Raw genomic sequence first — 57,671 nt, 5'->3', positions numbered from 1 at the left:
AGAAACAGGAGCAGCTGTGACACTCACGGCGACCACGCGCAGCCGCCTGAGCGCGGCTGGGGAAGCAGGCGGCTTCATCGTCGTCGCGGTGCTCTGGATGCTGGCGGCGCTGGCGGCGCTCGTCCTGATCTACCTGACCTACGTGACCAACACCGCCGTCACGGTGGCTGGCAACACCGATCATGTCCAGGCCGACGCGCTGGTGAGCGCGGGCGTCGAGCTCGCCGCCTATCAGTTGACGGCAAAAGCCGAGGCGCACCCGACCAGCGGAACGTTCAATGCCCGCATCGGTGCGGGACGGGTGTCCGTCACGTTCCGTTCCGAAGCCGCGCGCATCGACCTCAATGCCGCGCCGAAAGGGCTGCTCGCTGGATTAATGATCGGGCTTGGGATCAGTGAGACGGACGCAGCGAGCTACGCCGACCGGATCCTCGCATGGCGGGCATCGACCGAAGCGGGCAACGGCGATCGGGAGAATTCCTACTACCGCACGCTTGGCTCGGCCTATCTGCCGCGGCATGCGCCGTTTCCGCATGTCGAAGAGCTCTGGCTGGTGCGCGGTATCCCGTCCGCGGTGGTCGAGCGCATGCTGCCCTTCGTCACCGTCTTCAGCAACATGCGGACCGTGAATCTTCTCGATGCCGCACCCCAGGTGCTGGCGGCGCTGCCGGGCATGACGCCAGAGGCGTTGCAGCAGCTCTTAAGGGACCGGGCTGATCCCAATGTCGATCCGCGCGCCCTGCTTGGTGTTGCCGGCTCCGATAGCGCCACGCTGGATGGCTCAAAAGCCTACCGGCTGACCGTCGCAGTCGAGTCGGCGGCGCGCCGGCGCAGCTCGGCCGAAATCGTCATTCTGCTTCTCGAGGGTACCGACGAACCCTATCGTGTATTGTCGTGGCACAACGACCTGGACGGCTCCGCCGGAAAGCCTCTGTGAGATGAATCTGTTGCAATCGATACGCGCGATCCTCGACGCCTGGACCGGCACGGTCGCTGCGACCATCGTCGCCGGCTTCGAGCGCATGGTGTCGCCGCGCCTCGTCCGGCTGGTCGAGAGTGAGACCGGAGAGTTTGCGCTCGAGGCTGCCAACAAGCCGGACAACGTTCCGGCCGGGATCGCCTTTCGCGATGGCGAGTTCGCCGCGGCCAATCTGGCGCCGGTGCTTCGCGGAAGCCGCATCGAAATCGTGTTGCGGCCGACACGTTTCCTCTTCCGCCCGCTCGAATTGCCGGCCCGCGCTGCCGATTTCCTCGACGGCATCGTGCGGGCGCAAATCGACCGACTGACGCCGTGGAATGCTGGCGATGCCATATTCGGCTGTGGCGCGCCGTCGGCGAGCGGCAGCGAGGCGATCACCACCGTGATCGCCGCAGCGCCGCGCAAGCTTGCGATGGGCTATGTCGACGCGGTGTCCGACTTCCATCCCTCTGCTATCGCGATCTGGACCGATGCAGCCGAGCCGGCGCAGGGCCGGATCAAGGTGTTCGAGCAGAAATCCCGCGGCGCCATCGACCGGGCTCGCCTGAGCCGGATGCTCCAAGTCACGCTCGGCGTCGCCGCCGTCGCGGCGGTCGTCGCCTCTGTTCTTGCAAGCTATCTGGCCGACAGCCTCAGCGCGCAGGAGAGCGAGCTCGAGCGCCAGATCACCCAGCGCCGCGCCGCGCTGCGGATGGGCACCGACGGCGGCGAACGTTCGCCGCTGGCGCTTCTCGAGCGGCGCAAATATGAGAGTGCGGCGAGCGTGATCGTGCTGGAGTCGCTCAGCCGCGTGCTGCCGGACCACACCTATGTCACCGAGCTGCATCTCGCAGGCAACAAGCTGCAGATCGCCGGCATCACGCATGACGCGCCGTCGCTGATTCCGCTGATCGAGCAATCCCAGCATTTCACCCGCGCGACGTTCTACGCCCCGACCACGCGCGCGCCCTCGGATCCTGGAGAGCGCTTCCATATCGAGGCACAGATCGAGCCGAGGAACGTGCCATGAGCGCCCAAAGCACCATGACACGCGCCCTGACCACCTCGCCGTTGATCGCGGTGACGCTCTACGCCGCCATGACCGGCGGTCTCTTGCTCATCACGGTGCTCTCGGTCGCCGACGTCTTCGCCCATCGCCAGGCGCTGGTGCAGACCTCCGATCTGCTCGACCAGTTGCGCGGCCGCAAGACCGGCGCCGGTGGCAAGGCCGCGTCGTCGGCCGACCATCCGGGCACGCCTTTCCTGGAAGGGCCGACCGTGACGGTCGCGGGCGCCAATCTGCTGCAGCGCGTTGCGTCGGCGGTGGCCAATGTCGGCGGCACGGTCCAGTCGTCGCAGGTCGACGTCTCCGGCGCGCAAGCCAAGGATGGTCTCGTCGGCCTCGTCGTCAGTTGCGAACTGGAGCAGACCAGCTTGCAGAAGCTGCTCTACGATCTCGAAGCCGGCATGCCGTTCCTGTTCGTCGACCAGCTCGATGTTCAGGTGCCGCAGACAACGACCCTGAACGAAGCTGGCGCCGGCCGCGTCAGGGTGATCCTCGGCGTTTCCGGCCAGTGGCGGGCAGGAAACTAGGCTGGAGAGGTGGTTCCCTTCATCTCCAGCGCTGTTTTGATGGGTGCGGGTTGATGGCAGAGCACATCGGAACTAGTTTGCCGGCTCGGCCACGCCGCCCGGCAGTCGGTCGCAGGGGAGTGTCGATGTTCGGACGGCTGGGACGGATCGGATTGGTCGCGCTGTGGATCATCCCTGCCTTGGGCACGGGGGCGACGATGGCGGTGACCTCGTCCCGAATCGATATCCTGTCCGACGATACGGTCAGCAATTCGACCGATACTGTTGACGTTGGCGCAGTGCGCCCGATCGCAAGGCCCGCGCAATCCGCAAGCAGGCCGCTTCCTCGAGGTAATCCGCTCTGGTCTGTGCCGCTGTCGGCGCTGACCGCAACGGAGGAACGCCCGATCTTCTCGGCGACGCGCCGGCCGCCGCCGCGCGCGGTGGCGGCATCGTCGGCCGAAGAGGCCCCAGCGCCGCCGCCTCCGAAGGCGGCCGAGGCGCCGCTGCCGCTCGTCCTGGTCGGAGCCGTGGTTGGCGAGGGCGAGGCCATTGCGATCCTCATGGACCGCACCGATCAGAAGGTGATCCGCATGCGCCAGGGCGAATCGCGGGCAGGCTGGTCGCTCAGCGCCGTTCAGCCGCGCGAAGTCACGTTCAAGCACGGCGACCGCAGCGAGGTGCTGGCGTTGCAGCGGCCGGAAGCGCCAGCACCGTCCGGGCCTCCAGTTGGCGCGGTACCAATTCCTCCGACGACAGCTCTCGACGCGCCAACTCCGGCTGCGGAAGGCTCGTTCTCTGCACCCATCGTTTCGAGACCGGCGTCAAAAGGCGCCGCATCCAGCGGTCTTTGAGCTCAACCCGCGGCCTCGCTGTGCTGAGGTGTCGTCGGCGAAACGTGGGGCTGACGCGCGCTGGCCCCGGCTCAGCGCGACAGGCGCTTCAGCTCGGCGCGAGCCTTCTCCGCGAGCGGGTCGTCCCCGTGGCGGGCAATGAAGAGCTCCAGCGCCTCGGCCGTTCCCTTTCGGCGAGCAAGCTCGTACTCCTCGGCGACGGCAATGGAGGGATCGCGCGCCGGCGGCATGATCCCGGCGCGCCCGGGTTTACCTGCTTCCTGCGCCTCGGCTTTGCGAACCATGACGGGCTGTTCCTCCAGGAGCGGGTGATCCGAGCCGGCGAGCGCGGCGAGGGCCACGAAAAGGCCGGCCGCAGGGCGGAACGGTCCCATGGGTTGCCTCAAGATTGCTGCGGTGGTCTCGTCCAACCCCGTGTAAACACAGGGAGACTGATTAACAAGTCGTTATCAGGGCGGCTTCGCACAACCTATCCAAATTAAAACAAACATATAAAACGAGGCCTTAGAATTGGCGCGGCGCCCCGAATCAGGGTGCGCTCGGCGCTACCGGGAGAGTGATCATTGGCTACCGCGGTTACCATCGGCGCAACCGGCAATGCCGACATCGATGGAATGCTGTCCGGTTACAAATGGACCGGCACGATCACCTACAGCTTTCCGGATGCCTCCGGCGACTACTCGAACCCCTATACCGGCGGGAACGGCGAGCCGACCACATCGGGCTTCTCTCAAGCCCCGAGCCAGATGCAGGCTGCGATCAACTACGCGATCGGGCTGATCCAAAGCTACACCAACGCCACCATCCAGTACGCCGGGACCAACGGCGCGGATATCATGGTGGCGCAGTCGCCGGCCGCCAATCCGACCTCGTACGCCTACTATCCAAATAGCTATGCATCCGGCGGCGACGTCTGGTTCGGAACCGCATACAATTATTCGCAGGCCTCGCTCGGCAACTATTATTTCGCGACCGCGCTGCACGAGCTCGGTCACGCCTTCGGCCTGAAGCACAGCCAGGAGACCGGCGGCCCCGCCAACGTCGCGGTGCCGAGCGCGCATGACGATTCCGAATACACCGTCATGAGCTATCGCAGCTATGTCGGAGCTTCGACGACGACCGGCTACACCAATGAGGCGTACGGATATCCGCAGACCTACATGGCCAACGATATCCTCGCGCTGCAAACGATGTACGGCGCGAACTACACGACCCAGAGCGGCAACACGGTCTACACCTGGAGCCCGACCACGGGGCAGGAGTTCATCAATGGCGTCGCGCAGCTTGCGCCGGGTGGCGGAGCCGGTGGTTCGGCCAACCGCATCTATGAGACGATCTGGGATGGCGGTGGTGTCGATACCTACGACCTGTCGAACTATGCGACGAACCTGACCATCAATCTCAATCCCGGCGCATCGTCGGTATTCTCGAGCACGCAGTTGGCCTATCTCGGCAACGGCCACTATGCGGTAGGCAACGTCTACAACGCCTATCTCTACAACAACGACGCACGTTCCTACATCGACAACGCGATTGGCGGCACCGGCAACGACACGATGATCGGCAACGCCATCGCCAACGTGCTGAATGGCGGCTCGGGCAACGACACCATCACCGGCGGCGGCGGCAACGACACCATCATCGGCGGCGCCGGGACCGATACGGCGGTGTATTCGGGTAACAAGGCCAGTTACTCCATCACATATGATGCGAACTCGCAGACCTTCACCATAAGCGATCTGCGCTCCGGCTCACCCGACGGCACCGACAGCCTGACAGGGGTGGAGAATTTTCAGTTCGCGGACGGTACGGTCGCCAGCGCTAGCCTGATCAACGTTACGATCGAGGCGCAAGGCTCCACCAAGCTGGTGCAGACAGGCACGAGCTATTACCTCGACAGCATCAGCACCGGCAGCGGACCCGTTCTGAAGATTTCCGGCTCAGCGCTGGTGTCGACCAGCTATGCGCCGTGGGCGCCAGTCGGCGCCGAGCAGGTCGGCAGCGGATATGATGTCGTCTGGAAAAATCACTCGACCGGGCTGTACACCGTCTGGAGCACCGACAGCAACGGCAACTATATCTCCAATCTCACTGGCGATCTGTCCGGCACTAGCGCGTCCCTCGAGTCTTTCGAGACCACCCTTCAACAGGACCTCAACGGCGACGGCACGATCGGTGTTGTCACGACCACCATCGAGGCACAGGGCTCCACCAAGCTGGTGCAGGTAGCCGATAACTTCTACCTCGACGATATCAGCACCGGCAGCGGGCCTGTCCTGAAGATTTCCGGCTCGTCGGTCAGCGCCCAGGCCTACGGCACCTGGGCACCCATCGCAGCCGAGAAGACGGCGAGCGGATACGATGTGGCGTGGAAGGACTCTGCGACGGGTCACTTCACGGCCTGGAGCACTGACAGCAACGGCAACTATACCGGCAATATCGTTCCCGAGGTGACCGGGACGAATGCGTCATTTGAGTCGCTTGAGACCACCTTTCAACAGGACCTCAACGGCGACGGCACGATCGGCATTCCCACCACCACCATTGAAGCACAGGGCTCTACCAAGCTGGTGCAGGTGGGTGACAACTTCTACCTCGACGCTATCAGCACCGGCAGCGGACCTGCTCTGAAGATTTCCGGCTCAGCATTGGTGTCGACCAGCTATGCGCCGTGGGCGCCAGTCGGCGCCGAGCAGGTCGGCAGCGGATATGATGTCGTCTGGAAAAATTCTTCAACCGGTCTCTACACTGTCTGGAGCACCGACAGCAACGGCAACTACGTCTCGAGTCTCACTGGCGACCTGTCCGGCACCAGCGCGTCCCTTGAGTCTTTCGAGACCACCTTTCAACAGGACCTCAACGGCGACGGCACGATCGGTGTTGTCACGACCACCATCGAGGCACAGGGCTCCACCAAGCTGATGCAGGTAGCCGACAACTTCTACCTCGACGCTATCAGCACCGGCAGCGGGCCTGTCCTGAAGATTTCCGGCTCGTCGGTCAGCGCCCAGGCCTACGGCACCTGGGCGCCAATCGCGGCCGAGAAGACGGCGAGCGGATACGATGTGGCGTGGAAGGACTCTGCGACGGGTCACTTCACGGCCTGGAGCACCGACAGCAACGGCAACTATACCGGCAATATCGTTCCCGAGGTGACCGGGACGAATGCGTCGTTTGAGTCGCTTGAGACCACCTTTCAGCAGGACCTCAACGGCGACGGCACGATCGGTGTTGTCACGACCACCATCGAGGCACAGGGCTCCACCAAGCTAGTGCAGGTAGCCGACAATTTCTACCTCGACGCTATCAGCACCGGCAGTGGGCCTCTCCTGAAGATTTCCGGCTCGTCGGTCAGCGCCCAGGCCTACGGCACCTGGGCACCCATCGCAGCCGAGAAGACGGCGAGCGGATACGACGTGGCGTGGAAGGACTCTGCGACGGGTCACTTCACGGCCTGGAGCACTGACAGCAACGGCAACTATACCGGCAATATCGTTCCCGAGGTGACCGGGACGAATGCGTCATTTGAGTCGCTTGAGACCACCTTTCAACAGGACCTCAACGGCGACGGCACGATCGGCATTCCCACCACCACCATTGAAGCACAGGGCTCTACCAAGCTGGTGCAGGTGGGTGACAACTTCTACCTCGATGCTATCAGCACCGGCAGCGGGCCTCTCCTGAAGATTTCCGGCTCGTCGGTCAGCGCCCAGGCGTATGGCACCTGGGCGCCAATCGCAGCCGAGAAGACGGCGAGCGGATACGATGTTGCGTGGAAGGACTCTGCGACGGGTCACTTCACGGCCTGGAGCACTGACAGCAACGGCAACTATACCGGCAATATCGTTCCCGAGGTGACCGGGACGAATGTGTCATTTGAGTCGCTTGAGACCACCTTTCAACAGGACCTCAACGGCGACGGCACGATCGGTATTCCTTCGGCGGGTGCCACGGCCGACGCGTCATCTGCGACGAATTTTCTCCTGCGACATGACGAAGCGTTTGTTTTCCGATCTGAGATCCAGCCCATTGGGCAGATCGAGGCTACTGGTCCTGCCAACATCGGATCGCCGGATCTTTCGAGCGGGCTTCGAAGCATCGGATTTCACTTCGAGACGCAAGCGTCCTCCTTTGATCATGGAATCTGGGCAAACCATCAGAGTGATCCGGCCGTGTCCCATTTTGATGGTTCAGGCCTATCTCATATGACCGACGTTCTGATGCGAAGCTTCCTCATCCACTAGGCTGACGCGTGCACACGTCGAGCCCCTTTGCGCCGCTGGACCGGACCCCTTGGTGAAGGTTCGTAATCTGGGGAGTGACGGTGGTGCGGGCTCACGCATCGTGCCGCCGCTCATGTTCACCAGCCGCGTCCATGCCGGGCGGAACCGGCCGTTTGCGCCGCCTCGTCCACGTGGTCGGCCAAGATCTTGCCCGGCCTGACCCAGCGACTGCTGCTCATTCGGCGTTCCTGCGCTTCTGGACCGGCGACGTGCTCGCGGCCTGGCAGATCTGGTCCCCGGCTCCACGGCATTGCCTAAGCTGCTCAACCGCCTTAAGACGCGCCTGCGAGGCCTATCAAGTCGCCCGAAAACGTGTGTTCCGTTGCCGCAATCGACTAGCGATCGAGGACGGCCAGGCATGGCCTAATGGTTGGAAATCGTGTGAGTAAAAGTCCGCCCGATCTGCTCGGAAATTCGGCTTGGAACGCAATTGCGTTCGTGGTGGCGGTGGCGCTCAATCTGGCCATCCTGCCGTTCGTCGTGCTCCGCCTTGGCCCAGCTTCTTTCGGCGTCGCGGGGCTGGTCACGGCCTCCATCGCGCCGGCGCTCGTGTTCAGCAATTCGCTGGCGATGTCGACGGCGCGCGAACTCGCGCAGCGATTGGCGCCGTCCGATCGCGACGAGGCGCGAAGGTTGTTTGCAACCGCCATGGCACTGGCAATCGGTGCGGGCACCCTGATTGCGGCGTTCTATGGCTTCGCCGGCGCGCCGCTCGCGCGCCTCGGATTCCATCTCAGCGGACCGGTCGCCGACGATCTCGAGCGCGCCTTCGCGTTGGCGAGCTTCGGCTGGCTGTGCCAATGTTTGTCGGCGATCCTTCTCACACTGTTCACCGCCCGCCAGGATTATCGGCGGATTGCGTCGATCAGTATCGTCAGTACGGTTACCGCGACCGCATCCATGCTGCTCCTCGTCCCATCCGCGCCGCATGCGTCGACATTTCTAGGCTGTCAGGCACTGGGCTTTGCGGCCAGCCTGCTCGCGACGCTCGGCTGGTCCCGGCAGGCGATCGGGAATTGGTTGGCGCGACCTGCGATTCATCGCGGTGCGCTGCGAAAGCTGGTCCGTCTCGGGGGCTGGCAATTGGTGGCCCAGGGCGGTGCATTATTTGCCGCGCAGGCAGACCGCTATCTCCTCGGCGCACTTCTGCAGCCGCAATTCGTGGGGTTCTATGGCGTCGCTCAGCGCCTCGAGGAGGCTGTCTACATCGGGGTCCTGAAAATCGGCGAAACCCTGTTTCCGTTCTTCAGCTCGCTGCACAAGGAGGCGGAAGACCGCAAGGTCGATCTGCTGCTCCGCTCGTCCTGGATCCTCAACGTACTGGCCGCGAGCGCGCTCGGCGGGCTCATTCCCGTCGCCGGACCGCTGCTGCACCTGTGGACGGGGGCCGAGGTCGCGGCCGAAGGCGAGAGGGTGCTCGTGGTGCTGTCGGTCGCCGGAATTTTGGGATCGAGCGCAAACGTCCTTGCATTTTATTTGCTGGCGCAGGGACGATCCCGCGCCAATGCGTTGATCGCGCTCTGCACCGGCGTCGTTACGCTGACGACCAGCCTGATCGCGCTGCCGCGTTTCGGCTGGCAAGCCGCGGGCTGGAGTGCCTGCGTCGGTATGATCGCGCAGATGATCACGACGGTGCTTGTGGTGCGCTCCAGTATCAAGATTGCCGGTATGTGGTCACGCGTGCTCCACTTCATGCTGATGCCGCTCGGTGTCGGAATTCTGGTGGCGCTGGTGCTTCGCCATGGGGTCGATCGCATCGCCTTCGAGTCCGCGCCGGCATGGTGGTATGTCGGCGGCGTGGCGTCACTATCGGCTGCGACCATCTTTGTCGCCGCGGTCGGCGCATCGCAGCTTGGTCCCTATCGCGCCGTCTGCTGGCGCGACCTTCGCGCCGTCGTCGGCCGTTTCATTCCGATCAAGGCGGTCTAGGGAATGTGCGGAATTGCCGGCATATTGGACTTTCGCGGCAATGCCGTCGCGCCGGCCGACATCAAGCGGTTGACGGAGCTGCTCGCGCATCGAGGGCCCTTCGGGGAGGGTATCTGGTCGAGCGCAGACGGAAGCCTCGCGTTCGGCCACCGTCGCTTGGCGATCATCGATCCCGGCCAGGGCGGTTATCAGCCGATGATGTCCGCCGATGGTCGCCACGTCATCGTCTACAACGGCGAGATCTACAATTTCCTCGAGTTGCGCCGCGAGCTCGAGGAACGGGGCGCCGCCTTCCGCAGCCGGTCCGACACCGAGGTCATCCTCGCGGCGTGGCAGGCCTGGCGCGAGGATATGCTGCTGCGTTTCAACGGCATGTGGGCGCTGGCGATCTTCGACACCATCAGCGGCGAGTTGTTTCTGGCGCGTGATCGCTTCGGCATCAAGCCGCTGTTGTATGCCCTGTCGCCCGAACGCTTCGTCTTCGCGTCCGAGCAGCGTGCGCTGGCGCGGAGCGGATTGATCGATGCGTCGATCGACACCGATGTGGCACCGCGCATGCTGCTCGATGCGTTCGGCGTCGAGGGTAGCGAGCGGACGCTGTTCCGCAACGTCCGCCGGCTCCAGGCCGGTCACTGCATGTGGCTGCGCCACGGCAAGGTGGACGTCCGGCGCTGGTGGCGGACCGTTGACCATCTGCCGGACATACCGCGCACCGAAGCCGGGCGCGTGGAGCGCTTTCGCGAGTTGTTCCAGGACGCGGTGGCCTTGCGGATGCGCAGCGATGTCCCGATCGGAACCTGCTTGTCCGGAGGCTTCGATTCCTCGGCGGTGATTTGTGCGATGGCGGCGCATGAGAGGGCCGGCATGGGGCCGCGCGACAGCACCGCATGGCGGCACGCCTTCGTGGCGACGTTCCCGGGCGCCGCGAACGACGAACGGCCGATGGCCGAGGTCGCGGCCGCCTGGGCCAGCGTCACGCCCACGTTCCTTGAAATCGGGCGCGGAGATGCGTTGACCGATATCGACCAGATCCTGGACGACAATGACGACGTCTATATCGGGCTGCCCAGCGCCGCGTGGCTGATCTACCGCGAGCTGAGACGCCACAACGTGACGGTGTCGCTGGATGGTCACGGCGCGGACGAGCTGATGGGCGCCTATTTGCAGGACGGACAAGTGGGCGCCTTCCGAATTCGCAATGCTGCGGCCGACCTTGCTTCCCGCTCGGCGCTGGCGCGGCGCGGCGTCGATCTCGTGCGGGCGTTGACGATCAGGGCCCGCGGACACTACTTCCTGCGCGGCGGTCTGTTGAACGTTCCTGCGGAGCTGCCGCTGGTCGCCGAAGACCACGAGCTGCCGCGCGAATGGGGCGCCTTGAATCGCCGGCTCTACCGCATGTTCCACAGCACGGTGCTGCCTACCATTCTGCGCAACTTCGATCGCCTTTCGATGGCGCACGGCATCGAGGTTCGCATGCCGTTCATGGACTGGCGCCTGGTGACCTATACGATGGCTCTGCCGGAATCGAGCAAGCTGTCGGACGGCTACACCAAGGCCGTCGCGCGACGGGCGATGGCCAACCTGATGCCGGAGCAGATCCGGACCGCGCGCCGCAAGGTCGGCTTCAATTCGCCGATGCCGGAGTGGCTCAACGGCCCGCTTGCCGGCTGGATCGCAGCCTTGCTCGAGCGCAAGGTGCCGGCATTCGCCGAGCTGGTCGATGAAGCCAGCCTGTCCGCGACGGTCGGCCGCTTGACCGCGGCCAAGGCGTGGGACTGGGAGGCGGCCGGCCGGATCTGGCCGTATCTCAATATGAAGTGGACGCTGGCAAGGTACGCTTAGACATGCGAGTTTTTCAGAATTGCGGTCTTACGACGTCCTACCTCGCGCGCCTGGATCGCCTGGCACCAGAAGGTCTGAGTTTTCAGGAACGGCGCAACGCGTTTCTCAACGATCGGTTTGGCGCGCTTCACTTTCTGCAACCTGTGCTCGACGGTGATACGAGTGCCTTTCTGACCTGCGCCAACGATAGTCGTCTACAAGGCCGGTGGGCACGCGAACATGGTATTCGTCAAGGAGCCGCACTGGAAGACATTCTGCTCGCGCAGATCGAGCACCACAGAACCGAAGTGCTTTACAACCTCGATCCAGTCGCGTTTCCGAGCACCTTCGTTCGCAGGCTGCCCGGTTGCGTGAGGAAGACGCTCTGTTGGCGCGCGGCGCCGTCGGGAAACGCAGACCTGACGGCCTATGGTGCTGTGCTCGGAAATTTCCCGTCGATTCTGCAGTCATGGCGCGACAAGGGGTGCCGGGCGGAATGGTTTTCTCCCGCGATCGATTCCGCTATGAGCGAGTACGTGCGGGATGAACGCCCCATCGATGTTCTGTTTGTGGGTGGCTACACACGGCATCATTCGGCGCGTGCAAGAACGCTGGAGAAGGTTGCTGCCCTCGCCGGAAGCCGACATATCGTCTATTGTCTTGACGCGTCGCGATTGACGAGGCTCGCGGAGAGCTCGATCGGCCATTTGCTGCCGCTCCAGAGGCATCGGCGCCCCAAGATGGTTGCAGGAATTGCCAGGCCGCCGGTCTTTGGAAGAGAGCTCTATGAATTGATCGGACGATCCAAGGTCGTCCTCAACGGGGCGATCGACATGGCAGGCGAAGATCGCGGCAACATGCGCTGTTTCGAAGCCATGGGGTGTGGTGCGCTGCTGGTGTCGGACGCTGGCAACTATCCCGAGGGAATGGTCGCCGACGAAACGATGCTGGTCTATCACGATGAGACGAGTTGTCTTGAACAGATCGAGCGAGCTATCACCGACTGGACAGATGTACGGCAAATAGCCACGAACGGACGAATTCGAGTCAATGATATCCACACCAAGGCGCGTCAGTGGGGCCTCTTTCAGGCGATCGTAGCGGGTCTCTAGCCATTTGACGCGCCGCGCCGAATGTCGTCCATTGGAGATCGAGCCAGATTTTTGGGATGTGTCCCGTGCACTTTCGGACCGAGGCGTCGGCGCCATACAAGAGGAAACGTTGATGCCCAGCCTTGCCGAGCTTGCGCGCCATTGTGCAAGGTTCATAGACGGGATTAATCTCCATTTGCTCGCCCAACGGCTCATCGGGCGTGCCACCTGCCGCTTGCAAGAGGGCGCTTTTCTGGCCCACTGCGCAAGGATCAGGAACGCGCTTGGCGACAGCGATCAGATCGTCATTGGTCGCTATTCGCATATCAGGGGCGAATTGATGGTGCTCGGTCACGGCGGCCGGATCTCGATTGGAGAATGGTGTTATGTGGGCGTGGGGACGCGGATTTGGTCGGGGGCGTCGATCGAAATTGGAAATCGCGTCCTGATCTCACATGCCGTGAACATATTCGACAATCTCTCGCATCCCATCAGGGCCGCCGAGCGGCACGAGCAGGCCAGGCAGATTTTTTCGACAGGCCACCCCAGGGCGGTATTTCTGGATGATCGTCCGATTAAGATCAGTGATGACGCCTGGATCGGCGCCGGCGCGATGGTCATGCGCGGCGTTACGATTGGGGAGGGCGGGATCGTAGCCGCAGGAGCGGTTGTGACCAAGGACGTTCCGGCCTACGCGATTGTTGCTGGAAACCCGGCAACCGTCGTCAGGGAGTTGTCTCCGGATGAGCGATGAGACAATCAGCAAGGCGTCAGATCGGCCGCCGATTCGGCCCGCGGAATGCAGCTAGTTGAGCACAAGATAGTTCGATGTCCATCTGGGTCACAGGCGCTAACGGGTTCATCGGCCGCCATCTCGTTCGTGAGCTGGCGCTGACCGGCAATGCCATTCATGGGGTCGGGCACGGTGCGCTCGACCCATCCGACGCGCGCCGGCTCGGCCTGCAGACCTGGATCAATGGCGAGGTCGATGCGGCCAATCTCAACATGCTTGCGGCTGCGCATGGGCTGCCCTCGCAGGTCTTTCACCTCGCGGGCGGTTCTTCCGTTGGGCTGTCGATCGAGCGGCCCTTCGAGGACTTTTCCCGAACCGTGACCAGCACGGCCCGCCTGCTGGAATGGCTGCGCGGTTTTGCGCCCCGGTGCCGGCTGATCGTGGCCTCGAGCGCGGCGGTCTATGGTGCGAACCATGCAGGTCCGATCTCCGAGGACGCGACCTTGACGCCGATGTCGCCCTATGGCGAGCACAAGCTGATGATGGAGCAGCTGTGCAGAAGCTACGCGCGCAGCTATGGGATCGGCTGTGCCGTCGTGCGCTTGTTCTCGGTCTACGGACCGAACCTGCGCAAGCAATTGCTTTGGGACATCTGCTCACGGTTGAGGGCTGGCGAGCCTGTGCTGACGCTCGGCGGCACGGGAGCCGAAATCCGGGACTGGACCGACGTGCGCGACGTCGTTCGATTGCTGGCGTGGATCGGACAAGGCCCGCAACCGGACGGCCTCTTCGTGGTCAATGGCGGCTCCGGGATGGGAGCGAGCGTGGCCGAAATTGCAGGTCACCTCGTCAAGAATTGGGGAAGCGGCACCGTCGTCCGCTATTCCGGCATCGCGCGACCGGGCGATCCTGCAAGCCTGCTCGCCGATCACCGACGTCTCGGCGAGATGAAATTCGATTGGCACACTCCGCTCGAGCGCGGTCTCGCCGACTACGTGGAATGGTTCAAGGGTCAGGATCGTGACTGAACAAGCGACGCTGCGGGTCGCTTTCACCAATATTCCCAGGCGTCTGTGGGCGGGGGGATATAATTATCAGCGTAATCTGTTCGAGGTCTTGAACCGGCATCGTCCCGGTGCGATCGCGCCGGTCCTGTTCGCAGGCGCAACGGATGATGACGACGAGATCGCTGCCTTCACGCGGATTCCGGGCGTTGAGGTGGTCCGCTCGCCGGTGTTCGATCGCGCCGGCGGCCATCTCTTCCGTGCACTCGCCTTCGGACTCGATACGCCCGCTTCCGCTTTGTTCCGCAATCGCAAGATCGACATGGTGTTCGAGTCCGCGCGGTTCTTCGGTTGGCGCTTGCCGTTTCCGGCGATCGCCTGGTTCCCCGATTTTCAGCACCGGCTGCTGCCGCATCTCTTCTCGCGCGCCGCATATTGGCGGCGCGATCTCGGTTTCCGGGTCCAGATCGCGTCGGGCCGGCACATCATGCTGAGCAGCACGAGCGCGCTTGGCGATCTCAGAAAATTCTATCCCGGCCTGCGAAACGGGGTCTCGGTGGTTCGCTTCGCCACCGAGCCGCCGCCAAGTCTGCTGGCAACGAACCCGCTCGATGTTCTCGCGCAACATGAGCTGCCCCGGCGATTCTTCTACTTGCCGAACCAGTTCTGGCGGCACAAGAACCATCAGCTCGTCGTAGATGCGCTCGATCTGCTCAAGCGACGCGGCTTCGATGCCGTCGTCGCTGCTTCCGGCAGCACCTACGATCCGCGCGAGCCCGAGTATTTCGATAGCGTCATGGCGCAGGTCAAATCGCGCGGTCTGGGCGCGAACTTTCGTCATCTCGGCATGATCCCGCTGGATCATGTCTATGCACTGCTGCGTTCGTCGACGGCACTCATCAATCCGTCGCGCTGCGAGGGGTGGAGCACGACGGTCGAGGAAGCCAAATCGTTCGGCGTCCCGATGCTTCTATCTGGCCTCGATGTTCACCGCGAACAGACCGGTGGCGCGGCGCGATATTTCAGCGTTGACGATCCCGAGGCGCTGGCCGGTCACATCCAGGATGTTGCCGGGACCGCGCCAGACATGGTCGTTCGGCAGCTGCAGCCGGATCTGGACGACCGGGTTCGCGCGTTCGTGGCGGATTTCGTCCAGCTTGTGACCGATGTGATGCGCGGCGCAGGAACAAGGTAACGGTCGGCTCGCGCAGGGAGGCCTGCCTTGTGCCTTGATTTGTCGCGTTGTTTGGATAGAAACAGGTGCGGGTTCACCGGAAAACGCGCGTTTTGGGGCTTTCAAGCCCTCCAGGGGCCTTCGCTCCGACGACGGCGGGGAAGTCTTGATGATCAGATTTGGCCTGCTCGGATGCGGGCGTATTGCCAGGCGGCATTCCGACCTGTTGGGCGGCAACCATATCGTGGGGGCGAAGCTCGTTGCCGTCTGCGATTCCGATCGAGCGCGCGCCGATGCGATCGCCGCCAAATTCGCCGTCGCCGCGTACGGTGACATCGATGAGTTCCTGTCGCGCGACGACATCGACGCCGTTGCCGTGCTCACGCCGAGCGGGCTGCACCCTCGGCACGCGATCGCATGCGCGCGTGCCGGCAAGCACGTCGTGGTCGAAAAACCCATGGCGCTGCGTCTCCAGGACGCCGATGACATGATCCGCGCCTGCGACGAGGCAGGTGTCAAGCTCTTCGTGGTCAAGCAAAACCGCTTTAACGTTCCGATCGTCAAGGCACGCGAGGCGCTCGATGCCGGCCGGTTCGGCAAGCTCGTGCTCGGCACCGTGCGCGTGCGCTGGTGCCGCGATCAGAGCTATTACGATCAGGACTCCTGGCGCGGTACCTGGGCGTATGATGGCGGCGTGCTCACCAACCAGGCCAGCCACCACATCGACATGCTGGAATGGTTTTTTGGCGACGTCGTCAGCGTCCATGCCCGCAGCACCACTGCGCTTGTGAAGATCGAGACTGAGGACACGGCGGTGGCGACGCTGAAGTTCCGCAATGGCGCTCTTGGTATCATTGAAGCAACCACCGCGGCGCGTCCAGCCGACCTTGAAGGCTCTCTGTCCATTCTTGGCGAAAGGGGGACCGTGGAGGTCGGAGGTTTCGCCATGAATCAGATCCGGCACTGGCGTTTCGAGAGCGAACTGCCGTCGGATAAGGAAGTGATCGAGAAATTCTCGGTCAACCCGCCGAACGTCTACGGCTTCGGCCACCAGGCTTATTATCAGCATGTCGTCGATTGCATCGTCGACCGTGGCGCCGCGCTGGTCGATGGGCTCCAGGGCCGCAAGAGCCTGGAGCTGATCTCGGCGCTCTACGAGTCGATCGAGACAGGGCAGGAGGTGTCGCTCCGCTTCATGCCGCGTCGCAGCCGCCTGGGTGTCGCCTCGTGAACCAGCCCGAGCTGCATTCAGTCGGTATCCGCGACGTCGCGTTCGGCGCCGGCGTGAAGGTCGTTGAGCCCTGCAACCTCTATGGCTGCGCGATCGGCGACGACTGCTTCATCGGGCCGTTCAACGAGATTCAGAAGGGAGTCGTCATTGGTGCTCGCACGCGTGTGCAATCGCACAGTTTCATTTGCGAGCTGGTCACGATCGGTGAGGATTGTTTCATCGGCCACGGCGTGATGTTCATCAACGATACTTTTGCGAGCGGCGGTCCGGCACGTGGCCGCAAGGAATTGTGGCGCGAAACCAGGATCGGCAATCGGGTGTCCATCGGCTCGAACGCGACGATCATGCCGGTGCAAATCGTCGACGACGTCGTGATCGGTGCGGGTGCGGTGGTCACCAAGGACATCACCGTCGCCGGCACGTACGCCGGCAATCCAGCGCGCCGGCTTCGGACGTAGAGGCTTGCATGGCGGTTCCTTTCGCTGATCTTCAGCTCCAGTATCAGACCATCAAAGGCGAAATCGACGCAGCGATCGCGGCCGTGATCCGCGACAACGCGTTCATCCGCGGGCCCTATGTCGAGAGGTTCGAGCGGGAGTTCGCCAAGGTTGCGGCCGCCGAGCATTGCGTCTCGTGTGCCAACGGGACGGATGCGCTGTACCTCGCGATGAGCGCGCTGAAGGTGAAGCCAGGCGACGAGGTGATCACGACGGCGCATTCCTGGATTTCGACCTCCGCGATGATCACGCATGCCGGGGCAACCGTGAAGTTCTGCGACACCGATGGGGCGACCTTCACGATCGACCCGGCAGCAATCGAGGCGGCGATCACGTCCCGCACCGTCGGCATCATTCCGGTGCACCTTTACGGGCAGGCCGCCGACATGGACGCGATCATGGCGATCGCGAAGAAGCATGGATTGTGGGTGATCGAGGATTGCGCGCAGGCGCATCTGGCAAGCTACAAAGGCCGGATGGTCGGAACTTTCGGCGACGCAGCGACCTATTCGTTCTATCCCGGCAAGAATCTCGGTGCGATGGGCGATGCCGGTGCGGTCGTCACCAACAATGCGGCGCTCGCCGAGCATATCGCGATGCTCGCCCGCCACGGCGGAATCGTGAAGCACCAGCACCAGATCGAGGGGATCAACAGCCGGCTGGATGGCATGCAGGCGGCGATCCTGTCGGCCAAGCTGCCGCATCTGGCTGATTGGACGCGGGCGCGCCAGGAGGCCGCGAAGTTCTATGATGCCGCGCTGAACCAGATCGAGGGCATGCACGTCCCTCAAATGGCGCCAGGGCGAAGCCACGTCTATCACCTCTATACCATCAGGCACGCCAAGCGCGATCAGCTGGCCGCCCATCTGAACGCCAGGGGAATCCAGACCGCCATCAACTATCCGACGGCGCTGCCGCTGCTTCCGGCCTACCGGCGTTTCGAGCACAGTCCGGCGCAGTTTCCGAATGCCTATGCCGACCAGCAGAGCATCCTGTCGTTACCGATGTTCGCGGAAATCACCCCTTCGCAGCTGGAAGAGGTGGTGCGTGCGGTGCGCGAGTTCTCGGCCTGACAATTTTCGGCCAGGCGCCATTTACGACCTGTCTTCGAAAAACCTCCGCGGCGCCACGTACCAGAGGAGGAACAGGAACATCATGCCGTGCGAGAGCAGGGCGACCGTGAGCGGGACGTTGAGCAGAACCTGCGGCAGCGCGCTGGCGGAGACGACGATGAAGCGGGATGGCAGGCCGGCGGAGACGCGGTTGCCGAACGCAAACACCAGGCCCGATATCAGCGCCGTCAGTGGTGCGAAATAGGGGCCGACCGAAGCGATTCCCTCGGTTGCAAACAGGGACGCATTGAGATTTCCGAAGCCGTAGGTGTTCTGCATCACGACCGACAGCGGGTCCTGATACGGGCAATGCGTCACCGTCTTCAGAAGCGAGATGTGACAGAACCAGGTGAGGGGGTGATAGGAAAAGAAATCGTTGTAGATGTCCAGCGCGCTCGATGCCGTTGCCATCATGCGGATGTTCACGACGTCGAAGTACTTGCCGACGGGATGGTCAATTGCCGCATTGGTGATCGCGATTGCGACAAGCCCGACCGCCATGGGAATGAGCAGCGACAGAATGACGGATGTCCGCGCCGCAAACAGTCGCGTGAGGATCGTGAGCGCGATCAGCCAGGCCGGCGCGAAAAAGGCAAATTTGGTCAGCGTTATCGGGTAAAGCAAAAGCAGCAGGACAAGTACAGCGGCGACGCGCCAGTAGCAGCCACGCATCCAGTAGCAGGTGAAGGCGAACGGCAGGAGCGTGCTGGACGTCATGCCGATCAGGTAGCGGACCGGGCCCGGAAACTGGATCTCGTCGCGATAGTCGTAGATGTGGGCGATCGACACCAGCCTGAAATTGTAGGTCGACGCTACCGCAATGACCGCCACACACAGCGCCAGGATCAAGTTCAAGAGGCGCTCGAAATTCGCGTCTGACAGGACGACGATCTGCCTGATCGGCGACCTGATGAACAGGACCGGGATCAGGAACAGCACCAGCGAGAGCGCGGCCGATATTCCGGCGGTCCTGTGGTCGTAATTGTATTTCGAGAACGTGTCGATCCACAGGAAGCCGAGGATCATGGTGTAGAGATAGAAGCCGACGAAATAGCCGAAGCTGAATCGGGCGACCACGAAGAGCAGCGACACCGTCGAAAAGGCGAGCGCGATTGACGCTGCGATCCACAGCCGCTCTTCGCTGAACAAAATGTAAGACTGATAGTTGGCGACCTTGATCAGCGACAGGCAGGTGACGGCGCCGTGAAGGAGCACGAGCAAGGCGAACCCGTGCCGCGACTCAAGTCGGGATCGCAGACCGACGACGGTGTCGTAAAGGGAAGCCATCGTGGACAATGGGGAATGTCGCGTGTCCGATCAGGCCAGTTCGAGCGTGTGCTTGAAATAGGCGATGGTCTCCTTCAAACCATCCTCGAGCGCGACCTTCGGCTGCCAATCCAAAAGTGCCTTTGCCTTGGTCAGGTCGGGCTGGCGCTGTCGCGGGTCGTCCTGCGGCAGCGGCTTGAAGATCAGCTGTGAGCGCGAGCCCGTGAGCTTGATGACCTTCTCGGCGAGCTCACGGATGGTGAACTCCGAATTGTTGCCGAGGTTGATCGGCCCGGTCACGGCCTCTTCAGTCACCATCAAACGGGTGATGGCTTCGACGAGATCGTCGACATAGCAGAACGAGCGGGTCTGCCCGCCATCGCCGAACACGGTGATCGGCTCGCCCCCGAGCGCCTGGACGATGAACGACGACACCACGCGTCCGTCGTTCGGCTGCATGCGCGGGCCGTAGGTGTTGAAGATGCGCGCGACCTTGATCGGCAGGCCGTGCTGGCGCCAATAGTCGAAGAACAGCGTCTCGGCGCAGCGCTTGCCTTCGTCGTAGCAGGAGCGGATTCCGATCGGGTTGACGTTACCCCAGTAGTCCTCGGTCTGTGGATGGATCAGGGGGTCGCCATAGACCTCGCTGGTGGAGGCCTGGAAGATCCGCGCCTTGAGCCGCTTGGCGAGCCCCAGCATGTTGATGGCGCCGTGCACGGAGGTCTTGGTGGTCTGCACGGGGTCGCGCTGGTAGTGGATCGGGGAGGCCGGGCAGGCCAGGTTGAAGATGGCGTCGACCTCGATATAGAGCGGGAAGGTGACGTCGTGCCTGACCGCCTCGAACAGCGGGTTGGCGATCAAATGGGCGATGTTGCGCCGGCTGCCGGTGAAATAATTGTCCACCGAGACCACCTCGGCGCCCGTCTTGAGTAGCCGCTCGCAGAGATGCGATCCGATGAATCCGGCGCCCCCGGTCACGAGGATGCGGCTGTTTTTGTTGCTTTGAAACGGCATGATCGGTTCCAGATTTGTTCGCGCGGAGTGGCCGGCTGAGTGGTATCGGCAACGGCCGGGCTCGCCAATAGCGAAGTGCTTTTGAGAACTTAAGGTATTATAATACCCCTACTTTGCATGGGGTTGTTTTCAACATTTTTGGGGGCGGGCGACTAGAACTCCCGGCGCTTCAGCCACGCACGCGCACCCCAATGGGCGAAGCACCAGGCCGATTTGAGCAAGGGCAGATGCTCGACATTCCGATAGATCTGCCAGACCCATTTGGCGGAGCGGACGGGACGGCTGGAGACCGAGGCGCCCCTGACGCGATAGCGTGCCAGATCCTCATTGAGGCCGAAGGCGGAGTGGCCGGGCCTCAGGATCGAGAGCCACAGGCAGAAATCGTCGTAACCCTCGTTCTTCATGGCGACGGGGCCTGCGATCTCGCGGTCCACCAATGCCGTCAATGTCGCAATCGAGGTGTTCTTGAGCAGTTGCTCATAGGTGAGCGAGGCCGGCACCTCGATCAGGCGGCCGGTGGTCGTATTGCTCTCGTCGATGCGGCGGAAGGCGGTGTAGCTGAGCGCGGCACGCTTTTCGCGAGCAAAGGCCAGCTGCCGCTCGAGCTTGTTCGGCAGCCACAGATCGTCACTGTCGAGGAAGGCGAGATAGCGGCCCTGCGCGTGGTCGATCGAAGCTTGGCGCGCCAGCGCCGGGCCGCCGTTCTTCGCCTGGCGGATCAGCTTGACACGCGGATCGCGTGCGGAGATCGCCTCGATCAGTTCGGGTGTCTTGTCGGTCGAGCAGTCGTCGGCGATCAGGAGTTCCCAATCGGCAAAGGTCTGGGCCTGGACCGATGCGATCGTTTCCTCGATGAAGCGCTCGACGTTCCAGGAGGGCGTGATAATCGAAACGAGCGGCATGGGCCCTGATTCCGTTCAAGTCGCACTGACGGGCTCGGTGATCGCGGCGCGCAGGGACGCCGCGAACGTGTCGAGCAGTCTTGGATCGCTGATATAGAGTTCGCCCGGAAACGACCGCCGCCAGGCCGCTTCGAGATAGGGCGCGACCTTGGCCGGATCGAACGGGCCGGCGCGCAAGGCCTCACGCAGCCGCGCGGGCACGTCAGCGAGGCGATCAACCGCGTAGACCAGCGGGCAGGAACGGTAGAAGGCATCGCCCATCACCACAACCGGCTTACCGAGCAGGAGCGCCTCGGCGCCCGACTTGCTGTTGACGGAGATGACGGCATCGGAGCGGTTCAGCACCGTGTAATTATTGGTTTGCGGCGGCAGCAGGACGAAGTTGTCGAACCGGCGCGCCAACTCGAACAGGCGTTCGGCCGAGATCGCGCCGATCTGGGCCGGATGCTCCTTCACCACCAGCAGATGCGAGTCCGGGATGGTTCGCAAAAGGAAATCGACGGTCGCGACCTGGTCCAGATAGTCGGGCGAGCGCAGCGTCAGTGCCATGTCGGCGGGAACGTGGAAGGGATAGTAGACGAAAGACGTTTCCGGTATCGGCTTGTAGAGCTTGCGCAATCGCGTCGCATTGAGTGCCATCGCCGCGTGCACGCGGGCGTGGCGCAGATTGTGTCCGAACTCCTGATGCTTGCCGAGTGCGAACTGGTCCCAGAGCTTCTCAGTGAGGCGCTGCGCATTGCGCAGGTTCGCGACCTTCTTGAAGGCCGCCGAATAGTGATGCTGGTCTTTCTTTGGGATGACGATCGCACGCTGTTTCAGCGTATCGTCGAGATAGACCTGGACCTCGGATGACACGGTGTCAGAGGGCTTCGCCATCACGTCGGGCGCGGCGAGGCTGTCGGGCGTGAAATACATGCGGCCGCGAAAGAACGACGGCTCGATGAACCAGTTGCGGATGCCGCGGCGCTTCGCAGCGTAGAAGCTCGCGATGACGGAAAGAAAACCGCCGAGCTCCTGCACCAGCTCGGTGCGACGGCCTTGCGCGTTCAGCCGGTCGAGCACGGCCTCCATCGCGTTGGCGTAGATCATGAACCGGCGGCGCAGCGCCGCAGTGTCGCGAATGCCGAAGGTGAAGCGCTCGTGGCTGAACAGGAAGTTAGTGCCGTCAAGTCCGTAAAGAGCAACGCGTGCGTCAAAGGCCGCCCCGTCTTCGGGCGCAGGCCCGACCTTGAGGCCCTCGCGAAACATGTTGGTGACCGGCACGCCTTCCGCTTCCGACATCTCGGCGCTGCGATCGTCGAAGGCGAGCAGCGCGACGTCATGTCCTGCAGCGCGCAGCCGCTGCGCCACCGGAATCCAGAACCGGGTCTGGTATTCAGCGAGCGTCGTGATCAGGATGGTTTTGGAAGAGCTCATGCTTCGGTAGAGTTGCCTGGTTGCGGCTTCCGCATATAGAACCCAATGCAATAGCTCAAGCGCCGATTCGGGCTGTTCCAGCTCCGAATTGTGCTGGCCAACAGTCCTCCTGGGCTAACATGGCTCCCATGAACGATATGCAGCGGGTCATCATTCGCGTCGACGCCTCGGTCCAGATGGGGATGGGCCACTTGACGCGGTGTCTAACGCTGGCAAACGTGCTCGCCGAAGGCGGCACAAAGTCCTGCTTTCTCATGCGTGGCCACGCCGCCTCGCTCGTCGCGTTGGTCGAAAGCAATGGGCATGCGGTGCGGCTTCTGCCCGACCCGCCGGCGAGCAATCGGATGATCTCCAATTCCGTACGCTCGTATGCGCACTGGTTGCCGACGACGTGGCAGCATGACGCGGAACAGACGTTTGAGGCCATGGACGAGATCGGCCCGGTCGACTGGCTCATCGTCGATCACTACGCCCTTGATGCCGATTGGGAGAGCGCATGCCGGCGAAAGGGTGTGCGAATTCTCGCGATCGACGATCTCGCCGACCGCCTGCATGACTGCGACATCCTGCTCGATCAGAACCTCGTTGCACAGATGGATACGCGCTATCGGGATCGCGTATCCACAGCCTGCGTCCAATTGCTCGGTCCGCGCTACGCCTTGCTTCGTCCGGAGTTTGCCGCACAGCGTCGGTTGCTGGTTGCGCGCAACGGCGAGGTCGGCCGCATCCTGGTCTGCTTTGGCGGTTCCGATCCGACCAACGAGACGTCGAAGGCGCTGGAGGCGATCGCGGGCCTTGTCGAATCGCGACTTGCTATGGATGTCGTCATCGGCTCGAGCAACCCGCACGCCGATTCGGTTGCGCAGCTTTGCGGGAAGCTGCCAGGTGCAGACCTGTACCGGGGTGCGGACAACGTCGCCGAGCTCATGCGGCGGGCGGATCTTTCGATTGGGGCAGGCGGTGTCATGAGCTGGGAGCGCTGCTGCCTGGGCTTGCCGGTGGTCGCGGTCGATATCGCCGCAAACCAGATCGGTGGGCTCGTCGCGTTGGAAAAGGCGGGGGCGGCGATTTATCTCGGGCCGGCCGCTTCGGTCACAGGACACCGCCTTGGCGGCGCCATTCGCGCGCTGCTGGACGATCCGGCCCGGACAAGGGCCTTGGGCGAGGCTGCCCTGGCGCTGGTGGATGGACAAGGCAGCCACAGGGTGGCGGCCAGCATGCGGTCGGAGGCCCCCGGGTAGGCCGCCTTACTTCTGTGCCCGGAATTGGCTACTCGGCTGGTGCGGGGCACCCGCATGCGCGAAAAGAGGCGGAGTTCCCTTGCTGGCTTGAGGTCTTTTTGTGCTAAAGGCTCCGCGTTCCTCAGGATACGCCGGGGGAAGGGCAAACTGTGCAGTTTCCGGATGTCGGATCGCTTCCGAATACGATCAGCAACGATGAGTGATGCTCAGCTCCTCTACGAGTGGAGGAACAACGATTCGACGCGCCGGATGTCCAAGTCGAGAGAGCTGGTAGGTTGGGACGATCATGTTGCGTGGCTCGATAGACGGCTGAGGCTGGACCAGCCCAACCTCTTCGTTTTTGAGATGGGCGGAGAGCCGGTCGCTACGTTCAGGATAGACGACCAGGACGTGTCCTACACAGTCGCCCCTGACCGTCGAGGCCAGGGAATTGCGGGGATCATGTTGAGCGAGGTCCGATCGCGATTCGGTCGCCTGCGCGCCCAAATCTATGCCCGCAACGCCGCGTCCATCAGGGTTGCACAAAAGGCCGATCTAGAGGTCATGATACTGGATGACGAACGGGATTTGACAGGACAAGGATCGATCGATGACTGAGGGCATAACAATTGCGGGCCGCTCGATCGGGCAGGCACATCGACCGTTCGTCATCGCGGAGATGTCCGGCAATCACAATCAGTCTCTGGAGCGGGCGCTGGCGATCGTCGATGCAGCGGCCCAGTCCGGGGCTCACGCGCTCAAGCTGCAGACCTATACGGCGGATACGATGACGCTCGACCTCGCGCGAGACGAGTTCTTCATCGATGATCCCGGCAGCCTCTGGAAGGGCCGGTCGCTGCACAACCTCTATCAGGAGGCCTATACGCCCTGGGAGTGGCATGCCCCCATATTCGAGCGGGCCCGGTCGTTGGGCATGATTCCGTTCTCGACGCCATTCGATGCCACCGCCGTTGATTTTCTCGAGAGCCTCGACGTTCCCTGCTACAAGATTGCGTCCTTCGAAAACACCGATCTGCCGCTTATTCGCAAGGTTGCGGCGACCGGCAAGCCCATGATCGTCTCCACGGGCATGGCGACCGTGGCCGACATCGACGAGACGGTGCGGGCGGCGAGGGAGGCCGGCTGCAGGCAACTCGTCTTGCTGAAATGCACAAGCACCTACCCTGCGACGCCATCTGACACGAATCTCCTGACGATCCCCCACATGCGCGCGCTGTTCGGTTGCGAGGTCGGACTGTCGGATCATACGTTCGGGATCGGAGCCTCCGTGGCAAGCGTCGCGTTGGGCGCGACCGTGATCGAGAAGCACTTCACGCTGGCGCGCGCCGATGGCGGCGTGGATTCGACCTTCTCCATGGAGCCGCCCGAAATGGCGGCGCTGGTGATAGAGACGGAGCGGGCGTGGATGGCGCTGGGACAAGTGCACTACGGCTTGACCGAGAAGGAGCGCAGATCGTCGGTCTTCCGGCGCTCGCTTTACGTGGCTGAGGATCTGGCGGCCGGCGACGTCCTTACCGAAAGCAATTTGCGCATCGTCCGGCCTGGTCTCGGCCTGTCGCCGAAATATTTCGAGACCCTCATTGGCAAGCGTGTCGGACGGGACGTCCGCCGCGGAACCCCCATGAGCTGGGACCTGTTGTCCTCCGCAGACGATGCTGCCTCCGCACCGCAGGATACAGCGAGGAGCGCCCGTGGCTGACCGGCCGCATATCTGCCTGATCGTCGACAACCCGCTTCGTGACCTCGAAGGGTTGGTGCTCCTGGGCCGGCAACTGGCAACGCGCGGCGCGCGCGTCACGCTGGTGCCCATGTACGAGCAGGGATTCGACGTTCCGGCCCTGCGGCCGGATCTCGTGCTGGTGAACTACACCCGTCCCAACAATGCCGACCTGATCAAGTCTTACAAGCGTGCCGGAATCCTGGTTGGCGTCCTGGATACGGAGGGAATTGGCGGCAAGGATGCGGACCAGTTCGCGAGCATGGTGAAGAGCGCGGGCTGCCCCGATCTTGTGGATCTCTATTGCGTTTGGGGCGAGGCGCAGCGCGCCGCATTTCTCCGGCAGGCCGCCGTTCCCGATACGTTGCTGTTTGCTACGGGGTGTCCCCGGTATGACTTCTGCGCACCGCCTTGGCGTTCTGCGCTTTCGAAGCCATCGGTTGCGCCTGGCTACGTGCTGATCAACACCAATTTCCCTGTCGTCAATCCGCGCTTCTCCAACAACTCCTCGGACGAGGAGCAATCGATGGTGCAGGCCGGTTTCTCACGTGAGTTTGCCCGTCAGTTCATCATCGATGCCCGCGAGGCCTATCGGCAGGCGCTTGAAACTTCGATCGAGCTGGCGCGCATATTTGCGGATCAGCGATTTGTCCTTCGGCCGCATCCGTTCGAGAACATCCATGCCTACGACGCGTTCGCCGAGTTACCGAACGCAGACGTCATTCAGAGTGGGACATCGCTAGAATGGATCAGTGGGGCGCGCCTGCTCATTCATCAGAATTGTTCGACTGCGATCGAAGCGACCATGCTGCGCGTCGAGCCACTCAGCATGGAATGGTTCAATACGCCGGCACTGCGGCTTGACGCCGCAACCATGGTGAGCCGGCCGGCCGCGTCCAGCGCCGAGCTTGCCGATCTGGTTCGCGGGGCGCTGAACGGCGGGCTACAGCCACCCGCTGCTCATACGGTTGAATTTCGGAGCAAGATCATCAGGGATCTCTTCACTTCCGTGGATGGCGTGAGCTCAGGGCGCGTCTCCGACGCAGTCTTGCAAACGATCGCCAATGCTCGGGGAAAGGGCAACGGATCGAGAGGACTGACTCCGCGCCCGTCGGCGAGGGGGATGGCGGCCGGCGCGATCCGGGGCGCGCTGGGCTATCGGCTCAGCGCAGCCGTTCGGCGCAGTTATGGCAGCAAGGACGAGCAGCGCCGGCGCCTCGGCAAGACGTTTTCGTCTGAGCTCGTAAATACCATTTTGCTGCGCCTCGATTCAGCTTCAGGCGATGCTCGGCGGTTTGTCGCACAGGTCGCCACGGTAAAATCGACAAGGGCGAGGATGATGAGCGGTGCAAGCCTCGAACTTGCTCCAGTGAGCTGATCTGTGCTGCGACGGTTCCTGCACAATACGGCCATTTCGGCCGTCGCTTACGCCCTTGCCGGTGTGCTGGGCCTGTTCGCGGTCGGGTTGATCGTGAAGTCGTACGGGGTGACGATCCTGGGACTGACGGTCTTGCTCCGCGGCTTTCTGCCAATCGGCTTCCTGGCGATGATCGATTTTGGGGTATCCGAAACAACCACCCAAATGGTGGCTAGAGGGCGAATTGGCGACTGGAAAGTTGCGAGTGAAAAATTCACGATTGTCACCCTGATTGCGGGCACAACCGGGATTGCTTCGGCGGTTGTCCTCTGGTTCGTCGCGGACGGGCTTGCCGTTCTCTTCAGGGTTGCGCCTGAGCATCTTGGGGGATTCGTCATGGCCCTCAAGCTGACCTCGATCGTGGTGCCCGTGGCCTTCGTTGGCCTCGTCGCGGAGGGAGCGCTGAAGGGATTTGAGCAATATGCCTGGCTGCGGCTGACCGAGGTCGGGGGGAGCATTCTCTATGTTGCCTCGATCTATGTCTGCGTCTGGCAACATGCTCCCTACGAATGGCTCGTCTATTCGTTCCTGGCAACGGTTCTGGCCAAATACATCATACTCGCGGTCGCGACATATCTGCTCACGCGCGACGTCGGCCTCCGATTTTCCTGGTGGAGCCGCTCGAGCCGTGATGACGTTCTGTACCGGAGCTGGCTTATGTTCAACAGCCGGATCGCCGCTGCGGCGCAGCAGACGCTGATGCCTCTCGCGGTCGGGGCGCTCTATGGTCCTGTCGGAGTAGGTACGTTCGACGTGCTCACCCGGCTACCCCGATTTCTCAAGACAACGATGAGCCCGCTGTATTCAGCCATCCTTCCCATTGCCGCTCACATCGAGGAGCGGACCGATGTTCGTCGGGGCCAAATGCTGGCGCGCAATGGCCTTGTGCTTCCGGCCGCGATCATCATCCCCGTCTTGGTCGTGGTTGCCCTGTTCTCGCGGGACATATTGCGGCTATGGATCGGTGCCCAGTACTCGGATGAGTGGCTCTGGCTTGCGATCTCTTTGGCCGTGCCCGCCACCACCGTGATGCTGGGGCCCGGGCAAACGGCGTTGATGGTAAGGTCCGACTTTCTCCGCATCAGCACCCGATTGTTGTACTTCCAGGTCGTAACGCAGTACGTCATCACCGGCGTCTTGCTTCTGTTGTTGCGCGAGCGGGCTTTCGTGCTCGGATGGGCAGTATCCTACGTGGTATTTGCCCCCATTCTTGCGCATCTCCAACTGACCTTCATGGAGTTGTCTCCGGCATTGTTCTGGGAACAGGTCGCTCGGCAGATAGTGGTAGCACTCATGCTGTGTATCCTGGTGCTCAGCTCCAAGATGTACTGGCATCCTGATACGTTGACTGCTCTTGTGGTTGTCGGATCGCTGGGTTGTATTGCCGCGTGGACGTTGAGTGCCGCGTTGATCCTCTCGCCGACCGACCGCGCGATGTTCGGCCGGTTCGCACGGACAGTAACGCAGCGGTAGATCGAGAACTGTGCGTGCTAGGTTCCCGCAGCTTCGGGTTGCTACAGCCGGACGCCTTTGCTAAGAGCGGGCAGCGCACCAGGATGGGCGGCTGCGGACTGGCATTCAATTGGGTAGCAAAATGGGATTTGTTTCCAGAGCGCTTTGGCATGTGAATCGATCGCCTCTCCGCTGGGCTGTAAAGACAGGCGTCAATACCTGGCACCTCAGCGACAAGCGCGACCGGCGACGGCGGGCTGAGCTTCTGCAACCAACCGCGGTAGAAAAATCCAAGGCCGACGCGCTGAACCGCGACGGCTATGCCGTCGTCACCGAGGTCATAGACCCCGCAATTCAGCAGAAGTTCGAGGAGACTGGTCGGGCGAAGCTGGCCAATGTCGATGTTGCAGAGGGCAAGCAGACTTCGACTTGGAAGAAGTTCTGGGTGCGGCTACTTGATGCGGAGATGGAGAACGGCAAACTTAGTGCCGACAACATCTTTGTTCAGTACGCGCTGCAAAAGTCCGTCATCAATATTGTTGCAGCGGCGTTGGGTGAGATCCCCTGGCTCGACTACGTACTATTGTCCTACTCCCGCTACACCGAAGACGCGCTTGCGTCATCGCAGTTGTGGCACCGGGACCACGATGACGTAAGGGTCATTAAGCTGTTCGTCTACCTCACGGACGTCAACGAGGATGCCGATGGTCCGTTCACCTTCCTGCCCCGGCAGGCTACGGAAAAGTTCGGATACCCGCTCCGTGAAAGCCACTTTTCGGATGAGCGAGTGTTCGCGAAGGTGTTGCGCAGCGACGTGAAGGTGATGAAGGCTCCAAGGCTTTGCGCGTTCATGGTCGAGACGACCAGATGCCTGCATATGGGAAGCCGGATGGGGCCGGGGCACGGGCGCCTACTTTACACGGCGACGTTCTTGTCCTTCCCACGGATGTTCCCCGGCACCAAGCAGCGGCCTTTCCTGGCGACGCCCAACACCACAGAGCTGCAAAAGCTCGTGATGGGTCTTTGAGCCACGTCGGCGTCAGGTTTCGGAAGGAAGTTCGGTGACAGCAAAGCCCGCCACGAAGCCGGTATCCTGGCTAGACCTATCGGCGGCGTACGCGATCGACACCGCGCGCAGCCTCAATAGGATCCTATTCAAGAACATCAAGCGTACACACGACGTCGTCGATTCCGAATACAATGTCGGGCAGTGGGGGCGAGTCCTCGCCGAAAAAGCTTGGTTGCGAGAGAGAACGGCGGAAGATTTTCTGGTCGGCCACAACCACACCGAGCGCCTTGCCAAAGTCGACGGCGGCATTGTTAGACTCTCGACCAGCGACTACTATCGGTACCGCCTTGGAGCGCTAGCCGAACTGGTATCTCGGCACGCCAGCGACGCGGTTTCACTGGTCGAACTCGGTGCCGGATTTGGATACAACCTATTCTGTCTTAGCCGTGACCCACACTGGGTCAAGTTGCGGGGGCTCGACATCGCACCCAATGCGATTGAGGCCGGTCGGCAGATTGCAAGTCATTTCAAGGTCGCCGATCGCGTCAGCTTCGATCGCATAGATCTGACCAATGCAGAGGATCCGCATTTCGCCGAACTCCACGACGAAACGCTTTTGACCTATTTCTGCATCGAGCAGATTCCCTACGCCGTGGATGCCGTTCTCGAGAACATCATTCGGGCGCGACCGCGCCGGGTCATCAACATCGAGCCGGCGACGAGTATGCTGAACCGCCTCGATCCGCGCGATATTGCGAGCCGAGTGTACATCCGTTCGATGGATTATCAGACTCGTCTGTTCGGATTACTCGATGAGTTGGATGCGAAGGGCCGCATTCGCGTCATTGCGCGAGAGCGGATGAATTTTGCGCCGACACTGCACAACGATGGACTTCTCTACGTTTGGGAGCCGCTCGAAAACCTCGTTGGCGCGCGCTAAATGTCCGGCTGCTGGCGCCTTCTCCGAGCGCAGAAGCCGGCCGCAATCCGGTTGATTTTGGCCGACCTACTGCGTAAAGCTCGGCCGGTGAACCACGGTGTGCTCGGCGCTGAAGCCCCGATGGGGAGTGAGAGGGTCGCATGTCTGGCGAATTGAAGATCGAGGATGCCGTCGCGCGGGGTTACCCACCCGCCGTTCTGTACTTGCGCAATGATGACATTGTCGAAACCGAAGTGTGCGCATTCAACTATTTCTCGATCTTCCTAAAGGATAGACCCGACGCCGAAGTTCATGTTTGGTTCTTTGACGGAGCCGGCAAGCAGGCGAACTATTTTCGCAAAGACCTCGACTTCAACGACCAGTTGCAGCTGCGGACTTCGACGCTTTGCCCGAACGTTTCCGGAACTGTTGCAATGACTTTGCTACCGAAGCACGGAGCAGAGGTGCGGCCCGGGAAGAGGGTGACCACCGGATATTATGGACAGTACTACTCGCGCCACGGTGCGATCACGTTGTCGCATGAGCGTGAGGCGGTTTCGGGAAAAGCTTTCCACATGCCCGAGTGGTCGCAAACCTATCTCTCGCGGTTCATGGATGAGAGTGGCGCAATTCTTTTGAATTGCTGCCTTTCGCGGGAGGGAACGACACACGGCCATGCGAGATTACGTTCGCTGGACGGCTCGATCCTCGGGGAGCGTGCGCTGCCGGCGATCCCTTCAATGGGAGCTCTTCGGATAGGCACGCTTGAGCTCTTCCCGAATGCGAAGCAGCTAGTCGGCGGAGCCGAGTGCTTTGCTCTCGAATTCACGGGCAACAACCTCGCCAGCCCGTTCAGCTACTATCAGTTTGCTAACGGCAAATTCAGCCTGCACCATTTTTGAGGGCGTGACCGTGAGCCGATTTCCGAGCACTCCGTGGAAGCCGCATGAGCCAAGATTCCTCCTGCCGACCTTCGATGGCCTGGAGTGTAGACTTGGGCTCTCGATCCCCGTGTGGTTTCGAGCCCTTGATGTCAAATATGCCAAAAGTCTGGTTGCAGGCGTCCTGAAGAAGAACTTCTGGGAAGGCGTGAAGGATCTCGGTCCCGAGCTGACCAGCCTGATGTTATCGGGGTTTAGTAACAAGCTTCGCTTCAAGCTTCTTGTCCTCACGCGCAATGGTGACTATCTTGCCACTCGGGAGGTTTCGGCGAGCTTCGGGCCAGGAAGTTCGTTTGAGGTCAACCTCACGGACATCATAAAGCAGCTAGGCTTGCCGCCGAAAGATTATCTCGTCGTGGCGGTGATGAATCGCGGGCGGATGGATGCCTTCCGCTCGTCGCCGGGCAGCTTCTCGATGACCTATGTCGACCTGGACAATGTTGCGATCTATCGCACCGGCGCGTTCGCACGTCCGCTGAACGAGGGACGATTGAAGAGCCATGTCGGTTTCACGGGCATCAATCCGAAGGTGATTGCCAACGGCGAGTGCGTCAGCAGCGTGATGCTGATCAATCACTCCTCGGATCCCGAGTATGCGCACGAAGCGCATCCGACGTCGGTGTTGATCCGCGACGACGGCGAGCGCCTTGAAGGTGATTTCGGTCGAATTCCGCCACTCGGAGCGCGCGAAATGTCAGTCGTGGACATCTTCGGCAGCAAGGTATTCGACTTCCTAAAACCCTTCGGCGGTCGAGGCACAACGGTTACGACGTGCCTGGGCGTTACGCTGGCGAGTCTGCATCTTCATCGATCCACCGACAATCGCCGAACGCTGCTCGGGATCGAACACTCTCGGCCCGCGCACATGAACCTGACGGGTATCATGCAGCACTGATATCGCTCACCAAAGCATGATCCCGAAAAGTGTGAAGCGCTTTTCCCTCGCGACAAGCGCGGAACGCGTTTGCGCGGAGATCACGCTCAAACGATAACCCACAGCGCGATGACGATTCATCCTAATCTCATCGCGCGTTAAGGGGTCAAGAGCGGATCGCGTGACGACTCTTCAACCGCGGGACAGGTGATGAAACTTGCGATCGTCTTTCCGCTGCTGTTGGCAACGATCGGTCCCAATTCAGCAATGGACGCGATCTGCTCCTCCCCAAGAGGTAGCGTATTGGGGAAATAACTTGTCCGCTCCCCATCGATAGTTGTCGCCCAGTCAGCCGTCTTGGAGGAGAACACAAAGAGAGTGCGAATTTCACTCGGCTTGTCGTAGTCGCTTTTGAAGTTGTTGATCCTGCGGATCGTGTACCAATATTCAGAAGCGCCGCCGTCGACCAGCTGCCTCACGGCCTTACAGTAGCCCATCCTGTCCGCTCTTCGCGCCGCCCCAATTGCCTGCTGAAGCAGCTCTCTCTTGTCCGTGGCGATAGTGTCAAGGTTGGAGAATGGAACGATGCCGCCAATTCCGGTACGGGCACGTACGATCGACATCGTATACAAGTCCGAGATAACGGCTGTGTCGGGTTGAAAGCTGCGTAAAGCTTGTGCGACCGCCAGGTCGTCTTCGGTGTAGTGAGCAACTACGTGAACTTGAGAGGTCGGCCGTCCATAAGAGTGCGGCAGTGAAACGAATTTCGAGCCAACGCGATCCAGAGATAGGGCGAACGCCGCCAGGGTAGCCAGTAAAACGTATTCCATCCTGCCCGAGCAAAAGAATGCGGAGATGGCCATCACGGCGAGCAGCGAGAACATGATCGTGATCGGCCATACGAATTCAAGGTATGGTCGATAAAGCGCCAGCGTGTGCGCGGCTAGAAGATAGGTGCCCGAGGTGAGCAGGACCACAATCGTGGCGAACGGAAGCGCGCTCCGCACGGATTTCCATATCTGGAGCAGCGCGATTGATAGGGACACCGAGAACAGCAGCACCACGTAAAAGGAGGCGCGATATGCGAACGGGGTGCCGACAAGGATCAATAGCGTCAGAGACCAGCCGATAATCCAGGATACCGAAAATCTCTGGTCTTGCCAAAGAGACCGTCCCGATCGGCTCAGGGTCGTGTACAGGAACGTCGCGGCGAGCAGGAGCGCAAGGTTCAGTCCGATCGTCCTGGTCCATTCCACGAGCGCATTTCGAAGGCCCGTTCCGAGTTCAAAGTCATCACCAGGGTTGCTGCCCAGGATCAGTGCGGTCCATGAAACGATCGGGTCGGATAGATTCGAGAAAGTCGGAATATTGAGCAGCTGTGCCACGGCCATGCCTACCGGGACTAAGCTGCACAGGGGAAGTATCACTCCCGGCACTATCAGGTATCGCCGTAGTACGAGGGGTATCGGCACGGCAAGCGCCCAGCCGACACCCATTGCAATCGGGATCAAGATGATGCTCGAACGGTGCATCGGCAACATCGAGCCGGTCATCAGCAAGATAAGCAACAAGACCGGATCGACGCTCTTGCGGAGAGTCACGGTGCCGCCTGGAGGGGACATCTCGAATGATAACTGAACAAAGGGAATCTGCGACGCGCCAGCGACGGCGATCAGGAAGTAGGTCTGAGCCAGATGCGTCCATCGGAACGCCAAGAACAATTCGGCCGCCACCAGAGCTAGGAGCAGCAGCGACGAGTTTCTGATCTCAGTGGTTCCCGCTGCGCGCTGCATCCACTTGTTGGTAGTCGTCATCAGCAGCAAGCTGGAAAAAAAGCAGAGAATCCCGTTGCTGAACTCACCATTTACCACCACGGCAGAGACGATGACGAAAACGACGGCACGGTGGTGAGGGCTGGACACGATCGAAGACGCTGCAAATACCACAACGAGCTTGAAGAGCATCGTCGAGGGCCCGAGTGCCCAGTATCCGACGAGTTGATCGAAGCCAAAGGTCCTGACGAGTATTCCGGCAATCGCTTGTTTAATCGGAATGTACGAATCGGTGACGTATGGACTGAGAATGCCGAACCGCCCGAGCTCTTCGGCTCCCTTCATGGAATGCACGTCCTGGAACAGGTCGCCGGTCGGGTAGTGATACAGAACAAAGTATGTATAGAGATAAACGATCAGAACGGTGCTGATCGAAATCAGGAGGGCTGGGGAGGCAATGTGCCAGTTCGCTTTGTGTCGTATCAGCAACCACAGACCCAAGGCCGTTGCGACCATGACGAGCAAGCACAAGCCGCGAAAGCTTCCGCGCAGGATACCAAGTGCTTCGGCGTACTGCAGCAAAATGGTCAACACGACAAAACCGGCACAGCATGCGCTGGCCAATACGAGGGAAAGTGGTAGTTTGCCCAGCATGCCACGGAGAAGGCAAAGCATGGTGCCCAGGGGAATCAGATAAAAAAGCGGGGAGACCAGAATTGAGATCACGTTCAACTCGATGATCGGATTAGTGCGGAAGTTCCAGGAATGACCAGTCATCGTGCTTTGGGCACATGCGCGAACATGCATGACTACGCCAAAGAAGCAAGCTTGATATCTCTCTTGTTTCTTGCACAACCAGTGAGTTAGTAGCCATCTAATGTTTCGTCCGTATCTGGGGTCGGAAAAGAGCTAGTGCCAAAGCAAGCTGTCGTTCTGGTGGGCGGGCTCGGATCTCGCCTCGGAGAAAAAACTCGGTCGTTGCCCAAGCCGATGCTTGAGATCGCCGGGAAGCCGTTTCTCGACCATATCCTGGATGAGTTGGCCCGCTATCCAAGCATTGAAGAGATCCTTCTGCTGGCGGGATATCGAGCGCAACAGGTGGTGGGAGCTTATGACGGTCGGAAGCGGCGAGGTGCGTCCATTTCGGTCTTGTGCGAACCTGTGCCATCCGGAACCGCCGGGGCGTTGAAATATGCCTCGTCGAGGTTGCGGGAGCAGTTTTTCCTTCTGAACGGCGATTCGTTTTTCGACTTCAACCTGCTCGATCTCGCCCGGCAGGCGGAAGGTTCGTCTGCGCTGGTTCATATGGCGCTGAAGCGTGATCAGCCCGGAGATCGCTACGGCAGGCTTGTACTGGATGGCCGAAAAGTCGTGAAGTTCCTCGCAGCTGGCTCGCAGCCAGGCGGGGCGATTAACGCAGGCATCTATTGCCTCGATCGAAGCGTCATCTCCCTGATTGAGGAAATTCCATGCTCGCTGGAACAGAGCGTATTTCCGCAGCTGGTCGCGAAGGGACAGATAGAGGCGTTTCCGTATGACGGCTTCTTCATCGATATCGGCATTCCCACCGATTTTGAGCGCGCACAGGAAGAATTACCCTGCAGGCTGAAGCGGCCCGCAGTTTTCTTCGACCGCGACGGCGTGCTGAACGTCGACAAGGCCTATGTACACCGGATCGAAGACTTCGAGTGGGTCAGTGGTGCGCGCGAGGCGATCAAACTCTGCAACGATCTCGGCTACTACGCCTTTGTTGTCACCAATCAGTCAGGAGTCGCGCGCGGCTACTACGGCATCGACGATGTCCACCGGCTGCACGCCTGGATGACCGGCGAACTCGCCGCGGTAGGTGCACATGTCGACGACTACCAATATTGTCCGTTCCACGAGGACGGCACGGTCGAGGCATATCGTCGCCTCAGCGACCGGCGCAAGCCGGCGCCGGGCATGATTCTCGACTGCATGAAGGCATGGCCTGTCCGGGTCGAAGGAAGCCTGCTCGTTGGCGACAATGGTCGCGATCTCGAAGCGGCCATCGCTGCAGGGATACCGGGTCACCTCTATAAAGAGGGTGACTTGGTCGCGTTCCTTCGCCCGCTGCTCGAGTCCGGATCTAAAGCGCGATGAGATCAGGACGAATCGTCGTCGCGCTTTAGGTTGTTGTTCGAGCCATGATCTCCACGCAAACGCGTTCCGCGTTTGTCGCGAGAGAAAACCGCTTCGCACTGTTCCGGATCAGGCTCTAACTCCGGCTGATCGCGCGGAACATGTATTCGGCCTGCTCCCAGTCCTCGATAGTGTCGATGTCCTGGACGAGGTGCCGTGGCAGGACAACTCCGATGGATCGATCCGAGAACACCGGCACGGCTTCGAGAAATGCCGCAGCGGTGCCCCAGTAGAACTGGCCTGCGTCGTGATAGGCCGGCTGCAGGTCTTGCGAACGCGTCAGGCGGTGTTCGGGATAGAAGGGATCGACTCGACCGGACGCCGTGATGCGCACGGCTCGCTGGATCGGAAACGCGTAGCTCGTGACTGAAAATGCGAAGGCGGCATCCGAGCCCGTGAGGGCGTCGTGGGCCTGCCGCAGATATCGCGGCTGGATCAGCGGCGCGGTGGCGTAAATGCAGCAGGCGTGGCTGATGTCGTCACCGCGTTCGGTGAGCCAGGCGATGGCATGTTTGACAACGGCGTTGGTCCCGGTGTGATCGTCCGAAATCTCCTTCGGCCGGACAAACGGCGTCGCCGCGCCGAATTGACGGGCCACGGCGGCGATCTCATCATCATCCGTGGACACGATGATCTCGTCGAAGAGGCTGCTGTCGCGCGCCGCTTCGATCGAATAGGCGATGATCGGTTTGCCGCAGAACGGCCGGATGTTCTTGCGGGGAATCCGCTTGCTTCCGCCGCGCGCTGGGATGACGGCGATCTTCACGCGAGGATCTTCGCAAGCGCTGCGACGACGGTATCCTGCTGGGCATCCGTCATCTTCGAGAACAGCGGCAGCGTGATGGCGTCCTGGTAGTAGCTCTCGGCCTCAGGGAACATGCCGACGCTGAAGCCGAGGCGTTGATAATAGGGCTGAGTGTGCACCGGGATATAGTGCACGTTGACGCCGATGCCCGCGGCGCGCAACGCCTCGAAGACCTGCCGCCGGCTGAGCTTGATCTCGTTCCGCCGCAGTCGGATCACGTAGAGGTGCCAGGCCGAATTCGTGTCCGGGTGTTGCCACGGGCAGATCACCGGCAGCTTCGCAAGCAGCGCGTCGTAGCGCGCCGCCAGCTCCCGCCGGCGCGCGACAAAGGCGTCGAGCCGGCCGAGCTGGCTGGCGCCGAGCGCAGCCTGGATGTCGGTCATGCGGTAGTTCAGGCCGAGCTCGACCTGTTCGTAGATCCAGGGACCAAAGCGGTCCTCGTTGGAGCGTCGCTCGTCGACCGGATCGGTCTGTACGGGACGGACGATGCCGTGGGTGCGCAGGTAGGAAAGGCGTTCGGCAAGCTTCGGCTCATTGGTCAGCGCCATGCCGCCTTCGCCGGTCGTAATGATCTTGACTGGGTGGAAGCTGAAAACCACGATGTCGCTGAGATGACCGGAGCCGACCTTCTGCCCGCGATAGTCGCCGCCGACCGCGTGAGAGGCGTCCTCAATGATGCGAAAGCCGTAGCGATCCGACAGGGCGCGGATCTCGGTCATCTCGCAGGATTGTCCGGCGAAATGCACGGGGATCACGACCTTCGGCAGCCGGCCCTGCGCGCTCGCGCGCTCGAGCTTCTCACGCAATGCCGCGACGCTCATGTTGTAGGTGCGCGGATCGATGTCGACGAAGTCGACGCTCGCGCCGCAGTAGAGCGCGCAATTGGCCGACGCCACGAAGGTGTTCGGCACGGTCCACAGAATGTCGCCGGGACCCAGATCAAGCGCGAGACAGGCGATATGAAGCGCGGCGGTCGCATTCGACACCGCGACCGCGTTGGCCGCGCCGCAGTACCTGGCGAGCGCCTGTTCGAACCGGGGGCCGGCCTGCCCCTGGGTCAGCCAGTCCGATTGCAGGACGTCCTTGACCGCGTCGATGTCCTCAGCGGAAATATCCTGGCGACCATACGGGATCATTGGACCGCAATTTTGTTGAATTCTCTGATCTCGGCCACGTCGAGAAAGTGGTCGTTCCTTCCGGAATTGTACTCGAAGCCGTCAGACACCGCTTCGCCTCGCTCGCCGATCTGGTTCGTGAGGTAGTCGACGTCGCGACGATAGAACTTGATCGTCGGTTTGATCACGAAGTGATCGCGGAATTTGAGCGTCAAATGCGAATCGTCGGTCGGGCACATGACTTCGTGGAGCTTCTCGCCCGGCCGGATGCCGATCACCCTGGTCGGCAGCGTCGGAGCCATTGCTGCCGCGAGATCGGGAATACGCACCGAAGGTATCATCGGAACGAAGATCTCGCCGCCGGACATGCGCTCGAAGCTCTTGATCACGAAGTCGACGCCCTGCTGCAGCGAGATCCAGAACCGCGTCATACGCGGATCTGTGATCGGCAGATGATCGGCGCCCTCGGCGATCATCTTGTTGAACAACGGCACGATCGAACCGCGCGAGCCGACGACATTGCCATAGCGGACCACGCTGAACGCGGTGCGATGGCCGCCCGCCATGTTGTTGGCCGCGATGAACAGCTTGTCGGAGGCGAGCTTGGTCGCGCCGTAGAGGTTGATCGGCTGTGCCGCCTTGTCGGTGGACAACGCGATGACCTTGTCGATGTCCGCATCAAGCGCGGCCTGGATGACGTTTTCTGCCCCGTGGACGTTGGTCTTGATGCACTCCATGGGATTGTATTCGGCGGCCGGTACCTGCTTTAGCGCGGCTGCGTGCACCACGAAGTCGATACCCTTCATGGCCGCGCGCAGGCGCTCGCCGTCGCGCACGTCGCCGATGAAGTAGCGCATCGCAGGCTGATTGAAGTCCTGCTGCATCTCATATTGCTTCAGCTCGTCGCGCGAATAGACCACGACGCGACGCGGCTTGAAGTTTTTCAGGAGGCAGCCGACAAACTTCTTTCCGAACGATCCCGTGCCGCCGGTGATCAGAATGGACTTATCGTTGAACATGCTCGTTTCCGCGCCGGATCGTCGTTTGAATGAAATGGGAATGGGGCTGGTTACCACACGCTCCTGCCGCCGTCCATCACCAGGTTCTGTCCGGTCATGTAGCTCGATGCGTCCGAGCAGAGGAACTGCACCGCTGCACGGTATTCGTCGACGTCGGCCATGCGGCCCATCGGGATCAGACGCGTGAGCCGCTCGACGAAAGCGGGATCCTGGTTGTTGAAGACGCCGCCGGGCGAGATCGCGTTGACGCGGACGCCGTGGTCGGCCCAGTAGGTCGCAAGGTATTTCGTCAACCCGATCAGGCCGTGCTTGATTACCGAATAGGTCACGGGCTTGACCGGCTGTTCCTCCTCGCGCGTGACGCCCGGCTGGCGATAGAGCCGCTGGTCCGGCGCAATCACGCCGAGATCGGAGGCGATGTTGAGGATCACGCCGCGGCCGAGCCTGGCCATCTCGCCGCCGAACACCTGGGCGCACAGCATTGCGCCGGTGAGGCCGACGGCGATCTCCGTCTGCCATTGCGGCACCGGGAACGCTTCGAAGCGCGAGGAATGCATTACGCCGGGCGCCGACGTCACCTTGGGATCGATTGCGGCGTTGTTGACGAGGATGTCGACGGTGATACCGCGGCTCGCAATCTGTTCGTGTGCGGCGCGCACCGAGTCGTGCGACGTCACGTTGATCTCGCCCGCAATCAGATCGGCTTTGGGCAGGTTCTGCTTCAGAGCCGCGATGGCGGCTTCAGCCTGTGTCACGCTGACGTCTGTGACGACGACGCGCGCGCCGGCCTCGGCAAGCGCTGCGACATGCTGCTTGCCCAGCAGTCCACCGGCGCCAGTCACGAGCGCCGTCCGTCCGGTCAAGTCGTAGCGGGAGGAGGGGCTTGCCATGAAAATGCTCCTGTTCAACTCCGCAACTGGCCGCCATCGACCACCATCACGCTGCCCGTGATGAATGCGGCGCGCGGCGAGGCGAGGAAGGCGACGAGGTCTGCGATCTCCTCGGGTCTGCCGAGTCGGCGCAGCGCCACCTCGCGTTGGAGCATGTCGTCGACCGCCTGCTTGTTCTCTGCAATCCTGCGAGCCCAGGTGCCGTCGGCTGCCAGAATGTTGCCGGGCGCCACGGCGTTGATGCGGATGCCTTCAAGCGCGAGCGGCCGCGAAAGCCCACGAACCGTCGCGTTCAATGCTGCCTTTGCGGCGTAATAGGTGACGGGTGCACCGATCGCGGCCATGCCGGCGATCGAGGAGATGCAGATGATGGCGCGGTCGCCGCTGCCGCGCGCCATCGAGGGGCGCGCTGCTTCGATCATGTTCGTCGTGGCGAACAGATTGAGGTCCATCACCCGCGACCATTCCGACGCCGTTTCCTGGCCGGGTGGGACGGAAGCGCCATTGCCGACGTTGCAAATGAGGATGTCGATTTGGCCCCATTGCCGTTCGACATCGTGCACCAGCGCACGCGCGGCGGCAGGGTCGGCGACGTCGGCCACATGAATTGACGTGCTGCCGGCGATCGTCGCGCGCGCCGCATGCAGCGCGTCCGCCCCGCGTGCGGCAAGCGCGACTTTTGCGCCTTCGGACGCGAGCGTCGTCGCGATCGCAAGCCCGATCCCCCGGCTGGCGCCGGTGACGAGCGCGACACGATCGTTCAGCTCGAGCTTCATCGCGCGGCGTCCTCGATCCAGCCGATCGTCATGTCGCGATATCTAGCAAGCGCTCCGGCGTGGTCGCCGTCGGCGGCGCGTGCGGTTTGCAGGATATACTGACCCTTGTAGCCGGCACGCTCGATCAGCCGGATCGTCTTGGCGAGGTCCGCGTTGCCGGTGCCGAGCGGCACCGTAGTGCCGCCGCGAATGCGATCCTTCACGTGCACATTGAGAATGCGCGGCGCATAGGCAGCGATCTCCTCGTCGCTGTCATATCCGAGCGAGGCGCTGTTGCCGCTGTCGTAGTTGACGCCGAACATTTCGGCCGGAAAGGCCTCCATGAACCGGGCGAGCTCGCGCGGCGGCAAATCGGATTCGAAGACGATCTTGACGTTCTGCCGTGCGAGCGCCTCGCGGCGGGCAAGCAGCACCCGCTTGAGCGTATCGCTCTCGCTCTCGCGCTCGATCTTGCCGTTGTCGACCAGCGGGATCACCACGAATTCGATGCCGAGCCGGCTGCAGGCGGCGAGCAGGAGGTCGAGGTCGGCGACAAGCACGTCGCGCACCACGGCATCGACCTTCCAGAACGGCGCCTGCATGAAGCAGTCTCCGGTCAGGCTCGGGATGCGCAGGCCATTCTCGCGCGACAATGCGATGATCTCGTTCTGACCTTTTTCGGTCATCAGCGGATTTTCGCGTAACCGCTCCTGGTCGATGGTCCATTCCATTCGCGTCAAGCCGAGAGCTTTCGCGCGTGAAAATTCCTCGCGCCATTCGTCCCAGGGAAATGCCTGGATCTTGCCGTCGACCAGCGTCGACAGCCTGCCTTGCATGAAGCCGATGCGTTCGAGCGTTGCGGTCACGTTGTCCTGTCCGGGCTGATAGCGAGGCCTTTGGCAGTCCAGCCGCCGTCGACGAAGATCTCCTGGCCGGTCACATAGGCAGACGCCTGCGAGGCCAGAAATACCGCCGCGCCGACCATATCGGCGGGTTGGCCCCAGCGCCCGAGAATGGTGTGGCGGCGACGGTCTTCATGCATGGCCGGATCGGCGAAGCTCTTTGCGGTCATCTCCGTCGCGACGTAGCCGGGCGCCAGCGCATTGACGCGGATGCCGTCGGCAGCGTAGTCGGCCGCAAGCGCGCGCGTCAGCCCGGCAAGGCCAGCTTTTGCCGCGACATAGCCGGGATTCCCCGGGAAACCGCGCACCGAATTGATGCTGGTGACGTTGATGATCGAGCCACCCGACGCCTTCATCAGCGGATGGGCTGCGAGAATGGTCGCATAGACGCCGGTAAGATCGGTTGCAACCGTCGCGCGGAAGCGGGCGAGCTCGCTCTCGGCGCTTTGGGCGGGAAGGCTGATGCCGGCCGCGTTAACCAGCACGTCGAGTCGTCGGTGCTGCGCGCCGACAATGCCGAACGCGTGCGCGATCGCGGCATCGTCCGAGAGATCGCAAGCGATTGCCGTCACGCCCTGCGGCGCGGTGCCGGAACGGCTGAGCCCGAAGACGTCGGCGCCGGCATCCTTCAAGCCAGCCGCGATCGCGGCCCCGATGCCGCGCGATGCGCCGGCGACGACCGCAATCTTGTCGGCAAGCGAGAAGGCGCTGAGGTCAGGCATAGCCGTAAGCCTGGATGATCGCGGCGCAGAGCTTGACGTCCTCGGGGCGGTCGATCTGGAACATCTTGTGACGCTCCATCACGTGAAAGCCGATCTTGCCGCCCAGGCGGTTGTTCTGCTCGCGCAGGAGCGACGGGATCAGGACGTAGAACGAGCCGTTTTCGAGATAGCGCTTCTCGATCTGCTGCCGCATACGGCGGTTGCGGAAGTCGTAGTTGATCGGCTCCGGTCCGCCCGTGCCGATCCGCCAGTTGAAATAGTCCTCGACCTCGCAGACCGAGAGCAGGCTGTCGAGATTTTCCCGCTCGAAGGTATCGAGCGCCTGTTCGATATCTCGAGGCTCGCGGATCGGAGAGGTTGCCTGGAGCGCGACGATGCGCTCGAAGCGGCCCGCCCGCTCGTCAATCGCATTGAGCGCGTGCAGCCAGGCGGATTCGGACGAGGCGAGATCGCCGGAGATGTCGTCCGGGCGGCGCACGCCGACGGCGCCTGCGGCTTCGGCCGCGGCGAGGATCTGGTCGCTGTCGGAGGACACTGCCACCACGTCGACGCCGCGGGCCGCGCGCGCCTGTTCGACTGTCCAGGCGATCAGCGGCTTGCCGCAGAGATCGAGCAGGTTCTTGTGCGGAATACCCTTGGAGCCGCCACGCGCGGCGATCACGGCCAGCGTCTTGCGCGCCATCAGATGTGCCCCTCGAGCCGCTCGAGCGCCGTCCAGAAGCCTTCGCCCATGTTTTTGTGGCCCTGCCAGATCTCGGGAATGAAAGAAGCGGTAGGCGCGTGCTCGCGCAGCACTTTTCCGATCTCGTTGAAGTCGATTTCGCCTTCGCCGACCTGGAGACCTTCGCCGTCCAGTCCCTTGGCGTCGCCGAAATGCAGATGCGCGGTGTGCGGGCCGAGCTGCGCCAGGCCTTGCGCAAAGTCGAAGCCGAAATGATTGGCGGCGAGCTTCGTGTGGGAGATGTCGACGCACATCCGCAGATCATGTTTGGCGCAGAATGCGGCGGACTCTTCCGGGAAGATGAAAATGTTCTGGTGCCGCTGTCCGCCGAAATGCCAGGGGAAGGGCGCCATGGTCTGCGGCGTCAGCTCGACACCCTCCATGTCCAGCTCCTTCAGGCTCTGCGCAAAGATGCGGTAGCGTTCGGCCTTCTCTTCTGGCGGCAGCGGCTCGTCCATCGTGAAGCCGCCGATATTGGCGACGATTGGCGGGCGCTTCGTCTTCGGGAAGAATTTCTTCAGGTTGCGGGTGATGTCGATCACCGCCTGTGTCTGCTCGAGCGAGTAGCGCCGCAGCGTCTCGTCGGGCGTCGCCAGATCCATCAGCTTGGAGCCGGCGAACAGCTCCGGCGCGTGCACGACGAAGCCGAGATCGTAGGTGCCGGACAGGTAGGCCGCCGGATCGCGCTCCATGTCGCTATAGCTGAGGTGGAACTCGATGATGTCAGGCTCGCAGATTTCGAGGAAGCGCTCGGTGTCGTGATAGCGCACCGGGACACCCCACGGGCGGTCGAAGCGGTAGCGCCGCGCTTTCGCGGCGCCCTCGTCGAGGTCGCTCTGAAAGAAATAATCGTCTGCTGCCATCTTCCGCTTGAGAACCTTGCCGATCAGCGCGGGCATTTTCAGCGGCGACAGACCCTGGCCCGGGCTCTTCACGGCAATATCATCGTCGGAAATGACGGTGCCAGGCGCGATGTCGCGCGCGGCTACGAGGCTTTTGGCGAGATTCTCGCGGTTGATCAATTCACCCTGGCTCAGGGCGCGCTCGGCGAGCTTTTCGCCGCGCGCCGCTTCCACCTCGCGGATGCCGGCGACGAGCGCCTTGAATTCCTCCGGCTCGAGGCTTGCAGCATGGTCCGGGCCTTCCATCTCGCGGTCGAGGGTGATGTGGCGCTCGATCACGATGGCGCCGAGTGCCACCGCTGCCGTCGACACCGCTGTGCCGCGTTCATGCCCGGAGTAGCCCACGATCGGATGGATTTCGCGCAGCGTCTCCATAAAGCGCAGATGGATGTTGTGCAGCGCCGCCGGATAGGTGCTCTGGCAATGCAGGAGCACATAGCTCGCCTTGCGCTCGTCGAGGAATTTTGCCGCGGTCTTGATCTCGTCCGTCGTGCTCATGCCGGTCGAGACGATCAGCGTCTTGCCGGTCGCGATCAGTTTCGCGAGCAGCGGAAGGTTGGTGAGGTCGGCGGAGGCGACCTTGTAGGCCGCAACGCCAAAACCTTCGAGCACGGCCACGCTCTTGGCGTCCCAGGGCGTGCAGAGATATTGAATGCCCTTCGAGGCGCAGTAGTCGGCGATCTTCTTTTGCTGCTCCGTCGTCAACTCGAACCGGCGGAGCAGGTCGAGCGTGTATTCGACGGCGAGGTCGTCGTCCTTTCCCGACAGCGAGGAGGCGCGGTAGACCTCGTCGAGCTTGCGCATCTGGAACTTGGCGCAATCTGCGCCGGCCGCGACCGCAGCATCGACCAGCGCGATGGCACGGTCGAAATCGCCGTTGTGGTTGTTGCCGATCTCGGCGATCACATAACAGGGCTCGCCATCGCCGACGAGGCGTTTGCCGATGCGGATCGGGGCGGTCTTATGGGGCGAAGTCATCAACAATCTCGTCTCACTCGTCGGCCGGCCGGGCCGGGAAGCGTGATTTCCAGGTCTTGAGGCCGTTCTCCTCGAACATGATGCGTGCACAGCGCAGGCCCTTCTGCTCCAGCGCGGAGATTAGCGGGTAGCGCTCGAACGGGCGCACGAAGAACATGAAATAACCGCCACCGCCGGCACCGAGCAATTTTCCGCCTACGGCACCGTGCGACTTGGCGAAGTCATAGATATCGTCGAGCTCGTTCGAGGAGATCTTGGAGCTCATCTTGCGCTTGGCGTGCCAGGCCTCGTCGATCAGCCGGCCGCATTCGAGAAGCCGGCCGCGCAGCAGATGCTTGCGGATCTCGCGTGTCACTTCCTTCTGCTTGGCGGCGGCGGCGACTGCATCCGAGGTTTCGTGCTGGGCCTTCTGATCGCGGTGGATCGCGCCGGAGTCATGACCCGAGCCGGTGTAGCAGAGCACCAGGCTCTCCTCGAGCTCGGCGATGATGTTGGAATCGAGGCGCAGCGGCACGATGGTGTTCTGGTCTGACGAGAACTCCATGTGATTGAAGCCGCCGAACACGGTGGCGTATTGATCCTGCCAGCCGCCGGGGATGTTGAGCATCAGGCGCTCGGCCTGGAATGCCATCTCCGCGATCTCGTGGCGGTCCCACTGATCGCTGCGGAATTCGTTGAAGCAGCCAATGATGGCCGACGACACCACGGCGGAGCCGCCGAGCCCGGAGCCCACCGGGAAATCGGCGGAGACCTCGAGCTCAAATCCGTAAGTGGGCTTGATCAGCCGGATCACCGATCTGATCAAGGCGAGATCGCCGCCCGCGCCGAGCTCGGCGAGACTGTTTGCTTCAACCGTGCAGCGGAAGTCGTGCGAGTAGATCCGGATTTGGGCGTCGCTGCGCCGCCTGAGCGTCGCATGGGCGTACATCTTGATCGTGGCGTTGATGACCGCGCCGCCGTCGTTCGCCACGAAGTAGTGGGTGAGGTCCGTGCCGCCGCCGGAAAAGCTGATTCGCACTGGCGAACGGGCGCGCGCGAACACCTCGCTCTCTTCCGAGAGGTTGAACAGATCGCGGCTGAACACGTCGACCAGCCGGCCCTCGGCGTCGAGGATCGGAACCACGTGGACACGCTGGTCGAGCAGTTTGAGGATTTGCTCGCGCGGTCCGCCGGCACGCGCCCAGACGAAATTGCGATTGATGCAGGCTGCGACGCTGTCGTGGATGGTGATGCCGGTCAACATCCGCCTGCGGATGTCACCGTCGGTCACCGCGCCGACGATCTTCCCGCCGGCATCCTGCGCAAAGAGGATACCGAGCATGTTCGCGTTGAGGCGGCGAAAGCCCTCCTCAATCGTATCGGTCTCGGCGATGGTGACGAGTGTTCGCTCAAGCACGTTCTTGGGTCCGGAAAAGGTCGATTCCGCAGCCGCAACCGGGGCGCGGGTCAACCTGCTAATACGGTAGCCCTCGGGGCGATGCAAGGTTCCAGGCCGGACCGGCTTAGGGGTATGATCGGGCTCAGGAATTCACCGCGCTGACGTGCTGGACAGCGATATGCTAAGGAGGCCTGTCGCGCGCCGTGATCGCGCCAAGCGAGTGTCAGCGCTCGTCGGCGATCACCTTGCCGTCGTTCGGCAGCGCGCCAGGGCTCACCAGCTCGACATTGCCGCCGAGCTTCGTCACGGCGCGTAGCGTGGTGGCGATCTCCTCGCGCAGCGCCTCGCTTACCGCCGCAGTCTCGGCCTTCAACGTCATCGCGTCCGTCTCGCGCTCGCGGGTGACGACGAGGCGCAGGCGGCCAAGTGCGGGGTGGCGTTTGCCGATCTCGGCGATCTGCTCGGGGCGGACGAACATGCCCTTGACCTTGGTGGTCTGGTCGGCGCGACCCATCCAGCCCTTGATGCGCATGTTGGTGCGGCCGCAGGAGCTCTTGCCCGGCAGCGCCGCGGTGAGGTCGCCGAGCGCGAGCCTGATCCAGGGATGATGCGGGTCGAGCGAGGTCACCACGATCTCGCCGACATCTCCTGGCGCAACGGGATCGCCGGTGCCTGGCTTGACGATCTCCATGATCAGGTCCTCATTGACGACCATGCCGTCGCGGGCCTCGGTCTCGAAGGCGATGAGACCGAGGTCGGCGGTCCCGAACGCCTGGTAGGCGTCGATGCCGCGCGCTGTGATCTCGGCCTGGAGCGAAGGCGGAAACGCCGCGCCCGAGACCAGCGCGCGCTTGATTGAGGAGACGTCGCGCCCCGTAGTCGCTGCGGCGTCGAGCAAAATCTTCAGAAAGTCCGGCGTGCCGCTATACCCGATCGGCCGGTAGGCCTCGATCAGCTCGAATTGCGCCTCCGTGTTGCCCGGGCCCGCTGGGATTACCGCGCAGCCGAGCGCCCGCGCGGAGGCGTCGAAAATGAAGCCGCCGGGCGTCAGATGGTAGCCGAATGTGTTGAGCACGATGTCGCCGGGCCGAAAGCCCGCGGCGAATAGCGCTCGCGCGCCGTGCCAGGGGTCGGCCTGGGTTCCCTCCGGCTCGAAGATTGGTCCGGGCGAGGTGAAGAGCCGTGCGAATGCCCCGGGCGGGTGTGCCACGAAGCCGCCGAAGGGCAGGGAGGCTTTGTGCAGGGCGGGCAGTTCCGACTTGCGCAGCACCGGCAGCCGCGCCAGCGCGGCCCGTGAGGTCACGGAGGCCGGCTCGAAGCCCTTCAGGCGCTCGGCATAGGCTGGTGCGGCCATGGCATGGTGCAGGATGCCCGGCAGGCGCGAGAACAGCTCGGCCTCGCGCTCGTCAAGTGCGCGCGTCTCAAGGGCGTCGTAGTGGGTGGTCATGGCTGGTCCTCAATTGGTTCGCATCCGTTGCGCCGCCTCGCGCGCGTCGCTATCAGGGCGGCAGCCGGAGCTGGAGAAAGTGGAATGGCCAACGAACAGGGGATCACGACGGACGAGGCCGCCGATGTCGTCGCCAGGTTGAAGCGGCGGATTATCGACGAGGCGCTGCCGTTGTGGTCGGGCGAGGGCTGGGATGCGGCCTCGGGCGGCTTCATCGACCGTCTGCACAAGAATGGCTCGGCGGATCGCGCCGCGCCGCGCCGGGTGTTCGTGCAGGCCCGCCAGATCTACTGCTATGCCAAGGCCGCGCAGATGGGCTGGTATCCGGAAGGCCGAGCGATCGCGCTGAAGGGTCTCGAGTACATGCTGGCGCGCGCCAAGGCGCCGGATGGCCGCCCGGGCTATGTGCATCGCTTGATGCCGGAAGGTACCGTGCTGGACGGCAAGCGCGATGCCTACGACCACGCCTTCGTCCTGCTCGCGCTTGCGACCGTCTACGCGTTGGATAAGGACGCGCAGGTTCGCGCCGAGATCGACGCGCTGCTCGCCTTCATCGACGCGCATCTGCGCTCGCCGCATGGCGGTGTTCACGAGAGCCTGCCGATGGCGATGCCGCGCCGGCAGAATCCGCACATGCATTTGTTCGAGGCGATGATCGCATGCTTTGACGCGACGCATGACCTGTCGTTCCAGAACCGCGCCGGCGAGTTCTTCGCGCTGTTCCTCGCCAATCTCTACGACAAGCAGAAGCGTGCGCTTGGCGAATATTTCGAGGAGGACTGGTCGAAGATCGAGCCGGTCAGCGTCGAGCCCGGCCACCAGGCCGAATGGGTCTGGCTTCTGAAAGGGTTCGAGCGCATCACTGGCTGCCCGACGGGGCGCTATCGCGGTGAGCTGCTGGAGACGGCGGTGCGCGGTCACGACATCGCGACCGGCTGCCTCATCGACGAAGCCGACGTCGACGGCAACATCCGCCGGCATTCCCGGCGGCTGTGGCCGCAGACCGAGATCGCGAAAGCGTGGATCGCGCAGGCTGAATCCGGCGAGGTTGGTGCAGCGGACAAGGCGCGCACGGCGCTGGTGCGGCTGGAACGGCACTATCTCAGCCATCCCGTGAGGGGTGGCTGGTATGATCAGTTCGACCGAGACGGCAACTCGCTCGTCGAGACAATTCCTGCGTCGTCGTTCTATCATGTCCTCTGCGCGGTGACGGAAGCCGAGCAAGTGCTGGGGTGAAGCGCTTTTGTTTTGACGCGTTTTCTTCACGCGAACCGGTTCCCACTTCGCTTGAAAACGCTATAGCCAGCGCTTGCGCCGCTTGAAGCTCTTGAGGTTTTTGAAGCTCTTGCGTTGGTCGCCGGCGCCGCCGAGGTAGAACTCCTTGACGTCCTCGTTGTCGCGCAGCTCGTCGGCGGTGCCGTCGAGCACGACCTTGCCCTGTTCCATGATGTAGCCATGGCTCGCGACCGAGAGCGCGGCGCGCGCATTCTGCTCGACCAGCAGAATGGTGACGCCGAGGTCGCGATTGATCTTCTTGATGATCGCGAACACTTCCTTCACGAGGAGCGGCGACAACCCCATCGACGGCTCGTCCATCAAGATCATCTTCGGGCGTGCCATTAGCGCGCGGCCGATCGCGAGCATCTGCTGTTCGCCGCCGGAGAGATAGCCGGCGAGGCCCGTGCGCTCCTTCAGGCGCGGGAAGTAGCTGAAGACCATGTCGAGATCGGAATCGACCTCGCGGTCGCTGCGGGTGAAGGCGCCGAGCTTGAGGTTTTCAAGCGAGGTCATGTCGGCGACGATGCGCCGGCCCTCCATCACCTGGAAGATGCCGCGGCGGACGATCTTGTCGGGATCAATGCCGTTGATCCGGTCGCCGTCGAACATGATCTCGCCGCGCGTGACCTCACCGTCCTCGGTCTTCAGCAGGCCGGAGATCGCTTTCAGCGTCGTCGACTTGCCAGCGCCATTCGCGCCCAGCAGCGCCACGATCGCGCCCTTGGGCACCTCGAGGCTGAGGCCGCGCAGCACCAGGATGACGTCGTCGTAGACGACCTCGATGTTGCGCACGCTGAGCAGCGGCGCGGGCGCGACGACGGTTGGCGTTGAGTGCGCTGCTTCGATGGTTTGGGTCATGTCTCTTCATTCTCCGCTGTCGTCGCCCGGCTTGACCGGGCGACCCAGTATTCCAGAGACGCCAGACGCTTCCTGAGAAGCCGCGGCGTACTGGATCCCCCGCTTTCGCGGGGGATGACAGTTGTTTGGATGGCAGCAGTACAGCTCACCACCCGAACCATTCCGGCTTGCGCGGCAGCTCGACGGTCTTCACCTTCTCGAGCTTGATCGTGCCCTTGGCCATGAGGTCGTTGAGGTCGCCGTCGGTCGCACCCGTCACCTTGGCGCGATAGAGGTCGACCTTCATCGTGCCGCGATGATCCTTCTCGGTGTAGGTCGAGGGATTGCAGACACCCTCCATGCCTGCCGGCACCCAGTCCTTTTTCTGGTAATAGCCCTTGGCGACGTTCTCGCCGGTCGCACCGCCGTTCTTCGCGGCCCAGTCCAGGGCCTCCCTCATGTACAGCGACGAGCACACGGCCGCGACGTAATGCACGGGGCGATAGACCTTGCCGGTCGGGTCCGACATCTTCGAGATTTCCATCACCGTCTTCATGCCGGGCGCGTCGCCGCCCCAGCTCACGGAAGTGCGCAAGGGGAAGATCACGCCATCGGCCGCGTCGCCTGCGGTCTTGGCGGCGTTCTCGTCCATGCCCCAGACATTGCCGAGGAACTGGATGTCGATGCCGGCCGACTTGCAGGCCTTCATCACCGAGATGTTGGAGGCCGCGGTGTTGCCGAGATAGGCGTAGTTGGCGCCCGAGGACTTCAGGCTCAGGCACTGCGCGCTGTAGTCGCCTGGCGTCAGCGCAAACACCAGCGGCGGAAGCACCTCGAACCCGAGCTCCTGCGCCAGCGCCTCGCCGGCCGCCTTCGGAGCGTTCGGGTAGGGGTGGTTCGCACCCATATGGACGAACTTCGGCTTGCCGGTCTTGCCCTTGGCCTTCCAATCATCAGCCGCCCACACCAGCATCGCGCGCAGCGCATCCGAATAGGTCGGGCCGTAGAAGAAATTGTAAGGCGCAGCCTTGGCCTTGCCGCTGGTGCCTTCCGGATCGGTCAGCGCTGCGGCATAGGAACCGGACATGTCGGGGATCTTGTCCTGCGCGAGGAAGCCGGTCAGCGCCTCGGTGTCGGCGGTGCCCCAGCCCATGATCGCCGCGACCTTGGTGTCGGGCGCCGACCATTTCTTGTACAGCGCGATCGCGCGTGGCACCTGATAGCCGTAGTCGTTGGTGTCGAGGTTGAGCTGCTTGCCGCCGATCCCGCCGTTCTTGTTGATCCACGCAAACGTGTCGGCGACAGCCTGGCCGTAAGGAGTGCCGACGTCGGACGTGCCGCCGGAATAGTCGGCGAGGTGACCGATCGCGATCTGCGCCTGCGCGGCGGCCGAAAAGGCTGCGAGCGCAAGCGCGAGCGATGCGGTGCTCAAAAGGGATTTTGTCTTCATCGGTTGGTTCCTCCTGTTATCGTTTTGGTCGAGTTGCCCGCGCTCAGTGCGAGAACGGGTAGAGCTTCCAATAGGCCTTGATCTGTCGCCATCGATGCGCGAGCCCATCCGGCTCGAACATCAGGAACGCGATGATGATGAGCCCGATCGCGATCTCGCGCAGGAAGGTGATGTTGGTGTTGAGCGACAGCGCATGGTCGATCGCGCCGCCCTTCAGATGCAGGCTGAGCCATTCCATCGATTCCGGCAGCAGCACGACGAAGGCGGTGCCCATCAATGTGCCCATGATCGAGCCGGTGCCGCCGATGATGATCATGGCGAGGAACAAGATCGAACGCTCGATGCCAAAACCTTCCTGCGAGACGACCTGCTGGTAATGAGCGTAGAGTGCGCCCGCGATGCCGGCGAAGAAGGCCGCGAGCGCAAACGATAGCGTGCGGTATTTCGTCAGGTTGATGCCCATGATCTCCGCGGAGAGATAGTGGTCGCGGATCGCGACCAGCGCTCTGCCGTCGCGCGTGCGCATCAGATTGGTGACGAGGATGTAGCTCGCGAGCACGTAAGCCAGCACGACGTAGAAATATTGCTTATCGCCGCGCAGCGTATAGCCGAAGATCGAGAACGGCTCGGCGCTGGCCGGCACCGAGCCGCCGGAGAACCATTCAGCGCGCGAGAAGAAGTCGAGCAGGATATATTGCGCCGCGAGCGTCGCGATGACGAGATAGAGCCCCTTCAGCCGTGCCGCCGGAATGCCGAAGATCAGGCCAACGAGCGCAGTAACGATGCCGGCGAGCGGGATGGCGAAGAACACCGGGATCGGCGCGTTGTTGGAGATATAGGCCGAGGTGAAGGCGCCAAGCAGGAAGAAGGCGGCGTGCCCGATCGAGATCTGGCCGGTGAATCCGACCAGGATATTGAGGCCGAGAGCCGCGATCGAGAAGATGCCGATCTGAATCAGGATGCTGAGCCAGTAGCCGGAGAAAAATTGCGGTGCGAGACAGAGAAGGAGCACACCGGCAATCGCAAAGTTGCGGCTGGTCCTGGTCGGGAAAATCGTGGTGTCGGCCGCGTAGGTCGTGCGGAAATCACCAGCAGGGATGAGGGCGGGGCCGGCCATGGTCAAATCCGCTCGATGTCACGGGTGCCGAACAGGCCGTAAGGCTTGATCATCAGCACGATGATCAGGACGTAGAACGGCGCGATTTCGTAGAGATTGCCCCAGTGCAGATACTGGCTGTCGACATATTGCGCGATGTTCTCGAGCAGCCCGATGATGATGCCGCCGAGCACGGCGCCGCCGACGGAGTCGAGCCCGCCGAGGATCGCCGCCGGAAACACCTTGATGCCGTAGGCCGCCAGCCCCGACGACACGCCGTTCACCACGGCGACGACGACGCCGGCGACCGCCGACACCGTCGCCGAGATTGCCCAGGCCATCGCGAACACGCTTTTGACGGAAATGCCGAGCGACTGCGCCACCTGCTGATTGAACGCGGTGGCCCGCATCGCAAGGCCGTATTTGGAGGCGCGGAAGAACCAGGCCATGCCGATCATCATCGCGACCGAGACCACGAGGCTCATGATGTAGACAGTCTGGATCTGAAGCCCGAACAGGTTCACCGATTGGCTTTCGAACACCCGCGGGAACGGCTGCGGGTTGACGCCGAACATCCATTTCAGTGCGGCCTGGAACACCGTGGAGAGGCCAATGGTCACCATGATCACCGAAATGATCGGCTCGCCGATCATGGGCCTGAGAATCAGCACCTGGATTGCGATGCCGAACACGAACATGAAGACGAGCGTCATCGGCATGCCGATCCAGAACGGTACCTGATATTTCGCCAGCAGCGCCCAGCACACCCAGGCGCCGACCAGCAAGAGCTCACCTTGCGCGAAGTTGACGACCTGCGTCGCCTTGTAGATCAGCACAAACGACATCGCGACGACGCCATAGAGCGTGCCCACCACGAGGCCGTTGACCAGAAGCTGGAAGAGGAAGGCGGTGTTCATGTACGTTGGACCTTTCGCCTCTCCCCGCTTGCGGGGAGAGGTCGACGTGCGCCGAGCGATGCGAAGCATCGTCCGGAGCGCGGCGGGTGAGGGGAAGCTTCCGCATGCGAGGTGCTAATGAGGTCTCGCACAATTTGGCGGGCGTTCTCGAGACCATCGCGACCGCCCTCGGAGAGGCTCCCCCTCACCCGGATCGCTGACGCGCTCCGGCCTCCCCCCGCAAGCGGGGAGAGGCGAGGGGCTGCGGTGCGCGCGTCCTGGCTCACTCCGCGGCCTCCGCCATATGCGCGCCGGCGTCCAGATCCACCACGCGCAGCGTGGTGCGGACGCGCTGGGTGGTGCCGTCCTGGAAGCGGATCACGGCGTCGACGGGGATGTTGGCGTCGCTGCGATAGATGGCGTCGATGATATCCGCATACTTCTCGTTGATGACGCCGCGGCGCACTTTTCGGGTGCGGGTGAGCTCGCCGTCGTCGGCGTCGAGCTCCTTGTAGAGCAGGAGGAAGCGCGAGATGCGCTGTGCCGGCGGCAGCGTCGCGTTCACGGTCTCGACTTCCTTCTGGAGCAGCGCATAGACCTCCGGCCGCGAGGCGAGGTCGCTATAGGTCGTGAATGAGAGCCGGTTCTTCTCCGCCCATTTCGAGATGATGGAGTAACGGATGCAGATCATGGTCGCGAGCGCGTCGCGGCCGGCACCCAACACTACGGCTTCCGCGATATAGGGCGAGAACTTCAGCTTGTTCTCGATGAATTGCGGCGAGAAGCGTTCACCGCGCGAAGTCTCTGCGAGGTCCCTGATGCGGTCGATGACGACGAGCTGCCTGTTATCGTTGAAATAGCCGGCATCACCCGACAGCATCCAGCCATCCCTGATGTCGGCGACGCTCGCCTCGGGGTTCTTGTAGTAGCCCAGGAACATGTTGGGATGCCGCACCACGATCTCGCCGACACCGTGGACGTCGGCGTTGTCGATGCGGATCTCGACGCTGTCGGCCATCGGCACGCCGGTGGTGTCAGGATCGACCTTGCCGTCGGGATGCAGTGTGTAGGCCCCTAGCAGCTCGGTCTGGCCGTAGAGCGTGCGCAGCGGCACGCCCATCGCCTGGAAGAACTTGAAGGTATCAGGCCCGAGCGCGGCACCACCGGTGGCAGCCGAGCGCAGCCGCGTGAAGCCGAGGCGGTCGCGCAACACGCGGAACAGGATCATGTCGGCGAGGCCCGAATGCTTGCCTTGCGCGAGCGCGGCAAGCCCGGTCTTCATGCCAAGATCGAACAGCCGCTGCTTGAATGGCGTCGCGTCCATCACCTTGGCGCGGACGTCGGCAGCGATCGATTCCCATACGCGTGGCGCAAAGAGCACGAACGTCGGCGCGATCTCACGCAGATCGTTCATCATGGTGTCGGGCTCTTCGACGAAATTGATCTTCATCCGGCAGAGCAGGCCTTTGCCGAGCACATAGACTTGTTCCATGATCCACGGCAGCGGCAGCACCGAGACGTACTCGTCGTCCGGCCCCTTCGGATCGAAGGCGAGATAGGTCGCGCAGTGGCCGAGCACGCGGCCGGCGGCGAGCATCGCGAGCTTCGGATGGGACGTGGTGCCCGAGGTGGTGCAGAGAATCGCGACGTCCTCGCCCTTGGTTTCGTCCACCAGCTTGTCGTAAAGCCCCGGCTCGCGCGCCGCGCGTGCGCGGCCGAGCTCGGCGAGCTTTTCGGCCGGCATCAGCCGCGGATCGTCATATTTCCGCATCCCGCGCGGATCGGAATAGATGATGTGCTTCAGTTTCGGCACGCGATCGGCTAGCCCCAACAGCTTGTCGACCTGCTCCTCGTCCTCGGCGAAGACGAGCTGCGCCTCGCCGTAGTTGAGGAGATAGGACGCCTCCTCATCCAGCACGTCGCGATAGAGTCCGAGGCTCAGACCGCCGATCGCATGGGTCGCCACTTCGGCGGCGACCCAGTCCGGCCGGTTGTCGCCGATGATGCCGATGACGTCGCCGCGCCCAAGGCCGAGCTCGACGAGGCCGAGCGCGAAATCGCGCACCCGGCTCTGGTAGTCTCTCCAGGTGAAGAGACGCCAGAGCCCGAAATCCTTCTCGCGCAGCGCGATCTCGCTGCCATGCTCCTTCGCATTCAGCCGCAGCAGTTTCGGATAGGTGTCGGCCTGCGCGACGCGTCCCGCATAGTCCATCATGCCGCGCACTCCGGGGCCGCGGGCTTGTCGTCGGGATCGACCAGCACCTCGTCCTCTTCGCCAAGATAGGCGCGCTTGACATGGGGATCGGCCAGCACCGCGGCCGGATCGCCCTCGGCGATCTTGCGGCCGAAATCCAGCACCATGACCCGGTGGGAAATATCCATCACCACACCCATGTCGTGCTCGATCATCACCACCGTCATCCCGAACTCCTCGTTGAGATCGACGATGTAGCGGGCCATGTCCTCCTTTTCCTCGAAGTTCATGCCGGCCATCGGTTCATCGAGGAGAATAAGGCGCGGCTCCAGCGCCATCGCGCGTGCCAGCTCGACGCGTTTGCGCAAGCCGTAGGGCAGGGTGCCGGCTTGCGCTTTTCGAACCGATTGCAGGTCGAGAAAGTCGATGATCTCCTCGACCTTGCGGCGGTGCGCGAGCTCCTCCTTGCGCGCGCCGGTCAGCCAGTACAGTGAGCCCGTGATGAAATTGTTCTTCAGCAGGTGATGGCGGCCGACCATGATGTTGTCGAGCACGCTCATATGATGGAACAGCGCGAGATTCTGGAAGGTGCGCCCAATGCCGAGCGAGGCGCGGGCGTTCGGCGTCAATCCAGTGATGTCGCGGTCCTGGTAGAACAGTTGGCCTTCGGTCGGCCTGTATCGACCGGAAATACAGTTCACGATCGAGGTTTTGCCGGCGCCGTTGGGGCCGATGATCGAGAACAGTTCGCCGTCCTTGATGGAAAAGCTGACGTCGGTCAGCGCGCGGACGCCGCCGAACCGCAAGGACACGCCGCGCACTTCAAGACTGGTTGCCACCAATAATTCCCTCCCCGGCGACGGCGCTTTTGCGCTCTTTCGTCCATTTCCTTGGGCCGATCCTATATCGGCCGTTCGGACGAAACCATGCAGCCGATGGTCCCGGCCCGATCACGCGATGCGGCGTTGTCCCCATTGGGAACAAAAGCCGCACCGCGAGAGGTGGTCCTCAATAGGGTAAAGCGCTATTTTGAAATGTCTTGCGCCTGACAATTCGTCGGCAAAGTTTTTCGCGGGGGTGGGGACTGCTTCTTTTGCCGCAGGGCGAGCGATGCGAACTTGCTGCGGTGCAGCAATCGGGCGGGGTGACGTTACGGTGCGGTTGGCCTTGGGATCATGATTTCGGAGGATCAGTTGAAGCGCGTCGCCGCCTGGTCGCGCGAGCTCACGATGCGCGAGATTGAGGTTGCCCGCGCCGGGATCATCGAAAAATCCTATGTCAACGGCGAGACCGTCTTCATGCGCGGCGACAAGTTCGACTATTGGGCCGGCGTGGTCAGTGGGCTCGCGCGGATGGGCGGGGTATCGCGCGACGGCAAGGAGACGAGTTTGGCGGGGCTCACCGCGGGAGCCTGGTTCGGCGAGGGCAGCGTGCTCAAGAACGAGCCGCGGCGTTACGAAGTGGTCGCGCTCCGCGACAGCCGTCTCGCTCTCATGGAGCGCAGTGCCTTCCTGTGGCTGTTCGAGAACAGCGTCGGCTTCAACCGCTTCCTGGTGCGCCAGCTCAACGAGCGGCTCGGCCAGTTCATCGGCATGCTCGAGGTCAACCGCACGCTGGACGCCACCGCACGCCTTGCTCGCAGCATCGCTTCGCTGTTCAACCCGATCCTCTATCCGGATTCCAAGACGCATCTGGAGATCACGCAGGAGGAGATCGGCGCACTCTCGGGCATGTCGCGGCAGAACGCGAACCGCGCGCTGAACCGGCTCGAGAAGGAGGGGCTGCTGCGGCTCGAATATGGTGGCATCACCATCCTCGATGTCGAGCGGTTGCGCGGATATGGGGATTAAAGCGGGATGGGGTTAGGTTGAATCGATTTGGGATTCCCAAATCAGCTTGCTTCTGATTCACCATGCTGGCTGGA

General features: G+C 62.4%; 50 protein-coding genes (1 of these 50 running past the window's edge). 27 read left to right on the top strand and 23 right to left on the bottom strand.

Going from position 1 to position 57,671, the window contains the following annotated elements:
• From SO140_RS32045 to SO140_RS32025, 5 genes are all read left to right on the top strand, one after another.
• Nucleotides 1–20, top strand: the final stretch of a protein-coding gene (locus tag SO140_RS32045; RefSeq protein WP_449379020.1) for a hypothetical protein. It extends 679 nt beyond the left edge of the window; only the last 20 of its 699 coding nucleotides appear in the window; the start codon falls outside the window, past its left edge; the stop codon is at nt 18–20.
• A 77-nt stretch (nt 21–97) separates the two neighbouring features.
• Entirely contained in the window at nt 98–937 is an 840-nt protein-coding gene (locus SO140_RS32040; RefSeq protein ID WP_474800811.1) for a type II secretion system minor pseudopilin, read from the top strand.
• A 1-nt stretch (nt 938) separates the two neighbouring features.
• Nucleotides 939–1,988, top strand: coding sequence for a PilN domain-containing protein (locus SO140_RS32035; protein WP_449379022.1), 1,050 nt, complete (start codon nt 939–941; stop codon nt 1,986–1,988).
• Complete coding sequence (gspM, locus tag SO140_RS32030; RefSeq protein WP_449379023.1) at nt 1,985–2,551, top strand: type II secretion system protein GspM; 567 nt, start codon at nt 1,985–1,987, stop codon at nt 2,549–2,551. Before SO140_RS32035 ends, gspM begins: the two co-directional genes overlap by 4 nt.
• Nucleotides 2,552–2,676: 125 nt before the next feature.
• On the top strand, nt 2,677–3,384 hold the full coding sequence (locus SO140_RS32025; RefSeq protein ID WP_449379024.1) for a hypothetical protein: 708 nt from the start codon (nt 2,677–2,679) through the stop codon (nt 3,382–3,384).
• Between the two features lie 71 nt (nt 3,385–3,455).
• On the opposite strand, the gene SO140_RS32020 is transcribed toward SO140_RS32025, so the two are convergent.
• A complete protein-coding gene (locus SO140_RS32020; protein ID WP_449379025.1) occupies nt 3,456–3,758 on the bottom strand; it encodes a hypothetical protein in 303 nt (100 codons plus the stop codon).
• A gap of 189 nt (nt 3,759–3,947) precedes the next feature.
• On the opposite strand from SO140_RS32020, the gene SO140_RS32015 reads away from it, so the two are divergent.
• The 10 genes from SO140_RS32015 to SO140_RS31970 all read left to right on the top strand — a co-directional run bounded on the left by SO140_RS32015 (nt 3,948) and on the right by SO140_RS31970 (nt 18,220).
• Nucleotides 3,948–7,628, top strand: coding sequence for a M10 family metallopeptidase C-terminal domain-containing protein (locus SO140_RS32015; RefSeq protein ID WP_474800814.1), 3,681 nt, complete (start codon nt 3,948–3,950; stop codon nt 7,626–7,628).
• Nucleotides 7,629–8,048: 420 nt separating this feature from the next.
• Nucleotides 8,049–9,596 carry a lipopolysaccharide biosynthesis protein gene (locus SO140_RS32010; protein ID WP_449379027.1) on the top strand — a complete coding sequence of 516 codons (1,548 nt, stop codon included), beginning with the start codon at nt 8,049–8,051 and terminating at the stop codon, nt 9,594–9,596.
• Nucleotides 9,597–9,599: 3 nt separating this feature from the next.
• Entirely contained in the window at nt 9,600–11,438 is a 1,839-nt protein-coding gene (gene asnB, locus SO140_RS32005) for an asparagine synthase (glutamine-hydrolyzing) (protein ID WP_449379028.1), read from the top strand.
• A 2-nt stretch (nt 11,439–11,440) separates the two neighbouring features.
• Nucleotides 11,441–12,529, top strand: coding sequence for a glycosyltransferase family protein (locus SO140_RS32000; RefSeq protein WP_449379029.1), 1,089 nt, complete (start codon nt 11,441–11,443; stop codon nt 12,527–12,529).
• A 112-nt stretch (nt 12,530–12,641) separates the two neighbouring features.
• The gene (locus SO140_RS31995) at nt 12,642–13,262 is read left to right on the top strand and encodes an acyltransferase (RefSeq protein ID WP_449379030.1); all 621 of its coding nucleotides are present in this window, start codon (nt 12,642–12,644) and stop codon (nt 13,260–13,262) included.
• 74 nt (nt 13,263–13,336) lie between these two features.
• Nucleotides 13,337–14,269 carry an NAD-dependent epimerase/dehydratase family protein gene (locus SO140_RS31990; protein ID WP_449379031.1) on the top strand — a complete coding sequence of 311 codons (933 nt, stop codon included), beginning with the start codon at nt 13,337–13,339 and terminating at the stop codon, nt 14,267–14,269.
• The gene (locus SO140_RS31985; protein ID WP_449379032.1) at nt 14,262–15,440 is read left to right on the top strand and encodes a glycosyltransferase family 4 protein; all 1,179 of its coding nucleotides are present in this window, start codon (nt 14,262–14,264) and stop codon (nt 15,438–15,440) included. Before SO140_RS31990 ends, SO140_RS31985 begins: the two co-directional genes overlap by 8 nt.
• Before the next feature lie 148 nt (nt 15,441–15,588).
• On the top strand, nt 15,589–16,650 hold the full coding sequence (locus SO140_RS31980; RefSeq protein WP_449379033.1) for a Gfo/Idh/MocA family protein: 1,062 nt from the start codon (nt 15,589–15,591) through the stop codon (nt 16,648–16,650).
• Nucleotides 16,647–17,108, top strand: a complete 462-nt coding sequence (locus SO140_RS31975; RefSeq protein ID WP_449379034.1) for an acyltransferase — start codon at nt 16,647–16,649, stop codon at nt 17,106–17,108. Before SO140_RS31980 ends, SO140_RS31975 begins: the two co-directional genes overlap by 4 nt.
• An 8-nt stretch (nt 17,109–17,116) precedes the next feature.
• Entirely contained in the window at nt 17,117–18,220 is a 1,104-nt protein-coding gene (locus SO140_RS31970) for a DegT/DnrJ/EryC1/StrS family aminotransferase (RefSeq protein WP_449379035.1), read from the top strand.
• A 21-nt stretch (nt 18,221–18,241) separates the two neighbouring features.
• Here SO140_RS31970 and SO140_RS31965 read toward each other — a convergent pair whose 3' ends face one another.
• From SO140_RS31965 to SO140_RS31950, 4 genes are all read right to left on the bottom strand, one after another.
• The gene (locus SO140_RS31965) at nt 18,242–19,474 is read right to left on the bottom strand and encodes a hypothetical protein (RefSeq protein ID WP_449379112.1); all 1,233 of its coding nucleotides are present in this window, start codon (nt 19,472–19,474) and stop codon (nt 18,242–18,244) included.
• A gap of 102 nt (nt 19,475–19,576) precedes the next feature.
• Nucleotides 19,577–20,539 carry a UDP-glucuronic acid decarboxylase family protein gene (locus SO140_RS31960; protein ID WP_498543566.1) on the bottom strand — a complete coding sequence of 321 codons (963 nt, stop codon included), beginning with the start codon at nt 20,537–20,539 and terminating at the stop codon, nt 19,577–19,579.
• Nucleotides 20,540–20,691: 152 nt separating this feature from the next.
• Nucleotides 20,692–21,441: a glycosyltransferase family 2 protein gene (locus SO140_RS31955; protein ID WP_449379037.1), complete on the bottom strand. Its 750-nt coding sequence runs from the start codon at nt 21,439–21,441 to the stop codon at nt 20,692–20,694.
• Nucleotides 21,442–21,456: 15 nt separating this feature from the next.
• Nucleotides 21,457–22,857, bottom strand: a complete 1,401-nt coding sequence (locus tag SO140_RS31950) for a capsular polysaccharide export protein, LipB/KpsS family (RefSeq protein ID WP_449379038.1) — start codon at nt 22,855–22,857, stop codon at nt 21,457–21,459.
• Nucleotides 22,858–22,985: 128 nt separating this feature from the next.
• On the opposite strand from SO140_RS31950, the gene pseG reads away from it, so the two are divergent.
• The 9 genes from pseG (at nt 22,986) to SO140_RS31905 (ending at nt 32,448) form a co-directional block, all read left to right on the top strand.
• A complete protein-coding gene (gene pseG, locus SO140_RS31945) occupies nt 22,986–24,098 on the top strand; it encodes a UDP-2,4-diacetamido-2,4,6-trideoxy-beta-L-altropyranose hydrolase (protein ID WP_449379039.1) in 1,113 nt (370 codons plus the stop codon).
• Nucleotides 24,099–24,152: 54 nt separating this feature from the next.
• On the top strand, nt 24,153–24,695 hold the full coding sequence (locus SO140_RS31940) for a GNAT family N-acetyltransferase (protein ID WP_498543565.1): 543 nt from the start codon (nt 24,153–24,155) through the stop codon (nt 24,693–24,695).
• Nucleotides 24,688–25,797: a pseudaminic acid synthase gene (gene pseI, locus SO140_RS31935; protein ID WP_449379041.1), complete on the top strand. Its 1,110-nt coding sequence runs from the start codon at nt 24,688–24,690 to the stop codon at nt 25,795–25,797. Before SO140_RS31940 ends, pseI begins: the two co-directional genes overlap by 8 nt.
• Nucleotides 25,790–27,193, top strand: a complete 1,404-nt coding sequence (locus SO140_RS31930) for a surface carbohydrate biosynthesis protein (protein WP_449379042.1) — start codon at nt 25,790–25,792, stop codon at nt 27,191–27,193. Before pseI ends, SO140_RS31930 begins: the two co-directional genes overlap by 8 nt.
• 3 nt (nt 27,194–27,196) lie before the next feature.
• Complete coding sequence (locus tag SO140_RS31925; RefSeq protein WP_449379043.1) at nt 27,197–28,705, top strand: lipopolysaccharide biosynthesis protein; 1,509 nt, start codon at nt 27,197–27,199, stop codon at nt 28,703–28,705.
• Between the two features lie 121 nt (nt 28,706–28,826).
• Entirely contained in the window at nt 28,827–29,711 is an 885-nt protein-coding gene (locus SO140_RS31920; protein ID WP_449379044.1) for a 2OG-Fe(II) oxygenase family protein, read from the top strand.
• A 34-nt stretch (nt 29,712–29,745) separates the two neighbouring features.
• Nucleotides 29,746–30,633 carry a class I SAM-dependent methyltransferase gene (locus tag SO140_RS31915; RefSeq protein WP_449379045.1) on the top strand — a complete coding sequence of 296 codons (888 nt, stop codon included), beginning with the start codon at nt 29,746–29,748 and terminating at the stop codon, nt 30,631–30,633.
• Between the two features lie 140 nt (nt 30,634–30,773).
• Nucleotides 30,774–31,514, top strand: a complete 741-nt coding sequence (locus SO140_RS31910) for a hypothetical protein (protein WP_449379046.1) — start codon at nt 30,774–30,776, stop codon at nt 31,512–31,514.
• A 187-nt stretch (nt 31,515–31,701) separates the two neighbouring features.
• A complete protein-coding gene (locus tag SO140_RS31905; protein ID WP_449379047.1) occupies nt 31,702–32,448 on the top strand; it encodes a hypothetical protein in 747 nt (248 codons plus the stop codon).
• 137 nt (nt 32,449–32,585) lie between these two features.
• Here SO140_RS31905 and SO140_RS31900 read toward each other — a convergent pair whose 3' ends face one another.
• Nucleotides 32,586–34,976, bottom strand: coding sequence for a hypothetical protein (locus SO140_RS31900; RefSeq protein WP_449379048.1), 2,391 nt, complete (start codon nt 34,974–34,976; stop codon nt 32,586–32,588).
• Between the two features lie 135 nt (nt 34,977–35,111).
• Here SO140_RS31900 and SO140_RS31895 point away from each other — a divergent pair, with 135 nt between their 5' ends.
• Nucleotides 35,112–36,323, top strand: coding sequence for an HAD-IIIA family hydrolase (locus tag SO140_RS31895; protein WP_474800823.1), 1,212 nt, complete (start codon nt 35,112–35,114; stop codon nt 36,321–36,323).
• Nucleotides 36,324–36,438: 115 nt separating this feature from the next.
• On the opposite strand, the gene pseF is transcribed toward SO140_RS31895, so the two are convergent.
• From pseF to SO140_RS31840, 11 genes are all read right to left on the bottom strand, one after another.
• Nucleotides 36,439–37,128 carry a pseudaminic acid cytidylyltransferase gene (pseF, locus tag SO140_RS31890; RefSeq protein WP_449379049.1) on the bottom strand — a complete coding sequence of 230 codons (690 nt, stop codon included), beginning with the start codon at nt 37,126–37,128 and terminating at the stop codon, nt 36,439–36,441.
• On the bottom strand, nt 37,125–38,303 hold the full coding sequence (pseC, locus tag SO140_RS31885; protein ID WP_449379050.1) for a UDP-4-amino-4,6-dideoxy-N-acetyl-beta-L-altrosamine transaminase: 1,179 nt from the start codon (nt 38,301–38,303) through the stop codon (nt 37,125–37,127). Before pseC ends, pseF begins: the two co-directional genes overlap by 4 nt.
• A complete protein-coding gene (gene pseB, locus SO140_RS31880) occupies nt 38,300–39,301 on the bottom strand; it encodes a UDP-N-acetylglucosamine 4,6-dehydratase (inverting) (protein ID WP_449379051.1) in 1,002 nt (333 codons plus the stop codon). Before pseB ends, pseC begins: the two co-directional genes overlap by 4 nt.
• 50 nt (nt 39,302–39,351) lie before the next feature.
• Complete coding sequence (locus SO140_RS31875) at nt 39,352–40,191, bottom strand: SDR family oxidoreductase (RefSeq protein WP_449379052.1); 840 nt, start codon at nt 40,189–40,191, stop codon at nt 39,352–39,354.
• A gap of 14 nt (nt 40,192–40,205) precedes the next feature.
• The gene (locus SO140_RS31870) at nt 40,206–40,967 is read right to left on the bottom strand and encodes an SDR family NAD(P)-dependent oxidoreductase (protein WP_449379053.1); all 762 of its coding nucleotides are present in this window, start codon (nt 40,965–40,967) and stop codon (nt 40,206–40,208) included.
• Nucleotides 40,964–41,812: a sugar phosphate isomerase/epimerase family protein gene (locus tag SO140_RS31865; RefSeq protein WP_449379054.1), complete on the bottom strand. Its 849-nt coding sequence runs from the start codon at nt 41,810–41,812 to the stop codon at nt 40,964–40,966. Before SO140_RS31865 ends, SO140_RS31870 begins: the two co-directional genes overlap by 4 nt.
• A complete protein-coding gene (locus tag SO140_RS31860; protein ID WP_449379055.1) occupies nt 41,809–42,570 on the bottom strand; it encodes an SDR family oxidoreductase in 762 nt (253 codons plus the stop codon). Before SO140_RS31860 ends, SO140_RS31865 begins: the two co-directional genes overlap by 4 nt.
• On the bottom strand, nt 42,563–43,252 hold the full coding sequence (locus SO140_RS31855; protein WP_449379056.1) for an acylneuraminate cytidylyltransferase family protein: 690 nt from the start codon (nt 43,250–43,252) through the stop codon (nt 42,563–42,565). The genes SO140_RS31860 and SO140_RS31855 overlap by 8 nt, the downstream gene beginning before the upstream one ends.
• Nucleotides 43,252–45,171: an N-acetylneuraminate synthase family protein gene (locus SO140_RS31850; RefSeq protein ID WP_449379057.1), complete on the bottom strand. Its 1,920-nt coding sequence runs from the start codon at nt 45,169–45,171 to the stop codon at nt 43,252–43,254. The genes SO140_RS31855 and SO140_RS31850 overlap by 1 nt, the downstream gene beginning before the upstream one ends.
• 13 nt (nt 45,172–45,184) lie before the next feature.
• The gene (locus tag SO140_RS31845) at nt 45,185–46,567 is read right to left on the bottom strand and encodes a GHMP family kinase ATP-binding protein (protein ID WP_449379058.1); all 1,383 of its coding nucleotides are present in this window, start codon (nt 46,565–46,567) and stop codon (nt 45,185–45,187) included.
• 205 nt (nt 46,568–46,772) lie between these two features.
• Complete coding sequence (locus SO140_RS31840) at nt 46,773–47,996, bottom strand: phenylacetate--CoA ligase family protein (protein ID WP_449379059.1); 1,224 nt, start codon at nt 47,994–47,996, stop codon at nt 46,773–46,775.
• A gap of 84 nt (nt 47,997–48,080) precedes the next feature.
• On the opposite strand from SO140_RS31840, the gene SO140_RS31835 reads away from it, so the two are divergent.
• Nucleotides 48,081–49,232, top strand: a complete 1,152-nt coding sequence (locus SO140_RS31835) for an AGE family epimerase/isomerase (RefSeq protein ID WP_449379060.1) — start codon at nt 48,081–48,083, stop codon at nt 49,230–49,232.
• A 60-nt stretch (nt 49,233–49,292) separates the two neighbouring features.
• Here the strand turns inward: SO140_RS31835 and SO140_RS31830 are convergent, their stop codons facing one another.
• The 6 genes from SO140_RS31830 to SO140_RS31805 form a co-directional block, all read right to left on the bottom strand.
• The gene (locus SO140_RS31830; RefSeq protein WP_449379061.1) at nt 49,293–50,132 is read right to left on the bottom strand and encodes an ABC transporter ATP-binding protein; all 840 of its coding nucleotides are present in this window, start codon (nt 50,130–50,132) and stop codon (nt 49,293–49,295) included.
• 145 nt (nt 50,133–50,277) lie between these two features.
• On the bottom strand, nt 50,278–51,561 hold the full coding sequence (locus tag SO140_RS31825) for an ABC transporter substrate-binding protein (protein ID WP_498543564.1): 1,284 nt from the start codon (nt 51,559–51,561) through the stop codon (nt 50,278–50,280).
• 43 nt (nt 51,562–51,604) lie between these two features.
• On the bottom strand, nt 51,605–52,678 hold the full coding sequence (locus SO140_RS31820) for a branched-chain amino acid ABC transporter permease (protein WP_449379063.1): 1,074 nt from the start codon (nt 52,676–52,678) through the stop codon (nt 51,605–51,607).
• A gap of 2 nt (nt 52,679–52,680) precedes the next feature.
• Nucleotides 52,681–53,574 carry a branched-chain amino acid ABC transporter permease gene (locus tag SO140_RS31815; RefSeq protein WP_449379064.1) on the bottom strand — a complete coding sequence of 298 codons (894 nt, stop codon included), beginning with the start codon at nt 53,572–53,574 and terminating at the stop codon, nt 52,681–52,683.
• A gap of 262 nt (nt 53,575–53,836) precedes the next feature.
• Nucleotides 53,837–55,768: a long-chain fatty acid--CoA ligase gene (locus SO140_RS31810; protein WP_449379065.1), complete on the bottom strand. Its 1,932-nt coding sequence runs from the start codon at nt 55,766–55,768 to the stop codon at nt 53,837–53,839.
• Nucleotides 55,765–56,586 (bottom strand): ABC transporter ATP-binding protein, encoded by an 822-nt coding sequence (locus SO140_RS31805; RefSeq protein WP_449379066.1) that lies wholly within the window; start codon nt 56,584–56,586, stop codon nt 55,765–55,767. Before SO140_RS31805 ends, SO140_RS31810 begins: the two co-directional genes overlap by 4 nt.
• A gap of 336 nt (nt 56,587–56,922) precedes the next feature.
• Between SO140_RS31805 and SO140_RS31800 the strand changes: the two genes are divergently transcribed.
• Entirely contained in the window at nt 56,923–57,597 is a 675-nt protein-coding gene (locus SO140_RS31800) for a Crp/Fnr family transcriptional regulator (RefSeq protein ID WP_449379067.1), read from the top strand.
• The last annotated feature ends 74 nt before the right edge of the window (nt 57,598–57,671 follow it).

The sequence above is a fragment of the Bradyrhizobium sp. UFLA05-108 genome (assembly GCF_059803455.1).
Note: the sequence above shows the minus strand (reverse complement) of the source record. Positions and strands in the feature narration are given on the sequence as shown.

Excerpts from the sequence above, each read along its gene's own strand:
- SO140_RS32040 (WP_474800811.1), top strand. The coding sequence starts at position 98 with ATGCTGGCGGCGCTGGCGGCGCTCGTCCTGATCTACCTGACCTACGTG.
- SO140_RS32035 (WP_449379022.1), top strand. The coding sequence starts at position 939 with ATGAATCTGTTGCAATCGATACGCGCGATCCTCGACGCCTGGACCGGC.
- gspM (WP_449379023.1), top strand. The coding sequence starts at position 1,985 with ATGAGCGCCCAAAGCACCATGACACGCGCCCTGACCACCTCGCCGTTG.
- SO140_RS32025 (WP_449379024.1), top strand. The coding sequence starts at position 2,677 with ATGTTCGGACGGCTGGGACGGATCGGATTGGTCGCGCTGTGGATCATC.
- SO140_RS32020 (WP_449379025.1), bottom strand. The coding sequence starts at position 3,758 with ATGGGACCGTTCCGCCCTGCGGCCGGCCTTTTCGTGGCCCTCGCCGCG.
- asnB (WP_449379028.1), top strand. The coding sequence starts at position 9,600 with ATGTGCGGAATTGCCGGCATATTGGACTTTCGCGGCAATGCCGTCGCG.
- SO140_RS32000 (WP_449379029.1), top strand. The coding sequence starts at position 11,441 with ATGCGAGTTTTTCAGAATTGCGGTCTTACGACGTCCTACCTCGCGCGC.
- SO140_RS31995 (WP_449379030.1), top strand. The coding sequence starts at position 12,642 with ATGCCCAGCCTTGCCGAGCTTGCGCGCCATTGTGCAAGGTTCATAGAC.
- SO140_RS31990 (WP_449379031.1), top strand. The coding sequence starts at position 13,337 with ATGTCCATCTGGGTCACAGGCGCTAACGGGTTCATCGGCCGCCATCTC.
- SO140_RS31980 (WP_449379033.1), top strand. The coding sequence starts at position 15,589 with ATGATCAGATTTGGCCTGCTCGGATGCGGGCGTATTGCCAGGCGGCAT.
- SO140_RS31970 (WP_449379035.1), top strand. The coding sequence starts at position 17,117 with ATGGCGGTTCCTTTCGCTGATCTTCAGCTCCAGTATCAGACCATCAAA.
- SO140_RS31960 (WP_498543566.1), bottom strand. The coding sequence starts at position 20,539 with ATGCCGTTTCAAAGCAACAAAAACAGCCGCATCCTCGTGACCGGGGGC.
- SO140_RS31955 (WP_449379037.1), bottom strand. The coding sequence starts at position 21,441 with ATGCCGCTCGTTTCGATTATCACGCCCTCCTGGAACGTCGAGCGCTTC.
- SO140_RS31950 (WP_449379038.1), bottom strand. The coding sequence starts at position 22,857 with ATGAGCTCTTCCAAAACCATCCTGATCACGACGCTCGCTGAATACCAG.
- pseG (WP_449379039.1), top strand. The coding sequence starts at position 22,986 with ATGAACGATATGCAGCGGGTCATCATTCGCGTCGACGCCTCGGTCCAG.
- SO140_RS31940 (WP_498543565.1), top strand. The coding sequence starts at position 24,153 with ATGCGCGAAAAGAGGCGGAGTTCCCTTGCTGGCTTGAGGTCTTTTTGT.
- pseI (WP_449379041.1), top strand. The coding sequence starts at position 24,688 with ATGACTGAGGGCATAACAATTGCGGGCCGCTCGATCGGGCAGGCACAT.
- SO140_RS31920 (WP_449379044.1), top strand. The coding sequence starts at position 28,827 with ATGGGATTTGTTTCCAGAGCGCTTTGGCATGTGAATCGATCGCCTCTC.
- SO140_RS31910 (WP_449379046.1), top strand. The coding sequence starts at position 30,774 with ATGTCTGGCGAATTGAAGATCGAGGATGCCGTCGCGCGGGGTTACCCA.
- SO140_RS31900 (WP_449379048.1), bottom strand. The coding sequence starts at position 34,976 with ATGACTGGTCATTCCTGGAACTTCCGCACTAATCCGATCATCGAGTTG.
- pseC (WP_449379050.1), bottom strand. The coding sequence starts at position 38,303 with ATGATCCCGTATGGTCGCCAGGATATTTCCGCTGAGGACATCGACGCG.
- pseB (WP_449379051.1), bottom strand. The coding sequence starts at position 39,301 with ATGTTCAACGATAAGTCCATTCTGATCACCGGCGGCACGGGATCGTTC.
- SO140_RS31875 (WP_449379052.1), bottom strand. The coding sequence starts at position 40,191 with ATGGCAAGCCCCTCCTCCCGCTACGACTTGACCGGACGGACGGCGCTC.
- SO140_RS31870 (WP_449379053.1), bottom strand. The coding sequence starts at position 40,967 with ATGAAGCTCGAGCTGAACGATCGTGTCGCGCTCGTCACCGGCGCCAGC.
- SO140_RS31860 (WP_449379055.1), bottom strand. The coding sequence starts at position 42,570 with ATGCCTGACCTCAGCGCCTTCTCGCTTGCCGACAAGATTGCGGTCGTC.
- SO140_RS31855 (WP_449379056.1), bottom strand. The coding sequence starts at position 43,252 with ATGGCGCGCAAGACGCTGGCCGTGATCGCCGCGCGTGGCGGCTCCAAG.
- SO140_RS31850 (WP_449379057.1), bottom strand. The coding sequence starts at position 45,171 with ATGACTTCGCCCCATAAGACCGCCCCGATCCGCATCGGCAAACGCCTC.
- SO140_RS31840 (WP_449379059.1), bottom strand. The coding sequence starts at position 47,996 with ATGACCACCCACTACGACGCCCTTGAGACGCGCGCACTTGACGAGCGC.
- SO140_RS31835 (WP_449379060.1), top strand. The coding sequence starts at position 48,081 with ATGGCCAACGAACAGGGGATCACGACGGACGAGGCCGCCGATGTCGTC.
- SO140_RS31830 (WP_449379061.1), bottom strand. The coding sequence starts at position 50,132 with ATGACCCAAACCATCGAAGCAGCGCACTCAACGCCAACCGTCGTCGCG.
- SO140_RS31825 (WP_498543564.1), bottom strand. The coding sequence starts at position 51,561 with ATGAAGACAAAATCCCTTTTGAGCACCGCATCGCTCGCGCTTGCGCTC.
- SO140_RS31820 (WP_449379063.1), bottom strand. The coding sequence starts at position 52,678 with ATGGCCGGCCCCGCCCTCATCCCTGCTGGTGATTTCCGCACGACCTAC.
- SO140_RS31815 (WP_449379064.1), bottom strand. The coding sequence starts at position 53,574 with ATGAACACCGCCTTCCTCTTCCAGCTTCTGGTCAACGGCCTCGTGGTG.
- SO140_RS31810 (WP_449379065.1), bottom strand. The coding sequence starts at position 55,768 with ATGATGGACTATGCGGGACGCGTCGCGCAGGCCGACACCTATCCGAAA.
- SO140_RS31800 (WP_449379067.1), top strand. The coding sequence starts at position 56,923 with ATGATTTCGGAGGATCAGTTGAAGCGCGTCGCCGCCTGGTCGCGCGAG.